Origin of the sequence: Grimontia sp. AD028, assembly GCF_000973155.1 — a bacterium.
In the GTDB taxonomy this organism is placed as follows: domain Bacteria; phylum Pseudomonadota; class Gammaproteobacteria; order Enterobacterales; family Vibrionaceae; genus Enterovibrio; species Enterovibrio indicus.
In genome coordinates this window covers 1-47,482 of the sequence record NZ_LASY01000092.1, presented here as the reverse complement: position 1 = coordinate 47,482, position 47,482 = coordinate 1, and the positions used below count along the sequence as shown (strand labels likewise).

Annotated in this window: 38 protein-coding genes and 3 pseudogenes; 24 read left to right on the top strand and 17 right to left on the bottom strand. The window is 48.6% G+C overall.

Annotated elements, in window-relative coordinates; genetic code table 11:
* Positions 1-393: 393 nt before the first annotated feature.
* The 6 genes from RN22_RS18945 (at position 394) to phnE (RN22_RS18920) (ending at position 7,392) form a co-directional block, all read left to right on the top strand.
* Positions 394-2,331 (top strand): sensor histidine kinase, encoded by a 1,938-nt coding sequence (locus RN22_RS18945; protein WP_046306699.1) that lies wholly within the window; start codon positions 394-396, stop codon positions 2,329-2,331.
* A gap of 7 nt (positions 2,332-2,338) precedes the next feature.
* Positions 2,339-3,682: a sigma-54 dependent transcriptional regulator gene (locus tag RN22_RS18940; RefSeq protein ID WP_197076321.1), complete on the top strand. Its 1,344-nt coding sequence runs from the start codon at positions 2,339-2,341 to the stop codon at positions 3,680-3,682.
* Between the two features lie 232 nt (positions 3,683-3,914).
* On the top strand, positions 3,915-4,955 hold the full coding sequence (gene phnD / locus RN22_RS18935) for a phosphate/phosphite/phosphonate ABC transporter substrate-binding protein (RefSeq protein WP_002536778.1): 1,041 nt from the start codon (positions 3,915-3,917) through the stop codon (positions 4,953-4,955).
* Positions 4,956-5,039: 84 nt separating this feature from the next.
* Entirely contained in the window at positions 5,040-5,810 is a 771-nt protein-coding gene (gene phnC / locus RN22_RS18930) for a phosphonate ABC transporter ATP-binding protein (RefSeq protein ID WP_046306695.1), read from the top strand.
* Positions 5,798-6,589 carry a phosphonate ABC transporter, permease protein PhnE gene (gene phnE / locus RN22_RS18925; protein WP_046306693.1) on the top strand — a complete coding sequence of 264 codons (792 nt, stop codon included), beginning with the start codon at positions 5,798-5,800 and terminating at the stop codon, positions 6,587-6,589. Before phnC ends, phnE (RN22_RS18925) begins: the two co-directional genes overlap by 13 nt.
* A complete protein-coding gene (gene phnE / locus RN22_RS18920; protein WP_002536781.1) occupies positions 6,589-7,392 on the top strand; it encodes a phosphonate ABC transporter, permease protein PhnE in 804 nt (267 codons plus the stop codon). Before phnE (RN22_RS18925) ends, phnE (RN22_RS18920) begins: the two co-directional genes overlap by 1 nt.
* Positions 7,393-7,470: 78 nt before the next feature.
* Here phnE (RN22_RS18920) and RN22_RS24790 read toward each other — a convergent pair.
* Positions 7,471-7,888 (bottom strand): annotated as a pseudogene (locus RN22_RS24790) (FHIPEP family type III secretion protein); the annotation flags it as partial.
* Here RN22_RS24790 and fliG point away from each other — a divergent pair.
* The 3 genes and pseudogenes from fliG to RN22_RS24775 all read left to right on the top strand — a co-directional run.
* Positions 7,882-8,046: pseudogene (gene fliG, locus RN22_RS24785) on the top strand (flagellar motor switch protein FliG); the annotation flags it as partial. The pseudogenes RN22_RS24790 and fliG overlap by 7 nt on opposite strands.
* A 27-nt stretch (positions 8,047-8,073) precedes the next feature.
* Positions 8,074-8,285 (top strand): annotated as a pseudogene (locus tag RN22_RS24780) (FliH/SctL family protein); the annotation flags it as partial.
* Entirely contained in the window at positions 8,264-8,401 is a 138-nt protein-coding gene (locus RN22_RS24775; RefSeq protein WP_231590932.1) for a hypothetical protein, read from the top strand. The pseudogene RN22_RS24780 and the gene RN22_RS24775, both read left to right, overlap by 22 nt.
* An 81-nt stretch (positions 8,402-8,482) precedes the next feature.
* Here the strand turns inward: RN22_RS24775 and RN22_RS18905 are convergent, their stop codons facing one another.
* Entirely contained in the window at positions 8,483-8,791 is a 309-nt protein-coding gene (locus RN22_RS18905) for a DUF496 family protein (protein ID WP_002536784.1), read from the bottom strand.
* Positions 8,792-9,048: 257 nt separating this feature from the next.
* Positions 9,049-9,972: a chemotaxis protein gene (locus RN22_RS18900; RefSeq protein WP_039849665.1), complete on the bottom strand. Its 924-nt coding sequence runs from the start codon at positions 9,970-9,972 to the stop codon at positions 9,049-9,051.
* 395 nt (positions 9,973-10,367) lie between these two features.
* Here RN22_RS18900 and RN22_RS18895 point away from each other — a divergent pair, with 395 nt between their 5' ends.
* From RN22_RS18895 to RN22_RS18885, 3 genes are all read left to right on the top strand, one after another.
* Entirely contained in the window at positions 10,368-11,309 is a 942-nt protein-coding gene (locus RN22_RS18895) for a chemotaxis protein CheV (RefSeq protein ID WP_002536786.1), read from the top strand.
* A gap of 6 nt (positions 11,310-11,315) precedes the next feature.
* A complete protein-coding gene (locus RN22_RS18890) occupies positions 11,316-11,807 on the top strand; it encodes a histidine phosphatase family protein (protein WP_046306688.1) in 492 nt (163 codons plus the stop codon).
* Positions 11,808-12,101: 294 nt separating this feature from the next.
* Positions 12,102-13,460 (top strand): hypothetical protein, encoded by a 1,359-nt coding sequence (locus tag RN22_RS18885; RefSeq protein WP_046306686.1) that lies wholly within the window; start codon positions 12,102-12,104, stop codon positions 13,458-13,460.
* 15 nt (positions 13,461-13,475) lie between these two features.
* Here RN22_RS18885 and RN22_RS18880 read toward each other — a convergent pair whose 3' ends face one another.
* The 3 genes from RN22_RS18880 to imuA are packed head-to-tail and all read right to left on the bottom strand — an operon-like array spanning position 13,476 to position 18,723.
* A complete protein-coding gene (locus RN22_RS18880; protein ID WP_046306684.1) occupies positions 13,476-16,589 on the bottom strand; it encodes an error-prone DNA polymerase in 3,114 nt (1,037 codons plus the stop codon).
* Between the two features lie 23 nt (positions 16,590-16,612).
* Positions 16,613-18,019 (bottom strand): DNA polymerase Y family protein, encoded by a 1,407-nt coding sequence (locus RN22_RS18875; protein WP_046306682.1) that lies wholly within the window; start codon positions 18,017-18,019, stop codon positions 16,613-16,615.
* On the bottom strand, positions 18,016-18,723 hold the full coding sequence (gene imuA / locus RN22_RS18870) for a translesion DNA synthesis-associated protein ImuA (protein ID WP_046306680.1): 708 nt from the start codon (positions 18,721-18,723) through the stop codon (positions 18,016-18,018). Before imuA ends, RN22_RS18875 begins: the two co-directional genes overlap by 4 nt.
* 213 nt (positions 18,724-18,936) lie before the next feature.
* Here imuA and RN22_RS18865 point away from each other — a divergent pair, with 213 nt between their 5' ends.
* Positions 18,937-19,260, top strand: a complete 324-nt coding sequence (locus RN22_RS18865) for a DUF4156 domain-containing protein (RefSeq protein WP_002536794.1) — start codon at positions 18,937-18,939, stop codon at positions 19,258-19,260.
* On the opposite strand, the gene RN22_RS18860 is transcribed toward RN22_RS18865, so the two are convergent.
* From RN22_RS18860 to RN22_RS18820, 9 genes are all read right to left on the bottom strand, one after another.
* The gene (locus RN22_RS18860; protein WP_046306678.1) at positions 19,251-20,759 is read right to left on the bottom strand and encodes a glycosyltransferase; all 1,509 of its coding nucleotides are present in this window, start codon (positions 20,757-20,759) and stop codon (positions 19,251-19,253) included. The two genes, RN22_RS18865 and RN22_RS18860, sit on opposite strands and share 10 nt — an antisense overlap.
* Positions 20,756-22,342: an HlyD family efflux transporter periplasmic adaptor subunit gene (locus RN22_RS18855; RefSeq protein ID WP_046306676.1), complete on the bottom strand. Its 1,587-nt coding sequence runs from the start codon at positions 22,340-22,342 to the stop codon at positions 20,756-20,758. Before RN22_RS18855 ends, RN22_RS18860 begins: the two co-directional genes overlap by 4 nt.
* 374 nt (positions 22,343-22,716) lie before the next feature.
* Positions 22,717-23,058 carry a hypothetical protein gene (locus tag RN22_RS18850; RefSeq protein ID WP_046306675.1) on the bottom strand — a complete coding sequence of 114 codons (342 nt, stop codon included), beginning with the start codon at positions 23,056-23,058 and terminating at the stop codon, positions 22,717-22,719.
* A 223-nt stretch (positions 23,059-23,281) separates the two neighbouring features.
* Positions 23,282-27,187: a hybrid sensor histidine kinase/response regulator gene (locus RN22_RS18845; protein ID WP_046306674.1), complete on the bottom strand. Its 3,906-nt coding sequence runs from the start codon at positions 27,185-27,187 to the stop codon at positions 23,282-23,284.
* 10 nt (positions 27,188-27,197) lie between these two features.
* Positions 27,198-28,199 carry a response regulator gene (locus RN22_RS18840; RefSeq protein ID WP_046306672.1) on the bottom strand — a complete coding sequence of 334 codons (1,002 nt, stop codon included), beginning with the start codon at positions 28,197-28,199 and terminating at the stop codon, positions 27,198-27,200.
* Between the two features lie 117 nt (positions 28,200-28,316).
* The gene (locus tag RN22_RS18835; RefSeq protein ID WP_046306670.1) at positions 28,317-28,622 is read right to left on the bottom strand and encodes an AzlD domain-containing protein; all 306 of its coding nucleotides are present in this window, start codon (positions 28,620-28,622) and stop codon (positions 28,317-28,319) included.
* Positions 28,619-29,359, bottom strand: a complete 741-nt coding sequence (locus tag RN22_RS18830) for an AzlC family ABC transporter permease (protein WP_046306668.1) — start codon at positions 29,357-29,359, stop codon at positions 28,619-28,621. Before RN22_RS18830 ends, RN22_RS18835 begins: the two co-directional genes overlap by 4 nt.
* Positions 29,322-30,242 (bottom strand): AraC family transcriptional regulator, encoded by a 921-nt coding sequence (locus tag RN22_RS18825; RefSeq protein ID WP_046306666.1) that lies wholly within the window; start codon positions 30,240-30,242, stop codon positions 29,322-29,324. Before RN22_RS18825 ends, RN22_RS18830 begins: the two co-directional genes overlap by 38 nt.
* 194 nt (positions 30,243-30,436) lie before the next feature.
* Complete coding sequence (locus RN22_RS18820) at positions 30,437-30,643, bottom strand: cold-shock protein (RefSeq protein WP_002536803.1); 207 nt, start codon at positions 30,641-30,643, stop codon at positions 30,437-30,439.
* Between the two features lie 554 nt (positions 30,644-31,197).
* On the opposite strand from RN22_RS18820, the gene mak reads away from it, so the two are divergent.
* From mak to RN22_RS18765, 11 genes are all read left to right on the top strand, one after another.
* Positions 31,198-32,097 carry a fructokinase gene (gene mak, locus RN22_RS18815; protein WP_046306664.1) on the top strand — a complete coding sequence of 300 codons (900 nt, stop codon included), beginning with the start codon at positions 31,198-31,200 and terminating at the stop codon, positions 32,095-32,097.
* Positions 32,098-32,239: 142 nt separating this feature from the next.
* Positions 32,240-32,794 carry a response regulator transcription factor gene (locus RN22_RS18810; protein WP_046306662.1) on the top strand — a complete coding sequence of 185 codons (555 nt, stop codon included), beginning with the start codon at positions 32,240-32,242 and terminating at the stop codon, positions 32,792-32,794.
* A gap of 259 nt (positions 32,795-33,053) precedes the next feature.
* Entirely contained in the window at positions 33,054-33,635 is a 582-nt protein-coding gene (locus RN22_RS18805; protein ID WP_231590931.1) for a chemotaxis protein CheW, read from the top strand.
* Between the two features lie 15 nt (positions 33,636-33,650).
* On the top strand, positions 33,651-35,750 hold the full coding sequence (locus tag RN22_RS18800; RefSeq protein ID WP_046306661.1) for a CHASE3 domain-containing protein: 2,100 nt from the start codon (positions 33,651-33,653) through the stop codon (positions 35,748-35,750).
* A gap of 15 nt (positions 35,751-35,765) precedes the next feature.
* On the top strand, positions 35,766-36,677 hold the full coding sequence (locus tag RN22_RS18795; protein ID WP_052737566.1) for a protein-glutamate O-methyltransferase CheR: 912 nt from the start codon (positions 35,766-35,768) through the stop codon (positions 36,675-36,677).
* The gene (locus tag RN22_RS18790) at positions 36,670-38,226 is read left to right on the top strand and encodes a chemotaxis protein CheB (RefSeq protein ID WP_046306659.1); all 1,557 of its coding nucleotides are present in this window, start codon (positions 36,670-36,672) and stop codon (positions 38,224-38,226) included. The genes RN22_RS18795 and RN22_RS18790 overlap by 8 nt, the downstream gene beginning before the upstream one ends.
* Positions 38,223-39,983: a chemotaxis protein CheA gene (locus tag RN22_RS18785; protein ID WP_046306657.1), complete on the top strand. Its 1,761-nt coding sequence runs from the start codon at positions 38,223-38,225 to the stop codon at positions 39,981-39,983. Before RN22_RS18790 ends, RN22_RS18785 begins: the two co-directional genes overlap by 4 nt.
* 81 nt (positions 39,984-40,064) lie before the next feature.
* Positions 40,065-41,018 carry a hypothetical protein gene (locus tag RN22_RS18780; RefSeq protein ID WP_046306655.1) on the top strand — a complete coding sequence of 318 codons (954 nt, stop codon included), beginning with the start codon at positions 40,065-40,067 and terminating at the stop codon, positions 41,016-41,018.
* Positions 41,019-41,127: 109 nt separating this feature from the next.
* Complete coding sequence (locus RN22_RS18775; protein ID WP_002536820.1) at positions 41,128-42,072, top strand: SPFH domain-containing protein; 945 nt, start codon at positions 41,128-41,130, stop codon at positions 42,070-42,072.
* A 3-nt stretch (positions 42,073-42,075) separates the two neighbouring features.
* The gene (locus tag RN22_RS18770) at positions 42,076-42,576 is read left to right on the top strand and encodes an NfeD family protein (protein WP_046306653.1); all 501 of its coding nucleotides are present in this window, start codon (positions 42,076-42,078) and stop codon (positions 42,574-42,576) included.
* A gap of 151 nt (positions 42,577-42,727) precedes the next feature.
* Positions 42,728-43,657 carry an aminoimidazole riboside kinase gene (locus RN22_RS18765; RefSeq protein WP_046306651.1) on the top strand — a complete coding sequence of 310 codons (930 nt, stop codon included), beginning with the start codon at positions 42,728-42,730 and terminating at the stop codon, positions 43,655-43,657.
* Here RN22_RS18765 and RN22_RS18760 read toward each other — a convergent pair whose 3' ends face one another.
* Both RN22_RS18760 and RN22_RS18755 read right to left on the bottom strand, forming a co-directional pair.
* The gene (locus RN22_RS18760) at positions 43,658-46,288 is read right to left on the bottom strand and encodes an ATP-binding protein (RefSeq protein ID WP_046306650.1); all 2,631 of its coding nucleotides are present in this window, start codon (positions 46,286-46,288) and stop codon (positions 43,658-43,660) included.
* Between the two features lie 22 nt (positions 46,289-46,310).
* Positions 46,311-47,186, bottom strand: a complete 876-nt coding sequence (locus tag RN22_RS18755; protein WP_046306648.1) for a phosphate/phosphite/phosphonate ABC transporter substrate-binding protein — start codon at positions 47,184-47,186, stop codon at positions 46,311-46,313.
* Positions 47,187-47,482: the final 296 nt, after the last annotated feature.

Below are 47,482 nucleotides of genomic sequence, written 5' to 3'. Positions count from 1 at the left end.
ATTTTCTGTCAATCAGGCCTAAGCCTGATGTTTTTGTTGCTTGAAATCTGGGTAAATCGTAACGAGCGCCACCCAGACTGAGAACTAAGGTTAGATTTTCAACACTTGCGACTGAGTATTGTGTTCACTACGTTGAGGGGATTCGGCTCTTTGGCTTCTTTCTTAAAGTGTGTGTCCCTGTTAGTTCCTCCCTGTTAGTTCCTCTTTGCCAAAAGGGTATAGGCGACCTTTTATTAGCAAAAGTTAAATTGAATGAGAGGCTTGGCGACGAGGAGGTCTTCAGAATAGCGCGTTTTCAATGGGGTACAGTGATGTGTTATATAGTTGTTAGTAATCACTTCATCAGTTAGTGAATGGAGTGGGTGGTCATTCAGGGACGCTCTTTTAACGCCTATGGTTGTAAATGCAAAAGGCACCTCTTTAGAGGAACTTAAAACGCAAGAAACTCGCAAAGGCAGGTTCAAGTGGCGGGGGATCGAGGTTCGCCTTGGGCTTGCGCTCGCTATGTTGTCGATGGCGACATTGCTACTCGCACTTTTTAGTTCGGTGACTTACGACAAACTTGAGTCGGCGTTGGTTGAGCTCAAAGAGAAAGATATTGTCGCGCTTGAGCATGCTGCCAGATTGAACGACATGGTGCGTCTGGTGATCAGTGACGCCTCTCAATTGGCCGATGCCGAATCAAACCTCGAAAGAAGAAACACCATGACCAGGGTGGACGACAGTATTCAGGAAATGAACCAAATACTGGTGCATTTCCCAGAGTATCACGCCTATTTCAAAGACCTGATGATGCAGGTAAACAATAGCTTGAGCTTGCTTTATCAAAGTGCGGAAGATTCCCGAAAGCTGAATGCTGAATTGAGGAATTTGCTTGAAGGTTTTTATCCACTGCTTCAACAGGTCATTGATGAGCTCGATAAGCTTCCAGCGTCGGATAAGTCGAAACTCCAGTATGGTCAATTGAAGGCGCTACTCTTTTATCAGCTTGGGCTGGTGGAGAAGCTGTTCAACGACGGTAGCTTCAATGAGCTGGATTACACCACGATTCGTTTGGAACAGCTTGGAGAGGAGTGGTTCGATCTGTGGCAAGCGAGTGGGCTGGCAAAATCACTTCCAGCACTGGATGAAAAGCTCTCCGTGATTTACACGTTGGCGTCCCGTTCCAGTCATTTAGTCAGGTTGAAAAACCAGGCGCTTGAGCATCATTATCAGCAAGCGTTTTTGCTTGAAAACAGCCGTGAATACTTGCACCAACTATCTATTCAAATTGAGCGCAACACCTCAAATGTGAATCTGGAAATTGATCAATCTATTGCCCAGGTTCAGCAGTCCTTGGCCTCAAACCGAAACTTCTCCCTTACGCTTTCTGTCATCAGTCTGATTGCCGCAGCGGGTATTGCTTGGTTCTACGTGCGTAAAAACATTTTGGAGAGACTGCTGCACCTACGCGATGAAATGTTTGCGATTTCAACTGGCTATCTGGACACAGAAATTGCGTTGAGAGGCCAGGATGAAATTACGCAAATGGCCAAGTCTCTGAAAGTGTTTCAGGCCACAGCAAAAGTGGTAAAGCGCACCAACAAAAAGTTGGAGGCCGAAGTCGAAGAGCGACGGTTGGCGGAAGAAAGATTAAGAGTGACACAAAACGAGTTGGTTCAGGCGGGTAAGCTTGCCGCACTGGGACAACTGAGTGTTGGTATTACCCACGAAATCAACCAACCATTGACTGCTATTAGCAGTCATACGCGCAGTGCCCAAAAATGGCTGGAGCAAGAACGCACAGACAAGGCGTTGCAGAACCTTTTAAAAATTGAAATGTTGCTGAGCAAAGTTGCTGCGTTAACGCATCATTTGAAGGCCTTCTCCAGAAAGAGTGATGGCAAAATTTCCTCCGTTGAAGTCATGCCAGTTATCAATGACGCCATCGCGTTGTTCGTCAGCCGGGATGTGCCGATTGCATTGGATTGTCACCTTGACCAGACCCAGAGTGTGATTGCCAATCCTATTCGTTTGGAGCAGGTCTTGGTCAATTTGCTCAGCAACGCTGTCGATGCTGTCGAGAAGACAGAGAACCCGCTGATTGTGATGTCGGTGAACTGTGATGAAGAAGGCGTGAGTATTAAGGTCAAAGACAATGGCAAGGGAATACCCAGCGAAGATATTCCTCATATTTTTGACCCGTTCTACACAAGAAAAGATGTTGGTAAAGGTTTAGGGTTAGGGCTGTCTATTGCATTCAATATCATTAAAGATTTTGGCGGTTCTATCAGGGTTTATTCGCAGCCCGGGCAAGGCAGTGAATTTGTAGTACATCTTGAACAAGGCTAAAGAGATGATGGAAAAACGCATCACGCTGATTGACGATGAGATTGATGTCGTCGAAGCAGTCAGTGAAATGTTGGAATTAGAGGGATTTACGGTTTCAGGATTTACTGACCCCAAGGTTGCATTGAAGTTACTCACGCCGGACGCTGCTCAGGTCGTTCTTTGTGATGTGCGGATGCCTGAGTTGGATGGTCTCTCCATGCTGGACGCTATTCAACACCGGGCGCCAAGATGCAAAGTGATCCTGATGAGTGGCCATGGCGATATTCCGATGGCTATCGAAGCCATGAAGCTGGGAGCTTTTGATTTTATCGAGAAGCCGTTGCAAAGCGATGAGCTGGTTGAAAAGCTGAGCCTTGCAGCTTCTCACATAGAGCAATCTCCAGATCTTACATCAGAACAAGCCTTGCCTATTGAAAGCCGGGTGATTGGCTCCTCGGCGCATATGGAAATGATAAGAAATCAGGTGTTAGCTCTGGCGCGCACAGGCGTCGATACCATCATCAATGGGGAAACCGGCACAGGGAAAGAAGTGATTGCGCGGGCATTGCATCAGTATTCTGCCCGCAAGGACAAAGCGTTCGTCGCGATTAACTGTGGCGGGATGACAGAGAGCATCATTGAGAGCGAGCTATTTGGACATGAGGCGGGGTCTTTTACCAGCGCCAATAAAAAGCGCATTGGTAAAATTGAACAAGCCAATGGCGGTACGCTTTTTCTGGATGAAATCGAAAGCATGCCGATATCCGTTCAAATCAAACTGCTTAGGGTGATTCAAGAGCGGGTCATTGAAAGGGTCGGCGGCAATGAGCTTATCCCCGTCGATATTGTCGTACTTGCGGCGAGCAAAGCAGATCTCTCTGAGCTCAGCCAACGGGGCGAGTTCCGCTCAGACCTTTTCTACAGGCTCAACATAGCCAGCCTCAATTTGCTGCCACTCAGGGAAAGAAAGGAAGATATCCAGTCGCTGTTCCGTCATTTCGTCGTTCAAGCCAGCCAAAAATATAAAACGCGTCCTTCGACGCTTTACGCAGAGCAAATCCAACAGCTGTGTCGTCACGATTGGCCGGGAAATGTCAGGGAACTTCGTAACGTGGCGGATCGGTTTGTACTTGGCATTGTTGGAGAAGGCTTTGATTTACACTCCCCTCCAACCCAGGGAACGGAGGCATTCGCGTTTGAACAGCAGATGGAACAGTACGAGCGTAACGTATTGACTGAGGCCTTGATTGAAACCTCGGGTAACATCAACGAAGTGTCTGTTCGCTTAAATCTGCCAAGAAAAACCCTTTATCGGAAAATGAAAAAGCATCAGTTGGATAAAGAGAATTTTAAACCCAGCAGGGACGGCTAAGCACTTTAAATCAAAGGAGCCATGTGGCTCCTTTTTTCGCTTTTAAGCGTTTTGGACAGGAATGACCCAAACCACTCTCTGTACCTTTTTAAACTGGACAGAAATGACCGAAGTGAAATCGGGGAATTTCGCCATAATTTTAAATATCTGAAAAATAATAAAAATATTGTTGGCATGCCTTCTGCTATAGGGAAGCTGCACATCAACAATAACGTGAATATAAGGTTCTATTATGAAAGACAGTGTAAAAGGATTGTTAATCGCTGGCTCATTGCTTCTGCCATCTGTTGCTATGGCAAATGAGTGTTCTCATCGCGGTGTTTTGGATGAAAGATACTGTGATGAAAATCAGGACTTGGTTGCAGACTCACCAAAAGACGCTTCAGAATGGATAGACCCAAGTACGTTGGTTTTCACTTATACCCCAGTTGAAGATCCCGCACTCTACAAAGATGCATTCGCCGATTTTCAGGCTCACCTCAGTAAGATCACCGGTAAGAAAGTTATCTACTACACCGTCCACTCAAACTCAGCTCAGGTTGAAGCTATGCGTTCTGGCCGCCTGCACGTGGCTGGCTTTTCAACGGGTCCAACCGGTTACGCCGTGAATCTGGCAGGTTACGTTCCAATCGCGGTTAAAGGTGATGAGTCTGGCTTTCAGGGTTACAACCTGGTCACTATTGTCCGTAAAGACAGCGGTATAAAAGAAATGGCAGACCTCAAAGGGAAGAAAGTCGCTCACACTTCTGCCTCGTCAAATTCTGGCAACCTGGCACCGCGAGCGCTATTTCCAGCACAAGGCTTGGTTCCGGACGAAGACTACAAAGTGCTGTACTCCGGTAAGCATGACCAATCCATCCTTGGCGTGTTCAATGGCGACTATGATGCTGCACCAGTGGCTTCCGATGTCTACGACCGCATGGTTGCAGCAGGTCGTGTTGATGACTCTGAACTGGAAATTATCTATCGCAGCCCGCGTTTCCCGACCTCTGCTTTTGGCTATGCGCATAACCTGAAACCTGAATTGGTAGAGAAGATCAATGAAGCCTTCTTCAGCTATCGATTCACGCAGGAAATGAGCGATGCGTTTAAAGGTGCAGACCGCTTCTCGCCTATTACCTACAAGGAAGATTGGTCTGTGATCCGTAATATTGCGCACGCAACGGGTACCGCTTACACCAAGGCTGGCTTGAAGAAGTTGGCGGAAAAAGACGCTGCGAAACGCGCCAAGAAGAAAGCGGCTGAACTGGCCAAGCAAGCCACAACGCAATAATTCGTTAATTCAATCTAAAAAGCATGGTGCCCTCACGGGTAGGGCATCGTGCACCCAAAAATAAGGGCAACAAGGAATATGAGTATGGCCGTAGCAAGTTATGACGGAATAAAAATTAAAAACCTTTTTCATCAATACGTGGCAGGAAAGCCAATCCTCAAAGGCATTGATATTGATATTGATGAGCCGGGAATCATCGCTATTATCGGCCCTTCTGGTACCGGAAAAAGTACGTTGCTCCGTTGTATTAATCGCCTTAACGACCCAACCAGCGGTGAGATTTTGTTTGAGGGTGAGGACCTGACAAAACTCAAAGGACAAGCGCTGCGAAAACAACGTCGCCATATCGGCATGGTGTTCCAGGAATACAACTTGGTTGAGCGCCTAACAGTCATAGAAAACGTATTGAGTGGACGCTTGGGCTACATGTCGTCATGGAATGCTTGGCGTCGTAACTATGCCAAGGAAGATCTAAAGAAAGCCTTCGAATTGTTGGAATTCGTGGGTTTACAAGATTTCGCCAATCAGCGCGCAGACAGCCTATCTGGTGGTCAAAGGCAGCGCGTCGGTATTGCACGCGCTGTGATGCAAGACCCTTATATCTTGCTGGCTGATGAACCGACCTCCTCCCTCGATCCAAAGACCGCGGTTGAGATCATGGAGCTGATGGAAACCTTTGCCAAAGAAAAACAAATCCCTGTTTTGGTTAACATCCACGATGTGAATCTCGCTAAACGTTTTGCCAAACGTGTCATTGGTATGTGTAACGGGAAAGTGTACTACGATGGCAGCCCTGAAGGGATCAGCGAAGAGGATCTAAAAGTGATTTATGGAGGTGAGTCATGGCTGGACTAAACCCCTCCGTTGATGTTGAGAATCCGTTTAAGAGCTCTTGGGTAAACAGAGTTTGTATTCTCGGCATCATTGCGTACCTGTTTTATAGCTTTTCCAGTTTGAACCTTAGTGTTGAGCGTTTGATAGTGGGGTTTGGGGAGAGCGAGAGGTTACTTTCTCGTATGTTTCCCCCTGATTTTTCCCGCTCCAGCTTGTTATTGAGTGGACTGGCAGAAAGCCTTCAAATCGCCATTATCTCGAGCTTTTTTGGCATCTTGATTTCATTGTTTCTTGGCTTGTTAGCGGCAAGAAACATGATGCCATCCATTGTTTCTACTCCTGTGCGTGGCTTCATTGCTCTATGTCGCTCTTTCCACCCGGTGATCATTGCCATCCTGTTCGTAAAAGCGGTGGGCTTTGGTGCTCTGGCGGGGATTTTAACCCTGGTTTTTGCGTCCATCGGCTTTATCGCAAAGCTGTTTGCGGAAGCGATTGAGGAAATCTCATTTAAGCAGGTTGAGGCGATTAGGGCGACAGGTGCCAATTTTATCAGCGTTATCCTGTTTGCTGTGATGCCGCAGGTATTTACCCGCTTTATCGGCTTTGCGAGTTATCAATTGGACTCCAATCTTCGTAACTCAACCATGGTTGGCATCGTAGGGGCTGGTGGCCTGGGCGGTACACTTTTCTCGGCTTTCCAGCGTTTTGACTACGACTTTGTGGCAGCCATCCTGATCACCATTATCGCCCTGATACTCGTTGGTGAATTCCTGTCGAACATCGTAAGGAGAATTTTCTAATGACGACGGCTTCTATCGATAAAGAGTGGCAACGTTTCACTTTCAATGAGCGACTCGCCCGTTTTGCTGTATACCTCTGCTTTGTATCAGCCATTGTATGGTCCTGGCAGACGGTCGAGGTGATCCCGGAGTTCCTGTATGACGCACCGGCGCAGTTTTCAGACATGTTCAGCCGCATGGTACCGATGGATTACGGCTTCTATCCGGAAACCATTCATGCAGCGCTAATTGAAACCCTGCATATCGCCACTTTGGGCACCTTGTTTACGTTGGTGTTTGCGATTCCATTGGCGCTACTGAATGCACCAAATATTACCCCGAGCAAAACGCTTAACTGGGTTGCCCAGTTCTTTTTGGTGTCATCCCGCTCGGTGAATTCTCTGGTTTGGGCACTGCTTTTCATCGCGCTATTTGGACCCGGTGTATTGGCGGGAATCATGGCTATTGCTGTGCGAAGCGTTGGCTTTGTCGGCAAGCTTCTCGCTGAAGCGATTGCAGAAGTGAACATGGGCACAATTGAAGCGCTGAGAGCCACAGGCGCATCTTGGATGAGCATTCTGTTAAAGGGCTATTGGCCGCAAGTCATGCCAGCGTTCTACTCCATTGTTCTGTTCCGTTGGGATATCAATGTCCGCGAGTCTGCAGTGCTTGGTCTTGTGGGGGCTGGTGGGATAGGTGTAGTGCTGAACGATGCACAAAACCTGTTTGAATGGCAGAAGGTCTCCATGGTGCTTTTCAGTATCTTCGCCGTGGTGATATTGGCAGAAGCGCTGGTTATCCATGTTCGAAAGAAACTGATCTAAGCGCCATAGGCTCAAAAGAAGAAACGGCTATCGCCGTTTCTTCTTTATGCCTTGACTCTCCTCAAACTTGACTAAAGATCAGCCAAGGTTTCCTACCACATTGATCTGTTTGTTCTCCGGCACTTCGTTGTAAGAAAGCACCGCCAGTCCTTGTGTAAAGGTGCGGGCATAGCGAGCAATCAATGGGCGGAGTTGTGGCATCACCAGAAGGATTGGCGCCATGCCTTGTTGCTTCAATTGCTGGCGAATCAACGGCAGGTTCAATAAAGCCTTGCTCAATCACTTCGCCATTGAGGGAAAGGGTGTACTGATTCGGTTTCAGGCTCAGGTTGTCGCGGATACGCACTTCCGGCAGAATGAAGCCGATTTGTTCAGAAAGATGACGGCGGACACCGCGGATACGTTGGGTCAGTGGTGCCCCCTGCTCTTTATTGACCAGATGCACCAATCGATAACTCAGCGCCAGCGAAAGGGTATGCACGTGGGGAATATCATCCCGCCGAAAGTTCATCCGCGGTGCTGAAGCATCTGCCATCGGATTACCACGACGAACTGCTTTACCGTATCGCTCGTTTGCAGGATATCGACCATCAGGTGATGAATGACTTGATTGAACGCTGCATCGCAAAGGTTTCCGTGGTGCAGAGCATGCCATCCTGATCGAAATGCTGCGCCTTCATGATGAAAATGATGCCACAGCAAATCCTGACACTGGTAGATGAAACCCTCGAAGCCCTTCCGGCAAATTGGAGAAAGTCACGGTGCATCTGAACCCGCAGGATCTGGAGCGTATCAGCCAGATCAGTGCGGATTTACCAAACGCCTGGAAGCTGGTTTCGAATTCAGAACTGCCTGTGGGAGGGTTACAGGTGTGTTTGAAATCAATGAGAGCGACATGGTTCTGACTGAGCTTGCGCCAGAGCTTTCCATTGAAGAGGTGCAGGCTGCCACCGAAGCGACTTTGTTGGTGTCACCGAATTTACGTTCGATGCAACTGTCGGCTTGCTAGGGCCAAAAAACAAAAAGACCACCGAGAGGGTGGTCTTGTCATTTTCGCTGTCGGGCGACTGCGTTATCGCAGAAAGAAAGCTTATTTTTTGCCTTCTTTGTCCAGACGGGTCAGCTCTTTGATTTGACGGCTGATCTCGCGGCGCTCTTTTGAAATTTCTGCACTCTTGATGATGTGGTCATCTACACGATCTTCGTAGTCAGCTTTCATGTTTTTAACGATCTCTACGATCTCATCGTGAGTCATTTCTGGCTGAATGTAATCAAGCAGGTTCTCAAGCAAAGTTACGCGCTTCTGGTTGTCGCGGATTTTCTTCTCGTTATCCTGAATTTCCCGCTTCAGTTTATTCTTGCGACGAGAGAACTTAACGATCTCGAATACATTGTTCATAGGTCTATAACCTTCTTTGTGTGATCCTGATGAAATTAAACCACAAGGTGACCGTCGGAAACAGTCTTTTGATCAAGGAAAGCGCAGTATTTTACGAGAACTTTTAGTGACAGCTTGAGCAGGAAAATATGTGCTATAACCTCGTGAGCGCAGAATATTCGCGGCACACGAATCGTATGCAAATTAACCATATAGCATGTTGATAGAAAAGAAAAAGGCACGCGTGGAAGCGTGCCTTTCACGAAAGTGAAAGTAAATTACTCAACTGCCCCTTCAAGGCGGACATGTTCTCCTTCCAGTTTAAGATGAGCGCCGCGAAGCATGGCATTCACCAGCTCTGTGGCATCAAACTTGGTCAGCGCTTCGTGAGCCCCTACCTGATGGGCGCGGTCAACACTGATTTCACTGGAAAGCGAGGTGTGTAGGATCAGATACGCTTCGGAGAGCGGCTCGTTGCTTCGGATCTCAAAGGCCAATTCATAACCGTCAATGCCTGGCATTTCGATATCACTCACGACGATATCAAACGGTCGGCCTTCTCTGGCTGAGTTTTTCAGCTTCTCAAGTGCATCAATCCCGTTGGTGCTAACCACATAGGGAATATTGATGCTGTCGAGCGCTTCTGAAAGCTGACGCCTTGCCAGACTGCTGTCATCAACCAAGAGGATGTGCATAGGTTTGAGTTTCTCGCGATCCACATCGGCGAGGATAGGATGAAGCTTGTCTTCCGGCATGGGGAAGATTTTCGACATCACCAGTTCAACATCCAGCAGTTGCACCAGCTTTTCGTCAACGTTCATCACACCTGTCAGAAATGCGCGTGTACCCAGGGTTTCTGGAGGCGGAGTAATATTGCGCCAATCACATTCACTAATTTTCTCGATGCCACGCACCAAAAAACCCACCACACGACGTTGGCAGTCGGTGATGATGATAAAACAGTTTTTGTACTCTTCCTTATCGACAGGTTGATAACCAATCGCTTTCGCCATATCGATAACTGGTGTAGTGATACCACGGATATTCGCGGTACCAATGACAGTAGGATGAGAGCCAGGAAGTGCAGTGAGCGGGCAGAAAGGTACAATCTCTCTGACCTTCAAAGTGCCAAGGGCAAAAGTCTGTGTGGCAGAGAGTCGGAATAACAACATACCCTGCGATTCATTGGCTTTGCTTTTCATATAGCGCCTGTTTTTAGCCAGAATGAGTAAACAAGAAAAATGATGCATTGCTTCCAGCAACGCCACAATATCTCTCTTGATTGTAGCTTTTCCTCATCCTTGTCACACCTATGATGGGCCGATTTATGACACTTATCCAGTAACTTTTCGTGAATTTCCAGCGTGATCAGAATCTTGCTAACTCTCTGTGAGAGAAGGCATTTGCAGCCCAATGATAAAAATGTAAGTAGAGGTGGGGTAATTTCGCTTTATTCAAGGAGTTTTTCTATTATTAAGATGTAACGCGCTAAATAGTAAAGACGAAGTGAGCACCTTCTCATTATGTGTTTTACTGGCTGACAGCGATAAGACAATGAGAAATCACAGTGATGTGATCTGAGAGCGGTTAGTAACCCATGACAAGCATTTTAGATTCTGTAGACTCCCGTACCAACCTAGTGGGTGAAAACCGACTGGAATTGTTGATATTCCAGCTAGGAACACGCCAACTTTTCGCTATCAACGTTTTTAAAGTCAGAGAAGTGTTGAAAGTCCCCCGCCTTAACCAAATGCCCGGTTCTCATCCCAAAATTAGCGGTGTTGCGACCATTCGAGGTCACTCCATCCCTGTAATCGATATGCGTCAGTCAATTGGTTTGCGTCCGCTCAGCAAAGATGAAGAAAGCAATCTTATTGTGACGGAGTACAACCGCTCCGTGCAGGCTTTTTTAGTCGGCAAGGTGGTGTATATCAAGAATATGGGCTGGGACGAAATTATGGAGCCGCCAAGCACGGGGCGTTCCAATTACCTTACGGCGATCACCAAGCTCGACCATGAAAACGAACAAAAGCTGGTTGAGATTATCGATGTCGAAAAAGTACTGGCGGAAATTATCTCCTATGACATCGGCATTTCCGATGGTGTGTTGGATGATGATCTCTCTAACCATCTAGTGGGCCAGAAAGTGCTGGTGGTGGACGACTCTTCTACTGCCCGCAAACAAGTCACCGAAACATTGGGTCAGCTTGGTATCGAGTGCATTGAGAAGAAGAATGGCCAGCAGGCGCTGAATCTTCTTAAATCCTGGTGTGATGAAGGGAAAGACCCGCGCAACGAGATCCTGTTAATGATCACTGACGCGGAAATGCCGGAAATGGACGGCTACAAGCTGACGTCAGAAGTGCGCGCAGACAGTCGCATGCACGATCTCTATATTGCGCTTAACACTTCACTCAGTGGCAGCTTCAACGAAGCCATGGTGGAGAAAGTGGGGTGTAACCGCTTCGTGTCCAAGTTCCAACCCGATCTTCTTGTGGATGTGGTGCAAACCCGCATGCGTGAGGCGTTGGGCAAGTAGGTACGGGTGAAGTTACTTTTTCTCACCCGCCATGCAAAATCCAGTTGGGATGACCCTTCCCTTGATGATCACAACAGGCCGCTGAATCCTCGTGGCCTGCGAAACGCACCTATAATGGGAGCCAGATTGGCGGCGTGGTTAAAGCAGCCCCAGTTGATCGTTTCCAGCAGTGCACTTCGCGCGAAGACGACGGCACAACTGATGGCAGAGCAGTTTGTTCATTCGCCACCTGTTGTCATTAAAAACACGGTTTACACAGAAGATTGGCAAACGCTGGTAAAGGTTGTAGAGCGGTTTGACGACGATAATGAAAGCGTCATGTTGGTTGGCCATAATCCGGCTTTCAATGAATTTCTCGCTCATATTCCCTTTGAAATAGATAACCTCCCAACGTGTGGTGTAGCGGTGATTGCCCTATACAGCCAAAGTTGGTCTAACTGGTCGACGGCAGATAAACAGGTTCTGTTTCTCGATTATCCTAAACGACTGAAACCGTAGTCAGTTTAACGCGATGTCAGGATCTGACTACTGAGACTTATTCACTTTTTCTGTGGATAACCCAGTTAACTCTCGGGGTTTAATCCGCTCGCAAGCCCGAGTTATCGAAGTGGCGAAATGATCTTTGCGCACTGGTTAAAAAATGCACAGCTAATCGGTGTTGGCCTTTTTACATCCACCCAATGAAATTAAGCCTATTGGAGGCATGCACACACGGAATGTTTCGGTATAAACTATGTGTCCTTCCTAGCTCGCGGAAAGACCCGTAAAAAGAGAATGTTTTGGAGTACATAATTGATCTCTGTAGAAAAAGATGAGGGGTTAACCGCACGGATTGCGCTGATAAACGAAGAGATAAAAAGACAGGACGTCGAATTTTACCTATTTGTTCCTGGAGAGCTGAATTTCTCCAAGAGCGTGCTCAGCGAAGATGAGTTTTACTACACGGTACTGTCTAACACCCGTACCTACTTTTCTTCGCAACACCATTTACCGCTTGTTCACTCCCGACTCGCCAGCCGGGATAAATTGCCTTCTGACAAATATCGTGTGAGCTTGAGCTTGTACGCGTATCAATATGCGCTTTCGCTGGAGAAAACCACACACCGCTTTTTCGATACCGTGACAGACGTGGAAGAAGAAGAAGCCGTGGAGCAATTGGAAGTGATCACCGACATGGCGGTTGAGATCCTCCGTCGTCTGCGCCGTTATGTGCCGAAAGATGAAAGTCTCATCAAGTACTACAACAATGTCGATAACTACCTTTCCTGGTTGACTGAGCAGCGTTTTCTTTCGCTGGTTGCGCACATGCCAAGAAGCGCTGCGTTCAAGCCGATCAAAGAGCAGCTTTTGGCTTTTTGCGAATCTGAAGCTGCTTATCGTATCGACCAAAACTACAACTCATCCAAGGCGCAGAGTGACCCGACGCGAATGGTCAACAAGATGCGCCTTGCCCGTCGTCTGATTGAATATCCGGTCACGATTCGCCAGAACGATGTGGTGTTGGGGCAGAACCTCAACAAACTGGCAAAAGGTGCAGCAGCAGGCCTGGTGATGATTTTTGTTACCTTTGCGATTATCCGCATGCGTAACTTCTTGGGTGAAATTACTCTGTCTTTCGCGCTGGCCATGGCGGGGCTATATGCCATGCGTGAGATTTTCAAAGACGACCTGCGTGATGTGCTTTGGCGCTTTATTCGTAAAGGGCGTCCTAAGTGGCGCAAGATGTTCACTGACCCGACTTCCGGTCAGCGTATCGGCAATCAGCTGGAGTGGTTGGATTACATCCCGTTCGACAAAATTCCTGATGATGTGCGCAAGATGCGCAAAGGCAAATTACGTCAGCGTGAAGAATCGGTAGTGAAGATCAAAATGGTAACCCAGATGTCGACCACCAAGTTCCTTAGCGGCTACGACATGACACGGGAAGTATGGCGACTCGATTTCCGTCCATTTTCCCGCCTGATGGCGCGTGGTAAGCAGCGTTATTACGCGCTGAGTGATGGTCAGGTGACGCGTGAATCTATCGACAAGCGTCACCAGTTTAATCTGGTTTCCAAGCAGAAAAACCAGGATGGGAGCTTTACTATTCAGCGTTGGAAAATCACGGTCAACCGATCAAAAGTGGTTGATGTAGAAGAAGTCTTCTCATAATCATTTACTCCGCGATCAGTGAAAGTCCCGTGAATGGACAAGTAGCTGGTCGAGGGTGTGAGTCATATCAATCAATCGTCCAGCCACCACATGCACCACATCGCCTTCGCGCTCTAATATTCCTTTCACTTTTAATATCTTTGCCGACACAAACGGTGTGTTCTGTGCCCGTGCAGTGGCGAGCCACACCACCACATTGATGTTGCCAGTATGGTCTTCCAAGGTCACAAAGGTTACGCCACTGGCTGTCCCTGGGCGTTGTCTGCCAGTGACTACACCAGCAACAGTGACCGCTGAGCCTGAACGGATAGTATTGAGCTCACTGGCTAACCGATGTTTGCCCAGTTTGCCGTTTTCATCCAGCAGGGCGATAGGGTGCTTGCCGAGCGTAAGACCTGTGGCAGCATAATCCTCAATCAAGTCTTCTACCGCAGAAGGGGCGGCAATCGCATTGGCATCCGAGCTGTCCGGTTGTGTGTTTGAAAACAGCGGCAGAGCGTGGCTGTCATCCATCATCTGCCATCGGGCGGAAAAGCGGTTATCTGCCAGCACCTTGGTGGCATTGGCACTGGCGAGCGCTTCCAGATCGCCCCGGCTCAATCCACATTGTCTTATTTCGTTGAGATGTTGGAATCCATTGTAGGGACGACATCGCAGCAGCTTCTCCGCGCCAAGATCGGATAAGCCTTTCACAATCCGCAAGCCAAGTTGCAGCGCAGGCTGACCTTGGACAATCACTTGTTGGTGATCCCACTGGCTGCGGTTTACGCAGACAGGAAGGATTTGCACCTGATGACGGGATGCGTCCTGCAACAGCTGCGAAGGGCTATAGAAACCCATAGGCTGACTATTGAGCAGCGAGCAGTAAAAGGCGACCGGGTAATAGTGTTTTAACCAGGAGGAGGTGTAAGCCAATACCGCAAACGAAGCGCTGTGTGATTCCGGAAAACCGTATTCACCGAAGCCTTGGATCTGTCGGAAGATCTGTTCGGCAAACTCAATGTTATAACCGCGCTCCTGCATACCGTTAATCAGCTTTTCGCGAAAAGGAGCGAGCTTACCGCTGCGCTTCCATGCTGCCATGGCGCGACGAAGTTGGTCGGCTTCACCGCCACTGAATCCGGCGGCGACCATAGCAAGTTGGATCACCTGTTCCTGAAAAATCGGCACGCCCATGGTGCGTGACAACACCGACTTGACTTCTTTCGAAGGGTAGGTGATGTCTTCCTCACCCCAGCGTCTTTTCAGGTAGGGGTGCACCATATCGCCCTGTATCGGACCGGGACGCACAATCGCAATCTGAATCACCAAATCGTAATAGCAGTTCGGGCGCAGTCTCGGCAACATGCTCATCTGGGCGCGTGATTCGACCTGAAACACACCGACAGAATCGGCCTTCTGGAGTTGTTGATAGACAATGGGATCGTCACCCATGGCAATGATGTCAGCAATCGACAAACTGCGTTGGTGTTGCTTGTCGATAATGGCAAAGACCTTGCGGATCGCGCTCAACATGCCGAGCGCGAGGATGTCCACTTTTAATAGTCCAAGGGATTCCAAATCATCTTTATCCCATTGGATCACGCTGCGTTCGGCCATGGCGGCATTTTCGACCGGCACCAGTTCGTACAACGGACCTGCGGAAATAATAAAACCGCCGACATGTTGACTGAGATGGCGTGGAAAGCCGCGGATTTCTTCAACCAATTCCAGCAACCAGCGCCCAAGGTGTGATTGGGTGTCCAAACCCAGTGCTTCAAGCTGTTCACCTTTATCCAGCCCTTTGTCACGGTGGTTGAGGTTTTTGATGTAGTAATCCAGCTGGGTTTCATTAAGCCCTAGCGCTTTGCCCACATCGCGGAACGCGCTTTTAAAGCGATAGGTAATTACTGTTGCAGCAATGGCAGCACGCTGACGGCCGTACTTCTGGTAGATGTAGCGGAAGATTTCTTCGCGCCGTTCGTGCTCGAAGTCGACATCAATGTCTGGTGGCTCGTTACGTTCTTTCGAGATAAAGCGCTCGAACAAGACATTGATTTTCTCTGGGTTAACCGCGGTGATCTCAAGGCAATAGCACACCACAGAGTTTGCCGCAGAGCCGCGTCCCTGATACAAAATGCCTTGTGATTTCGCGTGCTGAACAATGTCGTAAATGGTGAGGAAAAAATACTCGTACTGCTGTTCGGCAATCAGCCCCAGCTCTTTATCAATGGTTGCGCGGATCTCTGGCTTAATCCCGTTCGGGAAGCGTTTGCCAATGCCTTCTTCCACCAAGTGTCGCAAGTAACTGCTGGCGGTGAAGCCATCTGGTACCAGCTCTGCGGGATATTCATAGCGAAGCTCACTGAGACAGAAGGTACATTTCGCCGCAATGCGCTGGGTTTCTTTTCGCCAGCGCTCGGGATAGAGCTTTTCCAGTTTCTCAACAGGTTTGAGTGCCTGTTCGCTATTTCTTGGCAAATCGAAGCCGCATTGTTGTAAAGGTTTGCCGAGCCGAATCGCCGTGATGACATCGAGTAAAGGCTGGCGGCGGGGGTGATGCATCAGTACATCATTGGTGCAGACAATTGGCAGGTCGTGCGCTTTTGCCAACGATTCCACCATGGCCAGATACGTGGATTCATTGGGCAGCAGCAGACGCTCAACGCCGATCCACAGTCTTTCTTCAAACGTGTTCTTCAACCAGTGCTGAAAATCCTCGGGTTTGTTTTTTTCTTCATGTTTGAGTGTCGGTAGCCAGATGCAGAGACACTGGGTGATGTGGCTGAAATCATCACTGAATACCTGATAATGCCCCTTTTCACTGCGCATTCTGGCTTGGGTAATAAGGCGGGCCAGCTCGCCATAGGCTTGTCGGCTGGGGCAAAGCAGCACCAGTTTTTCATCCTGGAAGGTGATTTCTGAACCAATGATCAGCTTGAGTCCAAGGTTCTGGTCGCGATTTGCGGTGTGAGCACGTACTACGCCAGCAAGCGAGCATTCATCAGTAATGGCGAGTGCGTTGTATCCCAAAGTAGCAGCGCGAACAACCAGTTCTTCCGGGTGGGAAGCGCCGGTCAGGAAGCTGTAATTGGTTTTACAGTGCAGTTCTGAAAAAGGCTGTGGGCGAATAGTCGGAGGTGTTGTCATAGGCAGCGATCTCAAACAGCGGATCAACAAAAAAGGCCATGCTCGAACCACTCACCTTGTGCAGTTCGAAATACCCAGCAAAGTTGTCCCCGTTTATTACGGGCGACAAAGTAATCGCGCTGGATGGGCGATTTATCCCACCAACCACCACTGACGCGTTCTGGACCTGTGAGTGTGTCAGGGCGAGACAGCAGAGGGCGGGGAGACACATGAAGCAGAGCAGGGCGTGTCGGCAGGAAGGGAGGTAAGATCTGCGTACTTTTCTGCAACGGCAATTGGCGTTTGAAGGCCCGCTCTGGGCGGTGGTCATTCTCCAATGACAGGCTGTAAACCCCATTTTTCCCTGCTTTCGCCTGTATCAGGCTGATCAGTTCCCCCGGTGTGAGTTGTCCACGTTTACCTGCGAACAAATCCTGAGTGGGGGATTGCCTTGGCAGCAGAGTATTGGCTTCCAGTCGAAGGTGGGTGACAGGGGCATCCAGCTTAAGCTTTTCCAGATGAAGCTGGAGCAGCGGCATCCAGCGGCTGGTGGCAGATTCCGGCGTTGCTGCAGTGATCTCCAAGATTTTGTCATCTTGCTCTCGCTGTGTCAGCACGATGGTAATGGCGGGCGTGACCGCCTCCCTAACGTGCAGGAACTTCTCCATTTCTTTGAGCATGCGCTGAAGTGGAAAGCAAAGCGTCTGGCTATTGGAAATGTCATGCAAAAGCTCCAGTGACTGGTAGAAGTGCTCGGGCGGTGTGAAGCTCGCAGGCAAGGCCAGGCTTTTCTGGGTTAGGGAACGTAGGTGGGCTGTCAGCGGTTTACCGAAACGCTGACCGAGTGAATCTACCGGTAACGCCAGCAATTGCTTGGCGTGTCGGATTCCCATGCGTTCCAGCTGAATAACATGTTTCTCTGTGAATCCCAGTTCTCGCACAGCAAGCGCAGCGAGTGCCTGTTCTGTCATTTCCGGTGTCAGGTAACCACAGTCTGCCTTTGCGCTTGCAAGCCAGCGTGCCGCCTCTGGATAAGGGCTAAGCGCGAAGTGATATTGCACCTGCTCGCCACTGAGGACAGGCAGCAGTGATTGCCAGTAGTTATCCAGTGAGCCATAAAGCTTGAGCATCGGAGTGACTTTCATCAAAAGCCCGTCCGGTGCGTAAGGGATGATGTCTGCGTTGACCTGATACAGCAGGGAAGCCAGCTGCAATAGACGGTCGGTTTCGGCCTGTTCATCATAGTCAGCGACGTCTAAGCCATGACACAGCGCACTGGCGGTACCAAGGTCGTTACCCGTTACAATGCCATATTCCCGTGCTTGTGCGTTGGCTTGATAAACATGACCTGTCGTGCGGGAAAGCACAATCAGCGGTGTTTCCACCCTGTTATCGCGGATAAGGGTGTCGAGCAGCAAGGCGGGGAAATGCAGATACAACCAGAGGATCATCGGAACAATGGCACCACGTTAGAGGTGTCTGCCAACTGGAGAGATGACAGTGTGATGGTTTCATGCGGCTCTGCTTGTTCGGCCAGTGAGAAGGTATGAAAAACAGGCGCTAATGGCACATGAAAAGGTTGAACAGGTAGGCCACGGCGTTTAATCACAGTCACCTTCAATCCTCCTTCATCAGGGATGGCAGACAGGCGGCAGCTTACCGGCAAACCCTGAACACTTTTTTGGTGGGTGATCATAAACAGCAGGCAGTCATTTTCGGTCGCAGCGAGTTGAAGGCGTCTGGCCTGAGTCACGGAAAGTGCTTCCCCCCAGAGTACGGCAGAGCGACAGCAACCACTTTTCAAGGCTTGCTCAACGCACCATAAGCTTGATGAAACAGACGCATCCAGAATGATCACCTTTTCTAAATCCAATCCTGCCTGACACAGGGCAATGGGGTTGAGTTCTCCCGGTGGCGCGGCGAACACGGTCAGTTCACTGTCTTTCAAAGCCATCACGACTGCTGGCAGGATCAGGCGTAATTCACCAATGCCAAAGCAGGGCAGTTGCAGTTCAACCACGCCGGATTCCGGCCAGCCGCCATCCAGCTTTTCATCAAGCACAGTGTGGCCGCTGGGGCGGCAGTGCGCTTTGGGTTGATAGAGACGGTTCGCCGTCCAGATCCCTGAATGCAGGGCGAGAATGTTATCAAGCATAAATAATAATACTGTATATATGTACAGTATTATTCTAGGGCGAGATTGCGATTAGAACAAGTGTGTTTTGATGCATATGAGGCGACATTGAAGAGGAAGAAGTGGCTCGTTAAGCGCTCAGATTGCCGATATACTCATATACCCAAACAACCTGAATCCTGCATCTTTAGGTCGTTTGGGTATAATCCTTCAACCCAACTCTATGAAGATAAAATGAATAAGTGGGCAACATTATTTGGGGCGATGCTGTTGACGGGGTGTGTGGCCACACCGGATCCGGGTAGCGAAAAAATCACCGTCTTGTGGGGTGATGCATTAGAAATGCTGCATTGTGAAGATAAAGGCGTCGTTGTCGGCTCTCAGGGGCATTGGTACGACTATTGGCTGATTGAAGATGGTGTGCTGACTCAGGGTGCGGTGAATGAATTGCGTAACAAAGCGATGCTGCTGGAAGCGGATACTGTTCTACTGTATGCGCCAAAACCTTTTTCTACATCGGTAACTTTTCTGGCTAAAGCTTATCGCTGTCATCCGTAAAGCACCATCACGAAAATCAGTAGTGCGCTAAATGCTGCGGTGGTTTCCAAATGTGGAAGCCACTTTTTGATCTCTTGAGACATCGAGTGGTCTTCCACTTTCCCGGCAATGCCTTGTCGTGTCCAGCGTTGTACGTTCGGGTGAAAGAACAGGTATACCTTCACCAGAGAACCTACCATTTGCTCATACCATAGTAACACCACAAAGATGGGATGAAATTGCCCTGACTGCACTGAAATCAGCATCACATTTAAACTTCGCGTAGCAGCCACCCAGAACAGGTAGGCAATGACAACCTTGGGCCCAATGAGTGCTGCAACAAATATCGCCAGTGATGGGCCAATCAGGGTCGTCCACATGCTGATCCGTTGATCTAACAGACAGAGCCACAAAAACAGGCCAGCTTTGCGTGGACCGAGTTGGATAGCACGGATATTACTGCGGAGCATATTGCCGTACCAACGGGTCATCAGTGAGATACTGGTGCCCAAGAAACTGCCTGAAGGAGCATCTTCCAGGCAAGTTACCGCCATGTCTGGAATGTAGAGCATTTTCCAGCGCTCCTTGAGCACATAAAACCAGGTGCTTTTATCGTCCCCGGTTAACATACGGATTTTGCCGTAACGCCAGTGTTTAACGTGGTCATAGCGCAAGCTTTCGATAAAGTCGGGAGACAGCGCCATGGAGGCGCGAAATGCTGAAAAGCGGCCTGTCAGTACCAAAACACGATAGGTCAGGCTGAGTGAGCTCATATAGAAATGGCGTTGTGCCATGCGCTGACGATACCATTGTCGGGTGAGGGAACTGCCTTTCACGATGGGTTTATTGTGCGTCGTCACCGCGCCAAGATCGTGATAGCGCATCAGAAACCCTGAGACTTTTGCCAACATACCTTCAGGGACCACAGTATCCCCATCCATAAGGATCAATACGCTGTCTTTGGAAACGGGGCGGTCTTCCGCCAGAAGAGTCAGTGCATCTGCCATGGTGTTACGCTTGCCGGTACCGTCCTGATCGATAATGAACAGAGTGACAGGAACCCGTTGTTTGAGCTTGTCGAACTGGGATTCAATGATACCGATATCGGCTTCGTCGGTAACACAAGCAACCGCGCGGCATGCAACGCCAAAGTTTCCAATCTCATCAATCAATGCTTTGAAGACGGGTGCACTGATCTCTGGTGTGGTGCGGTAACAGGGGATCACCACCAATATCTCGCTTGGTTTATGTGTCATCTCCGCCAAGCTGGAAATCACGGGGTAACGAACATATTGGTAATAGAGCCCACGGAGTAGGTGAATGGATTTCCAGCCATAGCGCCACAATCCAATAAAGCCAAGCGTGTAAACTACCTCTTCCTGAACTGGGACATCAGGCAGGATGATATACAACCCCCAAAGCCCCAGAAGCAGGGTCGCAAAGAACAGCCACCAAAGGATAGTGATATGCCGAGGATCCTGGCGATGGAAGTTCTTGATGAAAAGGCGCTCGACATTCATAGGTTGAACCAGTGTTTGAAGACGTCTTTCCAACCCACTGTTGCAATAACTGTGGCGGGCTCATTCACTATGGTCGTCTCGGCTCCTTGCTGTGGCACAACTTTTATCAGCGTATATTGATTAAGCCTTGGTAAGGTTTTTGGCAGGCCGCTCAATGATTCGCCTTCTTCGTTATAGATATCCGCATTGGCGGCGCTGTAGAACTGCACATGCTCAATCGTGCCGATTTGCTTAGTGTCGTTACTGGCAAGTTTGTACTCCACCTCCATGCCGATTTTGAGTAGTTCTGCTTTTTCGAGTGGCATCAATGCCAGAATCGAGCGTTGACCTCGGTCTGGACTGGGTGATGGAGACAGCTCAAAAACAGCGGTACCCGTTTGTACGATTTGGCCATCACGGGCGTTGATAGCAACGATGTAACAATCGCAGGGTGCATAGGCCAACCCGCGGGTTTTCAGTCGTTCGATTTCTTCAAGAAGCTTGTCTTTCTCAGCGATCAATATGTCGAGCTGACTTTGCGCTTCAAACGGGGATTTACCACTGATTTGTGCTTCTTTGGGTGGAACACCAAGCAAAATTTGATCTAATTGGCTTTCGATAGCTTCGATTTCGGCATCAAGTGAAAGAAGATCCCTTTTGATTTCGAAAGTTTCAACACGCTCCAACTCGCGCGTGACGGAATCAACACTGCCTTTTCGGAAGCCCTTATCATACAGCTTTAAGATTTTCTCCCGGGTTTGGAGCTCTTCTGTCAATAAATCCTTTTTCTCAGAGAGTAACTGAAGTTCTTTGAAAAGTTGTGAGTTGTAGCGGGCTACCGACTCTCTACTTTGACGAAGCACGGTTTGTAGGTAGTTAATCTGACTATTGACCTTGTCCAACTCTTGCTTGTCTTTAGCGAGCAAGTCCGTGCCTTCCTCGGTAAAAACGGAAAACAATAGGTCGCCTTCTTTGACTTGTTGACCGGGTTTGAAATCTGAAAGGTTTAATACACCGTTGTTATAGCTTCGTTGGGAGAGTACGGGTTGGCTTACAGCAGCATGCTGTGAGGTGATGTTGAGAATACGGGACTGCACCATCAAGGCGGCAACGGTAATGATCGCGACTGAAATTAAGGCAACGAGTGCGAAACGCCACCAGTTTTGCTGCATGCGCTGCACTTCTTCTTCGTGCAGCTGCGCTTTAACGCCGTAAGAGGTGACACTTTCCAGTGAAATCGTTTCACCAGTGAGGTAGGTATCGACTATCGATTGCAGCGTTTTCTGGTGACCGGAGTTTAGCGAATAGAACTGGCAACCCATGGCATAACCGCTTTCGCTGGCACGCATCACTTCAAATTGCATGGGGGTTGAGAAGCGTCCGACAGGGAGCTCAAAGCACAAGTGCCCATGGTGCTTATCGCCTTTCTTTCCAGGATAGAGGTTATCATCAATAGAAAATCCACCCACGCTCCATTCCTTGGTGGGATATAGGACGCCATCGATTTCAACTTGTGCCGGAAACTCAATGCGTGGAAATTTCCGCGCACCGGAACGGGACTGAAACGTGTGGATAGACCCTGTGTTGATAGCCGCTACTCCCATGTTGCCTCCTTGTTGGGCTACGCCTTGACTAGGAAACTGCAATTGTCGCGCCAACAAGACAAAGTTGAACTTGCAAGGCCATCGACTCAAAAAGAAGAACTAATGATAAGTATATAAGTAATGGCGACTTTTGGGAGGAAAGTGCAGCATCTACGGGGGCTAATGATTACCTTCAGAGCTGATTACCTTTTAGATATGACTGAGAAATCTGCGGCTTGCTCTCCCGACTCATCAAAAACGGGTGCTGCAAATTGAGAATCGAAAATCCTAATTTTCGCAATATGAGGAATAGTTGGACAGGAGGTGTGGATAATTCTGGCACAACAAGAAAGCGACTGAACAGCCGCTTTTTGTCTATGTAGGTAGCCACCAGTTTAAACTTGGGTGGCGCGCTCGAGATGGAATAGGTGTATTTCATGCAGGATTCGCTCAGAGATAATCTCTGAGATGATGCCATCAAAGCGGCTTTGCAGATCCTGAATAGACGGGATCATCTGCATGACGCCAGCTTCATTTTCTTCTGTGATTTCCATGTCCAGACTCAGGTCACAATCGAGCGTGGCGATGAAAGGCTTCATGCGCTCCATGATGCAATTGACCATATATTCATTAGAACTGAGTTGATTCAACTCCTCGCGAATCATCTGGGTCATGGGGCTGTTTTGAGGTTCACATCGCGAACCCCCCTCTGCAGGGAAAGGAATGACTGTCGGCATAGCGTAATCTCTTTAAAATATATAATAATTATAGGTTTCCGCCTTTTAGGCGGTTTTTCTTATTTGTTGAATAGTTTAATAAAACCAGCCATGTTGACCAGTAGCCGCTTAAGATAGTGGAGCTCGGTTTGCAATCTTAATAAAAAGAATGCAAATAGCGACCATTTTACACTTGCACAATCGCAAATGTTCTACTACCACAGCAACAAGAGATCAACCGCCGCTAAGGCTTACTGGCAGACATCCGCTCACAGAGCAACACAGACCCTCTCTGGATTTTTTCATACAACTCGTCGGGTCGTGGGTTGCCGTCAAAATTGTATTGCTCCATTGCTTTGCAATCGCTAGAAAAATCGACAGCACCGACCATCAAGGCTGCCCCTTTCATCTTGTGAGCGATTTTCTTCACATCGACAAGGCGATCGTTGTCCCAAGCTTCGGCTAACGCATTCATATCGCTTTGCTGTGTGGAAAGGTAGCGATCCACCAACATGCCAATGAGCTCAGGGTCATCCCCCGTACTCTCTTTGAGTGTCGAGAAATCGAAAGGATCGAGTGTTTCGTTTTCGACTTCTGTTTGCTGTGGTTGCCGCTCCGTAGCGGTTGAAGCTGGTGATTGTGATGGCTGAGAAGGTTCTGCGATGGTAGCAACGGCGATGTTTTCCGAATCGGGCTCAGGTTCAGGGAGGAAGCTGTTCATCAGCACAATTAAGTCGTGTTGTTTAAAGGGCTTGGCAATGTACTCGGTCATGCCTGCTTCAAGACACTTCTCGCGATCGCCACTCATGGCGTTGGCCGTCATAGCGATAATTGGCACTTCCGGTAATTGGTTTTCAGACTCCAATTGGCGAATTTTTCGCGTGGCTTCGAAGCCGTCCATCACCGGCATTTGGCAATCCATAAAAATCATGTCATAGCGGTTGGACATAAAGCGCTCAAAAGCAATGGAGCCATTGTCAGCAAGTGTGGTTTTACAACCAAGTTTGGTCAGAACGGTATTGATGAGCTCCTGATTGACCGGGTGATCTTCCGCGATGAGCACAGACAACCCTTGCACGTAGAGGCTGGTACCGGCATTGCGCTCAGCTTTCTCCTGTTGGGTCATCTTGCGGAATATTTGTTCACGCGTCAGGCCTTGGGCATCCAGTGCGATAACCGTTGTCAGGGTGTGATAAATGGTTTCGATGTTAAACGGTGAAGTGAGAGCCGCTGAGATAGCTTCTGTATTCTTCGTCAATACACCGCGTATGTCGGCCAGATAGATAACGGTATGAGAGTGGCTCTGTGACGTCAGAATTGTTTTCAATTTCTCTAGGGAGACAGTGTGGTCAAGCAAGGTGACGCTGAAACCACCTGATTGCAATGCTGTAGATGCGGCATTTTCATCTCTGGCGACGGTGACGGCTAATCCCAATATGTTGAAGTATTTCTGGAGATTGGTGATTTGGCTAACACTTCGGGAAATTAGCAGCGTGTTCACACCTTTCAATGAGATTGCGTCTGAAGAGAGCTGTTCACGTGGTTCGTCAGGAATGTTGACGGTAAACCGGGCGCGGAAAGTGGAGCCTTGCCCAATATCACTTTCGGCCTGAATATCACCGCCGAGAAGATCCGCAAATTTACGGCAAATAGGTAGGCCTAGTCCCGTTCCCTGATAACGACGTTTGCTGGAGCTATCTATCTGGGAGAAGTTTTCAAAAACTTTATCGAGCTGGCTTTGCTCAATACCGATGCCAGTGTCTGTTACCTTGAGCTCAATGTCGCAAGCCGCACCATGGCGACGTATTTGAGTGATGGACACGTCCACGTAACCACTGTCGGTGAACTTTGCCGCGTTACCCGCCAAATTAACCAAAATCTGCCTGAGTTTGGAAAAATCAGACGTGATATACCTTGGGAGAATAGGATCCGTATAAGTGGTAAAACTCACATTGTCTTTCACCCTTGGCGCAACGATATTCGTAACGTTCCCAATCAGCTCGTGGACGCAGAAGGTTTCCTCCCGCAAAGACATCTTACCCGCTTCAATCTTTGACAGGTCCAGTACGTCATTGATGATGTCCAGCAAAGCGTTTGCCGACACCGTAATCGTGTCGTTGTAATGCCTTTGCTCATAGGAAAGTTGGGTGTGAGAAAGCACTTCAGACATCCCGATGATGCCGTTAATCGGCGTGCGTATCTCATGGCTCATCATGGCCAGGAAGTTTGATTTGGCTTCATTGGCTTGCTCAGCATCGTCTTTGGCTTTGACCAGTGCTTCATTCACTTCTTTGTTAAGCTGGGTTTGGCGGTTGGAATACAACATGCTGCAGATGCTTTTTACAACAGGCGCAATCCAGTTGATGAGCTCTTCCGTGTAGGGCTCTTCACGGCCTGCCAGCACAATAACGCCGACCTCTTCACCCATGGTTACCAGTGGCAGTAACGCATAGTGTTCAAAGAACTCGTTGTTCTCACTCATTACCTCTTTATGAAGAGATGAAAATTCTGTGCGCTTGAGCTGAATGGAGGATTCGGCATAAGGCAGCAGTTGGATGGGCAGGCCTGTGAATTCATGATGGAGATTAGTGGTCTGGTGCTTGAAAAGCACTTCTTGCTTGCCCTGTTTGACCGACAACATTGCCGCGAGTTTGCTGTCGGTAAAGGTAGCTAATACCACGAGTGCTTTTTTGAACGAGCGCTCGGAGTTACCCGTGGTCATGTACATATCCTGAACGGAATTGAACACGGAATAGAGTGCGTTACTGCGGCTGAGCTTTGCTTCCATACGAGTACGTTGGGTAATGTCCCGCACGTTCATCACGACGTAGTCCTGATCGCCGATTCGCTGTTTATTTCCGATAAGTTGGAGAAACAATGTATCTTCGCTTCCCCCCTGGAATATTTTGCTGGCCTCTTCGTTGTCCAGTGCGTTTTGATATACCTGTTTAATGGCGGCCAACAGTTGTGCATTGATATCTGTGTATAGAGTGTTTAAAGGAGCACCGCCTTCCGGGACATTTGGCAAGTCAACCAGCGTAGATGCGCGATGGTTGACGGTCATCACGTTGCTGCGGCTATCAAACACGATCACACCATCGGCATAATTTTTTAAGATGGATTCCAGATATCGCTTGGTAAAACCAATCCCCAACAAAGAGTTGGCGTGCTTAATAAGAAAAAGGACGAATGCCGCTGTGACCACCAGAAAAGCGACGGAAAGGTAATTACGGGTATAGGACACCGCGCTGAGTGCGTTACTGGCATCAAACTCTATCACCAACCCTATCGGTAGCTTGTCGTGCCACATCCAAGCGCCGATCGACGGGTTAGGTAGCTGACCTTGATAACCTTCTGCGTTGACCCGGATAACTTTGTCCGAACGGTAAAGCAAGTCAGATGGTGTCTTCCGCTGTCTGTTAGCCGTCTCTATTGATGTTGGTAACAAAGACAAATTTTTTGCTGGCGCAATCACCTCTCCGTTATTGTTGACGGCAAAAGAAATACGGGACGGAATGATCTCCTTGCTGAAGAACAGTTTGTCAAAGTCAGTGCTTTCCCTTGATGCGAAAAGGATAACTGGCGCTCTGTCTTTAGTGCCATTAGAAAAAGCAACGGCCATAAAAACTTCAGTGTTAGATTTTATGTCGTTGGATATGTGAGGCGGCGTTACAAACAAATCACGGTGCCTGACCATACGGGCAATGTCAGGGTAAGCGTTCTTCGCGGTGTCGGAAAACTCATAAGCCAGCTCGAGAAGGATTTCTCCACTGGGTGAGAACAGGGTGACTTCATCAAGAGAGAAAGAATCCCGGTATAGCTCAAGGATTTTCTGGACTTCCCCCGCATTGGTGAGTGCGTCTTCGCTGAATACTCCGCCTATATCCAGTGCTTGGAGCAACTGTTTGTCAGTAGCAATGATTTCCAGCTCGCGTTCGCGGTGATGGTACCAGTCATCCACAGAGGCGCTGAGGTTACTGATTTCAGTACTCAGGAAGTAGGAAAGTTTTTCCTGTGTATCTTGATAGATCGAGCGGTAAAACCACACAAAAGTCAGTAACAGGATGATGATAACGATACCCCCGCTCAGGAAAAGCTGAGCTAGCGTATAGCGTGATTCCTGACTGGCCAGGCGGAGGTTGTTAGCCATTTAATCCTCATCAAGTCTGCATTTCAAAGATGGACTTGTATTTGGTGTCTTCTTGAACGACGTGTTTTACCCACCAAAAGCGCAGAAGTCGGAAAAAATCGGTTTTGTAGAAACTAGGATCTGCCTGACATTTAAGCACCACAAACTCAGCTTGTTTGATGAGGCGTGCATGCATGTCTTTGTGCATTTTCAGCCTCGGGTAGTCAGCCTCTATGAGTAGGGCTTCTTCCTGCTCGATGTGGTGTTTGATGTAATGTTGAAAGCGCCTAGCAATGTCTTCGTACTCGTTACCTTCATGGTGATTCACCACAAGGTCATAGGTATCGTTAATAATGGCGAGCAGTTCCTTATTGCTTTCATCCAACTCGTGATGACCGACGGTAAAGCGGTCTTGCCATTTGATGAATTTCTTGCGGTTATCTGGTTCAGGCTGTCCCTCCGCAGCGGGTGGGATAATCGGCTCCTGTGACAAAAACTCTGGCGAGATTGGAGCCTTGTGCTCATGAATAACCTCATCGACCTCTTTGAGTATCTCATCGGTAAAAGCGACGGTGCCATTCATCTGGAATGCTGTGGATTTTGCGGGGTCTTGCTCATACATCGAAAAGTAATGCTCAACAGTTTTCTTGGGTTTGGCTTGTAATGAAAGCTGGTTGATGCGTTCCTGGAGCGATTGTCTGTTGACGGGTTTAACCAGAAAAGCGTCAACATCGAAAGCGATACACTGGGCAATCACACTCTCGGATGCATTGGCGGTTAGAATGATGATGGGAATATCATGAGGCAGGCCATAGCGCCCACTGCGGATCAGCCGCAGCATTTCAAGGCCATCAATAGGCTCCATCTGCAAATCCGTGATGATGAACGATGGACGTTCATGGTAGAGCTTGGAGATTGCATCAGCGCCATCAATAGCCATGATGCAATCATTAAAGCCGAGAGACTTCGCCATAATCGCGATGGTCTCCCGGATCATTTCATGGTCATCAACAACTAAGCACTTTTCCAGCATTTACAACCCCGTCAAACATATACTCTCCCTTATTAAGGAATAGTCTAGAGGGCTGATTTTTCAATGAAAGAGAGCCTGGTTTTAAAAATGAGATTATTAATTCTGATACAGATCTCGTTAGCGGATTAACCAGAAGAAAATCATTGAAATTACGACCGTTTTCAGAGTGCTGAGACGCATCAGGCTGAGTGCACATACGAACACTCCCGCCAACAGGAAAGGATTGTCGAGTGATATGTCGATGTTTCCTTGAGGGAAAAGGACAATGGGCACGACTAATGCGGTGAGAACGGCGGGTGCTGAATATTTCAAAATTCGTTGCATCACTGGCGTGACCCGGAAGGGAATGCTCTGAGCGAGAAAGAAGTAACGAACTGAAAAGGTAATACAGGCCATGCCAATGATCAGAAGCCAGATATTCATTTGCTTTTCTCCCCATCTTTTTTGCTGCGAGTGGGCATAACACTTTCACACACAAACCCTGCCATCATGCCTGTTAGGGCAGCGGCGATGAGTGCATTGCCAAAACCTGCCAGTGTAAATATCGTCATGGCTGCAAACGAGACCAACACACAAACCAAGACGGGAATATCTTTGATGCTTGGAATCACCAAAGCGAGGAAAGTCGCGGCAATGGCAAATTCCAACCCTAGTTCTTCGATGTTCTCAAACTGGGTTCCACCGAGCACACCCAATAAGGTGGCAAGATTCCAGCAGAGATAGAAAAAGGCGCCACTGAACAAGGCGTAGTGTTTATCAAATTGACCTGTCTTCTCTACTTGAGCTGCACACAGTGCATACATCTCGTCGGTCAACAGAAAGCCGAGAGCAACCCGCCATCTAAAGGGTAACTGACGGATGTATTGGCGGAAATTCACCGAGTAGAGCAGGTGGCGGGCACTGATGACGAAGGTGGTACCAAACAACGTGCTCCCTGGCACCCCCGCACCCATCATGGTAACGCCGGAAAGCTGCGCAGCACCGGCAAAAACAAACAGTGACATGGCTTGTGCCTGCAAAGGGGTTAATCCCATTTGGACGCCCAGTGAGCCACAGAGCACACCCCATGGGATCACCGCCACGCTGAGCGGAAACATGTCAGCGCAGGCGCTGAGCCAAACTCTATTCATCATGGTTAATGTGGGATTGTCCTTGTTCATGCGAATCCTTCGATTTATCCAAATGCGGGAGAATGCTTTCAGTTTTATCAGCGAGCCGAATCGAAGAATTGCACAAAATTGCTTTCTGGTATTGCTTGGGCGTGACGCCAATAGCGCGGCGAAAATGACGGTGGAAATGGCTTTGATCGTGGAAGCCGCAGGAAATCGCGCAGTCGGCAAGACTAAAACCGTCTTTCATCATGTGCTGCGCCCGGCGGACACGTTGCTGGATCTGGTAGGCGTGAGGAGGTAAGCCAAAACGGGCTTTGAACTGTCTGACCAAGTGATAAGGGCTGACGCCAGAAAGCTCACTCAATGTTTCCAGATTGACGGTTTCTGTGGCGTTTTGATGCAGATACTCCCTGACCAAATCGAGTTTAGGGCCAATCTTGACGATGTCTTCTGGCAACTGTGGGCGCTTGTTAAACCGACACGTCAATGAAAGTAACACATGATGGGTGAAGGTTTCAGTGAGCAGTGGATCTTCATTGCTGCGCAACAGGGAGAAGAGCATTAAAAGTTGGTTTGATAACTTGGGGTCTTCTTCAACAGCGAAGGGGAAATACGGAACTTTGGAAGCCAGCCCAAGATCTTTGGAAACCGACTCAAATTGCGCCTCAGTCGGGTACATGGCTTCGTACGTCCAGCCACCTTCAGTCGCAGAGTGGCCATCATGAACTTGGTCCGAATTAACAAGAATAATGCTACTGGCTGGCGCGACGTGATAACCACCGGTTCGCCAAAAACGCTGTGCGCCCTCGCGAATGACACCGACGGTATAACCCTCATGAGTGTGGCGGGAAAAAGCTTGTTTCTCGTAGGTGGCTTCCAACACCTCCAAGCCGCCTAAAAGAGGGGATGATTCAAATTTCGCGCGTTCCATTGCACTCCTTGCTTCACCCAAAGAAAGATTGGGTCACCAGAATCTTAGGAGTATACCGAAAGCAGCCGATAAAAATTTGTACAAAATTGCGATAGCGGCAGCGGGCGAAATGAAAAAAGAGGAATGTTTGGTATTCAGATAAAGAAAAAGGACGCCACGAGGGCGTCCTTTCAAATTCTCTGCGAGAAGAAAAATTATGCTTTTTCTACGTTTGCAGCTTGTGGGCCTTTTTGGCCTTGTTCGATTTCGAATACTACTTTTTGGCCTTCAGCCAGAGTTTTGAAACCTTCGCCAGTGATAGCGCGGAAGTGAACGAAAACGTCTGGGCCATTTTCTTGCTGAATGAAACCAAAACCTTTTTCTTCGTTAAACCACTTCACGGTACCGGTAGATTTAGACATGTTGTCTCCTGAATATATTTCCATTTGTAACATTGCGCGAACGCATTAAGACCTTTTATTAATGAATCATTTATGGTGGCAAATGTAGCGAATAGCTTCAGGACAACTTACTTTTGCGAAGGTAGGGTGTAACGAAGTTTTCAATTGCAGCATAAAGAGCTCTATTAACCAGGCCGAACGATAGTACCACAGAGCGGCCAATTGTATAGCTAAATTATGGCCTATCTGCTTCACCATGTGCTTTGTGTCGCCCAAAAGGCGAAATCTGTCAGACTAAGCTGACCAAATTGAGCACTTGTTAAAAATAGTCGGATTTCTGGGAAAAGAAAGTGAGACATCTCTCGATTTTCAAATCAAAAAGTGTATTTGTTCTAAGAATCATAATGTTAGGCAGCTGATTGAAGTGAAAATGTCACAGCTTTGTCAAATAAGTCCACAAAGTCAGACTATCTTGGTGAGACAGCCCGTTCTGATGTTTCGAGCCCGTCACTGTTTGAATTCATAGAAGAAAATAAAATCATCAATAGCAAACAAAGCGTTCGGGAGGACCTTGAGTGAAAATTGGGATTGATCTTGGCGGCACGAAAATTGAGGCCGTTGTACTGAACACCAACGGTGAGCAGGTTTTTGTTGAGCGTGTACCTACGCCACAACATGACTATCAAGGCACATTGGATGCGATCAAAGGCTTGGTTGACCGAGCCGAAGCTGCAGTCGGAGAACGGTGCACTGTTGGGTTAGGGATCCCTGGTACGCTTTCCCCTGTCACCGGGAAGGTAAAAAATGCCAATTCAGTTTGGCTAAATGGCCAGCCGCTGGACAAAGATTTAGGCGCGCTGCTAGGCAGGGAAGTGCGTATTGCCAACGATGCGAATTGCCTCGCGGTATCAGAAGCCGTTGATGGCGCAGGAGCTGGCAAGCATATGGTTTATGGCGTGATCATCGGTACAGGTTGTGGGGGCGGTATTTCGATTGATGGCAAAGTCCATGCTGGTGGTAATGGTGTGGCAGGAGAGTGGGGACATAACCCATTGCCTTGGCAGAATGACCAAGACCGTCATCATGCGGATCATATTCACTGCTATTGTGGACGCCCAAGTTGTCTGGAAGTGTTTATTTCCGGCACCGGATTCTGGAAAGATTTCGAGCTGATGCATGGTGAAACCCTGCGTGGACCCGAGATCATGGCGCGTGTTGCAGAAGGTGATGAAGCCGCTGAAGACTGTATTCAACGTTATGAAGATCGTTTAGCCCGGGCACTGGCTTCTGTGGTGAACGTGTTGGACCCGGATGTGATTGTGTTGGGTGGCGGCATGTCTAACGTTGAACGCTTGTACACCAATGTGCCAAAGCTGATGAAAAAGTGGGTGATGGGTGGCGAGTGCGATACACCCATCGTCAAAGCCAAATACGGTGACTCAAGCGGCGTACGTGGCGCTGCCTGGCTCTGGTAAAGATTCATAGTGGCATGGCGTCCTCCGCCATGCTCTCTTCCTCAATTTTCTCTCTTACGCCAACCTCAGCGAATGTCTCTATAGTTACAAGGTGATTCTCATTTCTAATACTTCAGTATTTGATGGCATTTTAAGGGGACGTATGAAGATCATTTTTGCGGACGATATGGCAGACATGCGCGAGGCTATCATTGAGTCTTTGGATGCAATTGAAAAAGACTTTGGACCATTTGAAATTCTAGGGCAGGCGAAAGATGGCAGGGAGCTTATCTCTTTGGTAGAGCGTAATCCTTCGGTGGATTTGGTACTCACCGATCTGCGCATGCCCAACATGGACGGCTTATCAGCGTTGGTTTACTTAAGAGCAAATTGCAACGTTAAAAATATTGTTGTCGTTTCCAGCGAGAGTATGGCTTCCATCTCCCAGGCAGAGAAGATAAAAGTGGACGCGGACACAGAGGAAAAGCTGGCGTTGCTCGATAAAATTGCCCACCGCGTCATTGATGATGAGGAGGTGGAAGGCAAGATCAGTTCCATTTTGATTGGCTGTGAGAAGCTCAGATTGGATCCTATTCAGGTGGTCGAGTATTACGGTGCTACTGGCTACATGCGTAAGCCCATTACGAAGAGAAAAATGCATGGCTTGTTTGAAGAGCTGAGCAAAACAGACTCCTTCATTAATATCGGTATTGTTTAAACCCGTTAACTGGTTATCTGCTCGTTTCAGCAGATAACCGCCCTTCCTTCCTCCACGCTTTTCCCCTCTCTTTCATGCTGTTATTGATGCTGTATGCGTGCGTTTAATGCCTATTGATAGCTTTGACATTGAGACGTGCTGGCCTACTGTTAAATCAATGCCTCAACATTTTCTCAAAAATAAAACATGAGGATGCTGTAATCATCGGGTGTTCCAACCCGTTGTTTTTGTTTGAAGCCTGATGCTTGAAGGGCAAGTGATGGACAGTGTAGCTGAGCGTTATCCGGACAAAGGGTTCGACCTGAGTACCGGATCCAAAGAAGCCGATCATCACAGCGGGACGAGGTTAAAACAGAAAAACCTCATCTTCTCGCTGGATGAAGAGCAATACGGAATCCCGCTTTCTTCTGTGAAAGAAGTGATTGGCATGGTGAAAGTCACGCCCATTCCTCATATGCCGTGCTTTTTCAAAGGTCTTATCAATCTCCGCGGGAAAATCATTTCTGTTATTGACCTCAGGTTAAAGCTCGGGCTTAAAGAAAAAGCCTATGAGCCCAAGAAAACCGCCATCATCATCAGTGATGTTAACTCCCTGACCGTAGGCACCATAGTGGATGATGTGAATGAGGTCGTTGGTTTCACGGATGAACAAATTGAAACCCAGCTCGAAATATCCAGCAGCGTCAAGCGTGAATATATCCATGGTGTAGCAAAGGCGGATGACAACAGCCTGGTGTTGTTGCTCGATATTCTCAACGTGCTTGAGCCGGAAGAACTAGATCTGATTAGCAAACAAGTATCTGCGCCGCCAACGTCAGGCAGTGTGGATTTTGATATTTAGCAGAGGACACAAGTCATGCTGGAAAAGCTTTCCTTAAGGGCAAAGATTGTTTTGGGCAATGCAGTAGTGCTTCTGTTCCTTATCACGCTTGGGCTCTTGAGCCTCAATAGCATTAAAAATCTTAGCGCCACAGAAAAGTGGGTGGAGCATACCCATGAGGTTATCAATAAAGCGCAAAACCTGATTGCCGCCGCCATCAACATGGAAACGGGTATGCGGGGCTATTTGTTGGCAGGTGAAGAGCAGTTTCTTGAGCCCTACAATGAGGGGCAACGGGAATTCGAAAATATCGTCAAAGAGCTCAAAGAGAAGGTCAACGACAACCCCCAACAGGTTTCTTTGCTTGAAGATGTGGAAACAACCATTGCTGACTGGCAACGCAATGTGACTGAAGACGCGATTTTACTGAGACGCTCCATTGGTAATGCTAAAACGATGAACGACATGAGCATGACCGTGGGTGAGGCGAAAGGGAAAGCTTATATCGACAGACTGAGAGAACTGATCGATAGCTTCATTGCCCAACAGCGAGTGATATCAAATCAAAATTTCTCTTCTTCCCAGCTTGATGGTGACGTCGTTGCCAGTGCTCTGCTGATTAAGGTGGCGGCGCTGGATATGGAAACGGGGATGCGAGGATTTTTGCTCTCAGGACAAGAGGCTTTTCTTGAACCCTACGTACAGGGAAATAGCCAGCTAAACCGCTTGTTGATGAGCCTCAAATTGGAAGTGAGGGACAACCCGATTCAGCTTTCCGTGCTGGAAAACATCGAAGAAGTGGTTGCTGACTGGCGAAGTAATGTGTCTGAAAGCTATATCGCATTAAGACGCGAGATTGGCGATGCCAAAACCATGGACGACATTTCTGATTTGGTGGCACAGGAGCGTGGGAAGCAGTATTTCGACAAGTTCAGAAGCTTAATGGACACTTTCATTGAGCGGGAAGAAACCCTGATGGCTGCGCGAACGCAAGCTGCGCATGAAAGTGTCACCAATACCTACATCACCATCATTGCAGGCATGGTGTGTGCAGTGATTGCTTCCATTATCGTTGCTTACTTCCTGAGTGCGGCGATCATGCGTCCGTTTAGAGACATCTTCAAAGGCCTGACAGTGTTCAGTTCTAAGGAGTTGGAAGAATTAAGTGAGTCTTTCAATGACGTAGTGAAACGTATGAATACTGGGGCATCGAACGTCGCGATGATTGCTGGAAACATTGAAGATGTCTCCCAGAACCTTTCTCAAATCACCAACAGACAGGCCAGCTCAGTAGAGGAAACATCAGCCAGTGCTGAGGAAATTTCCAGCATGGTGCAGAACAATGTTCAATCGGCCGAACATTCACGGGACCTGTCACAAGAAGTTGGGGATAGGATGACAGATCTCGACGAGGCCATGTGTCAGATTTCCGAATCTAACCACAAGATCTCTGAGTTGGTGAAGATCATCGCTGAGATTGGGGCGAAGACAGAAATCATCGATGAAATCGTATTCCAGACCAAATTACTTTCGTTCAATGCGTCGGTCGAAGCCGAAAGAGCGGGCGAGCATGGCAGAGGATTTGCTGTCGTCGCTCAGGAAGTGGGAAATCTGGCTCAAATGAGCGGGAAAGCCGCGACAGATATTTCTGCCATCGTGAAACAAAGTATCAATGAAGCCGAAACCATCGCCAAAGAAAACACCAGCCGTGTGGAAAATGGGGGCGCTATTGTGTCTGAAACGCGCCAACAGGCGCAATCAATGGTGGAAGGCGCAACCAACATTTTTGAAGCGTCCAACGAGCAAGCCAGAGGCATTCAGGAAATCAGCAATGCGGTTGAATCGATTAACAAAGCCACACAACATGCCGCGTCCATTGCTGATCAGGCTTCGAATTCAAGCTCTGAATTGACCAGACAAGCTGCAGATCTCAACAATCTGGTCTCGCACTTGAGCAATTTCTTGTGTGGGCACGACGTGGAAACCAAGGAAGAGAGCCAGCAACAAACATCTAAGAACTGGCAGGAAAACCTTGAGCCGGATTACAGCCGCCCAAGCAGTGTTCGCCCTGCCAAGGACATCAGTGATGATGTATCCATGGAAGGGGATAACCACAGCGCCTGGAACCGATTGTAAGTAACGCGGTGGCCCATGGTGCAGAAAGTCGACCCTCTTAACTTCAAAGCGCTTGATAACGTGACTGAAAATGTCAGCCGCTTTGATGTTTCCCGGGCGAAGCTGTCCCCAAGCGAATTCCGGCACTTTGCAGATTTGATATACCACCAAGCGGGGATCCGAATCTCTCCTGACAAACGCACCATGTTGGAAAGCCGTCTGAACAAACGTCTCTTCGCACTCAAAATCCACTCATTCAAACAATATGCCGACTACCTGAAAGCCGACATGAGTGGACGGGAATTAACAGAGTTCACCAACGCCATCACCACCAACAAAACCGAGTTCTTTCGCGAAGCCTACCACTTTGAGGTGTTGAAAAAGGACATAGTCGCCCGTCATCGCTCAGATTCAGTGTTTATCTGGTCAGCGGCCTGCGCCAGTGGGGAGGAGCCTTATTCCATTGCCATGATATGCGATGAACTCCGACAGGAGTTCCCCGGCTTTGAAAGCAAAGTCCTAGCGACTGACATTGATACTCAAAGGCTCGCGATGTGTGAGAGCGGCCGTTACGAAAAAGAAAGGTCGAGCGAGATCCCCACCCAGTTCAGGCACCAATACGTTACCTTCTCTGACAATCCGAATGACGACACATTTGAGATGGCTGAAGTGCTCCGCCGCCAAATCAAATTCCGCCAACATAACCTGATTCATTTCTCTGACAAGTTTGGTATTCAGTTTCATTACATTTTCCTCCGCAATGTCCTGTTTTACTTTCCGGCTGCGACTGGGGAAAAGGTTGTCCGTTCTTTGCTGAGCCAGCTACAGCCAGGTGGGCTGATTTTTGTTGGTTTGACAGAAACATTGAACAACATGGAGCTTGGGATAGAACAGGTAGGCTCCTCGGTCTACAGAAAGGTGGTAGCGAAAGGGCGTGGTGATGGCTGATACCCAGGTCAGCTCTGGTGAGCTGTGTTTCTTCTTTCGCAAAAACGCCTGGATGCAGACGTTAGTGGGCACTTGCGTCACTGTGTGTATTTGGGACAAGGAAAACCGAAGCGGCGGTATGTGTCACTACCGACTGCCGAGTGCGCCGGATAACTTTTCCCAAAATAATGATGCCAATGACTTTGGTTGCTTTGCCATTCCCAACTTGCTGCGTCGGTTCAAGCACACCTCTTCGCGGCTCGAAAATCTGACGGCCTGGGTGCTTGGTGGTGCCCAACTTAAAGGTGGCGACTTCCTACAGTCACAGCAAATTGGTGTCAGGAACATCTCAGTCGCGTTCGAATTGTTGGCACTCTATGGCGTGCCTGTGCTCGGGGTGTCAATTGGCAGTTCAGAAGGGCGACAAGTCCGTTTCAACCCTTTCTCCGGTGAAGTGGACTTTCGCTTTGTTGCCGAGCAATACCCGCCATCCAGAGATTCCCACTCCAGGATAACCAAGTTGCACAGGGTATTTTCGACGCAGACTGCGCTAAACCAAGAAGATTTTTCTGAAGTGCTGGAAGATAGAGATGGCCTGAGCATAGAAGGTTTTCCTGATGCCGAAACCTTGTTTGAGGAAGCCTCAACATTGGCGCCGGATGCGATTGTGATTGATACCCATCAGCTGTCAGGAATTCAAAGGTTAGGTGGAGTAAAGAGCGGAGAGAGTGTTCCCATCGTTGTGATTTCTCCAAATGTTAGAGCACTAACGGGCGCTGAGTTCCACCAACTCAATCAGGCGGTGGGCAGGTACCAATTTGTGGCGACACCGCCCACCTTTAATCAGGTTTTAACCTCTGTGCTTGCGACAAAAGCCTGGCTTTATGAAATGGGGAAATGTGCCGACATGCTCGAACCACGGCGAACCCCCGTTCCTGTCGACACGGTGGTGCTCCTTGGCGCGTCAACCGGGGGAATAGATGCGCTGGATTGCGTGGTAAAGAATCTCCCAAGCCCCTTTCCGCCCGTTTGTATTGTTCAGCACATTCCGTCCGACTATTCCCACTCGTTGGCTGAGAAGCTCGACAAATCGTCCCGGCTCCGTGTGCGTGAAGCAGAAGATGGCGTCCTGCTTGAAAGTTCTCATGTGTATGTGGCACCGGGAGGAAAGCATCTTAGGCTCATGCAGCTACCGGATGAGCGAGTGGTAGTGAGGATTACCGACGACCCGTTAGTCAATGGCTTTCGACCGTCGGTGGATTACCTGTTTCAGTCTGCGCTCAGGATCAAAAAACTCAAGAAAGTGGCAGCCTTGATGACTGGGATGGGAAGAGACGGCGCCAAGGGGCTGCTAAGCCTCAAACGTGATGGCGCATTCACCATCGCGCAGGATAAAGAGAGTTGCGCCGTTTATGGCATGCCGAGAGCGGCGAAAGAGCTGGGAGCAGTATGCCGAACCGTTCCTTTGATTGGCATCGCAGGTGTGATTGAAGCGGCGGTGAAATCATTTCAAACGCAGGGTTCAGAAAACCTATCCAAAACGGCGGCAATGAATGGGGATGAAGGATGAGAAGAAAAGCATCGCAAACGACCCATTTGAAAGCGCTGGCAGAGAAAGCCCAGCATATTGAAGCTCTGATAGATGACACTGCATCGCTTTCCAACGTGAATGAGGAAATCGAACAGTTCATTACTTTCCATGAAGGTTACCAAGCCAATGACATGACGCCTTATCGCGCTGTTGATGATTTGCTGCTGAATATTCAATCGCTGACAGATTATCTTGCAGCAGAAGATTGTGAGCTGGATGAGACGCTCAGCGAGCTTTTAGCTCGGGCCATTCATGCGGTGGCCGAGGACTTCCGCTCGTTTATCGACGGTCAGCCGAATGAGGAATACAGCGAGATCAAAGAAGCCTTACTGGCCGATATGGCGACCTGTTTTCTGAATAAGGAAACGTTTGATATCCGCTTCTGTGAAGATACCTTTGCGTTCGAAGGTGATGTGGCGGATGAGTTGGCTTATCTCTGTTCTTTGGTTGAACCGGAAGGCCAGGAAAACACATCGAAGACAGTGTCAGGGCGTAAGTTTCTGTCAAAAACCAAGACGCCAACGAACTCCCCTCTCCAGTCGAATTTCGAGCAGACCACACGTGTGAAATCCCAGCTGCTGGAAAAGCTGATGAGTCATACCGAAGAACTGGTTCAGATACGCAATATGATGGTCGATTTGGCCGAGCAGGAAGACAACCAGCGCCTGACAGAGCTTTCTAACAAGTTGATGACCATCTCTGACAACATGCTGGGTGACCTGCTGAAAACCCGGATGCGCCCCATCGGTAACTTACTGAGTAAATACCGGAGAATGGTGCGTGATCTCTCCAATGAGCTGGGGAAGAAAGTCGACGTTGAGATCATCGGTGAGAACATCGAGCTCGATAGCAATGTATTGGATGCCATTAATGAGCCGATGACCCACTTGGTGAGAAATGCGGTTGACCACGGTTTTGAAATGCCTGATGAACGCATTGACGCAGGGAAACCAATGATTGGCCGACTGCTCATTCACGCCTACAACGAATCGGGCAAGGTCGTCATTAACATTCAGGATGATGGCAAAGGTATCGATACCCAGAGAGTGCTGAATAAGGCCATCAGCACGGGGGTGATTTCACAAGAGCAAGCGGCCCGGATGTCAGACAAAGAAACCATGGAGCTGATTTTCCATTCTGGGCTTTCCACATCGGAGCAAGTGAGTTCTGTGTCGGGTCGCGGTGTGGGAATGGACGCGGTGAAACGCAAAGTAGAGGAGATAAAGGGCACTGTCGATATCTACTCAGAATTTGGTATCGGTACCGAAGTCTCAATGATGTTCCCACTGACAATGGCAACGCTGAAAGTCGCCTTACTGCAAATCGGTGGCCTGAATTATGCCATTCCGTCTTCTGAAATTTCTGGGATTGTCGGTGTCAGCCGCGATGATGATGAGATTTCCATCCGGTTTGATAACGGCGCTGCCACCATGCTGAGGAAAGGTACTGTCACGCCTTTGATTGAAGCGAAGGATTATCTTGGGGCGCTGGCGAGTGAAGAACGCTTTCAGTCTCTGTATGAACAGGGAAAGTCAGTCAGTGTGGTGACCTTTAAAGATAGGGGGCAGCACTGGGGGTTGGTCGTTGATGATGTGCGCGCCTTCTTGGATATCGTGATCAAACCCTTAGATAAGAGTATGAATCAGGAGAAGATTTTCTCCGGTGCCACCGTATTAGGAAACGGTGATTTGGCTTTGGTCATCAACCTGAAGAAAGTGCTGCGTTTTGCGCGCTAGTGATACTCAGCGCCCTTTGTCCGGGTTGCTGATTTTGTTCTTATACTTAAGACAGACACGGTTTCTTGATTGGGGGGATAGATGAAAATTCTCGGGAGCTTTTTGCTGGAAGCGGGATTGATTTCAGCCTCCGATCTTGCCGACGCCATGGTTGAGCAGGTGAGAAAAACACCACACAGCGTAGAGATCCTCTATGAGAAAGGCCTTATTTCCCCTGAGCAGCTTCTTGCGATTGTTACGCTTCAAAATGATGAAAACCTGGATTTTAGAACCGCTTGCCTGCAGCTTAATATCTGGAAAAGTGAGTTTATCGACATCATCAATAAAGAAGTCGAAAAGCGCCGGGGAACCTTGGGTCAACTGCTGGTAGAAAGAGAACTTATCGACCCTCCTGTTTTGCTGTCTGTGATTAAGCAATATCACGCCTACCGTTCTGAAAATAATAACGATTTTGCGCTTTTCTCCGAAAATGCCATTTTGGATTTGGCCGAGGAGTCTGGCAGTGACGGTGCGCCTGCGATTAACTATGAGCCGGATTTCTCGCAAGCGTCTGAGGGCAACACTTCCGAATATCTGGATCTGTTCTCAGAAGAAAAAGAGATTGCTCTCGAGTTGATGATCCTGGCGATTGAAAAACTGGGAAGCGACAAAAGCGAAGATTCTCCGGAAGAGTTGTTGGATAAGTTCTTCACTGAATATCACTCACTGAAAGGGACGGCGAGAGGGATTGGGGCTGTGTTGACGGAAAACCTAATCCACGAATCAGAGGATGTGCTCGCGTTCTATAAACGTTTCCTGCACAAACTTGAGAGTTCAGATTTCTCCGCTTTGGCAGCGGTGAACCTTAATGTGTTAGATGTGTTGAGCCAACTGAGGAATGAACTGGTCGTCGCGGAATCCGAGCAGAGCTTCTGGGATAAAGAGGATAAGAAAGCGAAATACCTCAAAGTGTTGGAGGATATCCATAAGCTCAACAATGAACTTCAAGGGCGTGGCTACAAAGTGGACATTGAAGAAGTCAAAGACATGTTCTGATTTGGTGCATTAATTTTCTCCCCCCGTCTCAATTTCCATATATTGATGCACAGTGGAAGTACCCCATTCGATATGATGGGTGAAATTTCAATCAGTTGGGGTGGTAACAATGGATTTTCTGGAAATCTTACCTTCACTCATCAATACCTGGGTCATTCTTGCGGTTTTGGTGGTTATTGCGCTGCGTTCAGCAGTCAAATTCGTTCCTCAGAATACGGCTTATGTGATCGAGCGTTTTGGTAAATACAACAAAACCATGGAAGCAGGTCTGAACGTGCTGGTGCCGTTTATTGACCGTGTGGCGTATGTGAGAACCCTGAAGGAACAAGCGTTCGACGTACCTTCACAGTCGGCAATTACCCGTGACAACATTTCACTGGTTGTGGATGGCGTGCTGTACATTAAGGTGTTGGACCCGGTGAAAGCGTGTTATGGCGTTGATGATTACATCTTCTCCGTGACTCAACTGGCACAAACCTCTATGCGTTCTGAGATTGGCCGCATGGAGCTGGATAAGACTTTTGAAGAACGTGAAAGCCTGAACACGGCTATCGTATCTGCTATCAACGAGGCGGCGCAGCCTTGGGGTGTGCAGGTGCTGCGTTACGAGATTAAAGATATCGATCCTCCTCGCTCAGTATTGGATGCGATGGAGCGTCAAATGAAAGCAGAGCGTGAGAAGCGAGCTGCGATTTTGGAATCAGAAGGTGCACGTCAGGCAGATATCAACGTCGCGGAAGGTCAGAAGCAAGCGCGGGTATTGGCTGCAGAAGCAGAAAAGTCCGAGCAAATCCTGAAAGCAGAAGGTGAAGCTCAGGCGATTCTTGCGGTTGCACAAGCGCAGGCAGAGGCTCTGGAAGTGGTTGGTCGCACGGCGGCAACCGAAGAAGGCCAAAAAGCCATTCAGCTTGACCTTGCAGACAAAGCGATTGAAGCGAAGAAGGCGATTGCGAAGGAGTCTTCAGTGGTATTGTTGCCTGATAGCCAATCCAGTGCAGCATCGCTGGTGGCAGAATCAATGAGCATCATTAACACCCTGAATGCTAGGAAATAACTTATGGATTTGATGTCGTACCTGCAAACCAATTTGGCCGAATCGACCGTTATCATTGGATTAATCCTGCTGATCATCGAAGTGTGGCTGTTGGGTCTTTCCACTATCGTTCTGCTGGCACTGGGTGTGTCAGCCATCGTGACGGGCGGTTTGGTATGGGCAGGAATCATTCCGGAAACGTTAACTGCCGTGATTGCGGGCTCAGGTATTGGTGCGGGTGTGCTTACTGCTATTCTCTGGCGCCCGCTCAAACGATCGCAAAAAGGTCCTCGCCGTGAATACAACATTCACAGCGACTTTATTGGTTTGGTTTTCGACCTTGAAGAACAATTGGACGCAACCAATCCAGTGACGGTGAAATACTCTGGTGTGAACTGGAAGTTGGTCTTAGGACCAAAACACCGCAACGAAGTGGTTCCTGCGGGTGGATCGGTGAAAGTCACTGCAGTCGATGTAGGCAAATTTATGGTTGAGCCTGTTAGCGATAACGGCGGAGACTCCTGAGTCTGTATTGACGGGAAACGATTGAAAAGGAAGCTGAATAGCTTCCTTTTCTTTTTCCAATAAACAAAGCACCTTGGGATGTGTCGCTTGGGTATAGTCGATATCGCGGCCTAAGCTAAACCGTAGCGAATTCAAACAGGGACGAGAGTTGATGAGTAAAGTGTGGTTAACGGGAGATGCGGTTGTTGATTTGATCCCCGATACGGAAATGACTTACCTGAAATGCCCCGGCGGCGCGCCTGCCAATGTGGCAGTTGCCGTTGCCAGGCTCGATGGTGATGTAGGTTTCTTTGGGCGGGTTGGAAACGATCCTTTTGGCCGTTTTCTGGCGCAAACGCTGAAAAAGGAAAGCGTGAACATCGATCATCTGGTTTTGGATGAAGACAAGCGCACTTCAACCGTGGTGGTGGACTTGGATGACAGCGGCGAGCGCAGCTTCACTTTTATGGTGAAGCCGAGTGCTGACCAGTTTATGCAGCCAGAAGACATTCCTGTTTTTGGTGCGGGAGATTGGCTACACACTTGCTCTATCGCCTTGGCCAATGAGCCGACCCGCAGCAGCACCTTTGAGGCAATATCGCGTATTAAAGCGGCTGGCGGCTTCGTCAGCTTCGACCCTAACCTTCGCGATGAAGTTTGGCAGAACCAATCTGAGATCATTCCGGTTGTGATGCGTGCTGTCGCAATGGCGGATGTGGTGAAATTCTCAGATGATGAATTGCTGTTCCTGACACAGAAAAGTGAACTGGAAGAGGCTTTGGCCGAGGTGAAAGCGTTGGGTGTTCCGATGATTATGATCACCCAGGGTAAAGAGGGCGCTTGGCTGGTGATGGATGGTGTTCAGTCGCTTATCACCGGAAAAGTCGTGAGCCCTGTTGATACCACAGGGGCTGGAGATGCATTTGTGGGTGGTTTGCTGGGGTATCTTTCCCGTATTTCTGGTGATAGCTGGAAAAACGCAGAAACGGCAAAAGAGGCGGTGTTCTGGGGAAATGCCTGTGGCGCATTGGCGACCACGCAAAAAGGTGCGATGACCGCACTGCCAGATTTAGCGAGCCTTCAGGCTTTTATCGATAGTTAATCAAGTTTTTGCTGCTTCTATTCTGGAGGCAGCGGCTTGGTTTATAGCGTCAATCAGATCTGCGCGTTTTAGGGGCTTGGTGAGGTAATTGTCCATGCCCGCATTGATTGCCCGTTCAAAATCTTCTTTCCCTGCATGGGCGGATAGCCCAATAATGTATAAGTGAGGGACATCATGTTCCTGCTCAAATTGACGCAAACGTGCGGTCAGCTCATAGCCATCGATAGTTGGCATCGAAATGTCAGTGATAAGGATGTTGAACGGGTTCTTCTTGTAGTAGTCAATCGACTCCTTACCGTTCTCAAAATAAACAACATTGTCTGTTACCCCGGCAAGAAATATTTTGGTGACTTCCCGGTTGTATTCGATGTCATCGACCACCGCTATGGACAATGATTGCAACGCTGAATGGTCATTTTGTGTTTTGACCGGTTGGGAAGCAATAGCGGAAGGTTCCATCATCAAACTGAGTTGTAATTCTTGCAGTAGTTGACCCATGCGAAGAGGCTTGACGATAAACCTTTGCTCAATGCCATTCGGATTTCGCTCAAAATTAGCTAAATTTGGGATCACGCCAACCCAAGGACAGTAAGGTTCAGGAAGAAGATCCGCTGCATCGGCGGCGAGAATGACAGCGGCATCAAATGTTGTCTTCGATGCTTCCAGCACGTCCGGTGTTGTCAGGTAAGTCAGTTTTGCCTGCCAATGGGTAAAATAGCGATCAATGATTGGGCGATGTAAAGGGTCGGCATTGATGACGGCGATGTGTTGGTTTATCAGCGCGCCTTGGGTGCTTTCTAAATCTTCAAAGGTCGGTAAGGTGAGGGAGAAAGAAAATATACTTCCCTTACCGAACTCAGACTGTACTTCCAATTCAGTACCAAACAGCTCAAGCAGGTTTTTCGTAATGGAAAGCCCCAAACCTGTTCCTTCATAACGACGGGTCGTGGAACTGTCGACTTGCTCAAATGCTTTGGTCACATTTTCAATTTTGTCTTCCTGAATACCAATGCCTGTGTCTTCGATTGAAAAGGTGAATGTGGAGTTCCGGCTCTGGGGGTCATACTCGCCGCGCAACTGGAAACGGATGTAACCATGTTCGGTAAACTTGACGGCGTTACTCAGCAGGTTATTAAACACCTGACGTAACCGTAGCTCGTCGGTTTGCACCTCGGTATTCAGGCTGGGAGGAATATCGATAACCACCGCCAAATCTTTACCCGCAGCGGCGAGGGCAGCGAGAGAGGCGGCATCCTCGATAGTGTCGGCCAGACAGAATCTTTCTGAGTCCAGCTTTAACTTTTTCGCCTCCAGTTTGGAGAAGTCCAGAATATCATTGATAAGCTGCAACAGGTCTTTGGCGGAGGAATTGATAATGCTGGCAAACCCGGCTTGCTCCTTGGTTAAGGAAGACTCCTTCAGCATTTCAGACATGCCGATGATGCCGTTCATCGGAGTACGGATCTCATGACTCATATTGGCAAGGAATTGCGATTTGGCTTCGGTGGCATAACGGGCGGCAGAAGCGGCTTCTCTGAGCATTTCTTCAAATTCGTGGCGCTCACTGGCATCACGGACAATCAACACATACCGGTCAGTAATTCCGCCAGCATTGATGATAGGAAAGGCGGTAATTTCGGTTTGGAAAGACTTGCCAGTGCGGGTAAAGCATTCTGCCCTTACGGTGATTCGCTCGCCCTTATTGATGGCCTCCTGCAGTTGGTAGGCACCGACTTCAGACGTATGTTCACCGAACAGAAGTACCTGAAAGTCTTTATCACAGGTTTCCCGCTCTTTGTACCCGAGTAACTCATTCAGCGCGTCATTTGACAGCGCCACATAGCCACCCAGATCGATGATCAAATAGGCTTCGTGGGATTGCTCAACGATTTCCGCCAGCATTTTGTTTTGGGCAGCGAGTTGCTTGAACCGGTTCTTTTCTCGGGAGAGTTCTTCATAGGTATGGGAAAGAGCGACTGACATATCATTAAAGGCATTGGCGACCTGCGCCACCTCATCTTTGCCTTCTACGGGCACGGTTTCGCCAGGGCCATTTTTCTGGATTTTCAGTGCGCCTTCCCGAAGCGTCAATAATTGTTTTGTAAGTAATGAACCAAAGACAAGAGAGAACAGGGCAACCAACACCATTTCGATGGCTGCGATGGAAACAGCATATTTCTGAGCATCATCGATAAGCTGACTGAATGCGCTGACATCTAATCCGACTTCAATCTGGCCGACGACATAGTCATCGATAGCGACTGGATGGCGGATATCATAAATCCCATCAATCGCATCAGAGGGCGATTGCGCATAATCCGGTGCGACCGCGCCATCACTAAGGGTATTTGATTCTGCCAACACCTGTCCTTGGTCGTTCATGATTCGGATGTAGGCGATATCACCGTCACGAATCGCTTCACGGGTAAAGGCGCGGAGGTTGGCGAGGTCAGTGGAGATAATGGCGTCACGCACGGCGATGGCAAAGGTATTGGAAAGCCTGTTACCGTCGTTAATGATCTGCTGCTCGTTAGAATCCCTTAGCCAGCCGATCCCAGAGACAATCAGTATCGCGAGCAAGATAAGCTCGATAAGCGCAATACCCAGAATCGTCTTTAGGCGAAACGTCATCGCTTTTTAGATCCTGTCAGTGTTACTTGGCTTCAATCACGGAAATATTGAGGGCACGGACGTCATTCCAGTCATTGTCGACTGCACTTTGGAAGCCTTTGATATTCAATTTCTCCAATGCTTTTCTGCCATCTGGTGTACTCCCCAGCGTCACAAACGCTTCCTGTAACCGTCGGTGTTGATCGTCTGAAAGGGACGGGTGCGAGGCTATGGCATGAGGCGTAAAGCCATTAGTGGTGTGGAGTACTTTTAGGTTGTCTTTGGCGTTAGGAGGTGCCCCACCCAGTGTACGCACAATGCCGCCTCCTGCGTCGAACAGGCCATCAGCCACGCCGAGATAGGAAGAGTCGTGGGAACCGACATAGTGTGGTTCGAACACGATACCTTTGTTTTTGAGTGTGGCTTGAGTCAGCAAGGTGGCAGCAAATGCGGCAGGCGCAGGAAAGGCCAGCCTTTTTCCATCCAAATCTTCAAGCGATGTCACGCCCGACGTTTTCCGCACTACCAGAATGCCTTTAATTCGCTTGTCTTTGGCATGGGCAATGGCTTTGTAACCGGGTGATTGATTGAAAACGGTAAAGTGATAGGGGTTCATGTAAGCAATGTCATACTTCCCTTCCGCTAAACGTTTTTCAAACTCTGGGATGTTAGGTGCCGTGGCAAATCGGATCTTTAGGCCAGAAAGTTCACTGATCTCCTTCATCACCGGGCTCCAGCTTCGGATCAGTTTTGCTGAGGATTGCTGGGGGACAATACCAAAAACAAGTGGTTGGGACTCATCATCGTGTGCGCCTGCATGCGCCACAGCTTTGGTTGCAATTATTAGAAAGGCACTGCTGAGGGCGATACCCAAGGCAAGAATAGCCTTGCTAAAACTCCGGTTACCTATTGATCTCATTGCGAATATTTCCCTATCCACTGACATTGATTTAACTATAGTACAGTGTCTTACATTTGCGTCAGTCGCGGAGCGGATATTAAGCGCACACTTTATGGCCCTAGGGGCTGTTGACCTTTGGTGGTTAAATTTTGTTCTCGCTATAAGCGTTTTAGGCGCGGCGAGGTGTGTGCCGCCTAGTTATTCTAAGCAAATACACCTCAACAAAGCATAAAACGCTTAGAGTACGGGACGCGCAGTCGAACCCTTCGGGCAGCGTTTGTGGGGAATTTCTGCTGCGTTATCGGCTTCTCATG

Excerpts from the sequence above, each read along its gene's own strand:
- RN22_RS18895 (WP_002536786.1), top strand. The coding sequence starts at position 10,368 with ATGACAAGCATTTTAGATTCTGTAGACTCCCGTACCAACCTAGTGGGT.
- phnE (WP_002536781.1), top strand. The coding sequence starts at position 6,589 with ATGACGACGGCTTCTATCGATAAAGAGTGGCAACGTTTCACTTTCAAT.
- RN22_RS18770 (WP_046306653.1), top strand. The coding sequence starts at position 42,076 with ATGGATTTGATGTCGTACCTGCAAACCAATTTGGCCGAATCGACCGTT.
- RN22_RS18785 (WP_046306657.1), top strand. The coding sequence starts at position 38,223 with ATGAGAAGAAAAGCATCGCAAACGACCCATTTGAAAGCGCTGGCAGAG.
- RN22_RS18880 (WP_046306684.1), bottom strand. The coding sequence starts at position 16,589 with ATGACAACACCTCCGACTATTCGCCCACAGCCTTTTTCAGAACTGCAC.
- RN22_RS18835 (WP_046306670.1), bottom strand. The coding sequence starts at position 28,622 with ATGAATATCTGGCTTCTGATCATTGGCATGGCCTGTATTACCTTTTCA.
- RN22_RS18780 (WP_046306655.1), top strand. The coding sequence starts at position 40,065 with ATGAAAATTCTCGGGAGCTTTTTGCTGGAAGCGGGATTGATTTCAGCC.
- RN22_RS18845 (WP_046306674.1), bottom strand. The coding sequence starts at position 27,187 with ATGGCTAACAACCTCCGCCTGGCCAGTCAGGAATCACGCTATACGCTA.
- RN22_RS18810 (WP_046306662.1), top strand. The coding sequence starts at position 32,240 with ATGAAGATCATTTTTGCGGACGATATGGCAGACATGCGCGAGGCTATC.
- RN22_RS18900 (WP_039849665.1), bottom strand. The coding sequence starts at position 9,972 with ATGAAAAGCAAAGCCAATGAATCGCAGGGTATGTTGTTATTCCGACTC.
- RN22_RS18940 (WP_197076321.1), top strand. The coding sequence starts at position 2,339 with ATGGAAAAACGCATCACGCTGATTGACGATGAGATTGATGTCGTCGAA.
- RN22_RS18825 (WP_046306666.1), bottom strand. The coding sequence starts at position 30,242 with ATGGAACGCGCGAAATTTGAATCATCCCCTCTTTTAGGCGGCTTGGAG.
- RN22_RS18855 (WP_046306676.1), bottom strand. The coding sequence starts at position 22,342 with ATGGGAGTAGCGGCTATCAACACAGGGTCTATCCACACGTTTCAGTCC.
- RN22_RS18865 (WP_002536794.1), top strand. The coding sequence starts at position 18,937 with ATGAATAAGTGGGCAACATTATTTGGGGCGATGCTGTTGACGGGGTGT.
- RN22_RS18760 (WP_046306650.1), bottom strand. The coding sequence starts at position 46,288 with ATGACGTTTCGCCTAAAGACGATTCTGGGTATTGCGCTTATCGAGCTT.
- imuA (WP_046306680.1), bottom strand. The coding sequence starts at position 18,723 with ATGCTTGATAACATTCTCGCCCTGCATTCAGGGATCTGGACGGCGAAC.
- phnE (WP_046306693.1), top strand. The coding sequence starts at position 5,798 with ATGGCTGGACTAAACCCCTCCGTTGATGTTGAGAATCCGTTTAAGAGC.
- RN22_RS18795 (WP_052737566.1), top strand. The coding sequence starts at position 35,766 with ATGGTGCAGAAAGTCGACCCTCTTAACTTCAAAGCGCTTGATAACGTG.
- RN22_RS18775 (WP_002536820.1), top strand. The coding sequence starts at position 41,128 with ATGGATTTTCTGGAAATCTTACCTTCACTCATCAATACCTGGGTCATT.
- phnD (WP_002536778.1), top strand. The coding sequence starts at position 3,915 with ATGAAAGACAGTGTAAAAGGATTGTTAATCGCTGGCTCATTGCTTCTG.
- RN22_RS18850 (WP_046306675.1), bottom strand. The coding sequence starts at position 23,058 with ATGCCGACAGTCATTCCTTTCCCTGCAGAGGGGGGTTCGCGATGTGAA.
- RN22_RS18830 (WP_046306668.1), bottom strand. The coding sequence starts at position 29,359 with ATGAACAAGGACAATCCCACATTAACCATGATGAATAGAGTTTGGCTC.
- RN22_RS18860 (WP_046306678.1), bottom strand. The coding sequence starts at position 20,759 with ATGAATGTCGAGCGCCTTTTCATCAAGAACTTCCATCGCCAGGATCCT.
- RN22_RS18790 (WP_046306659.1), top strand. The coding sequence starts at position 36,670 with ATGGCTGATACCCAGGTCAGCTCTGGTGAGCTGTGTTTCTTCTTTCGC.
- RN22_RS18800 (WP_046306661.1), top strand. The coding sequence starts at position 33,651 with ATGCTGGAAAAGCTTTCCTTAAGGGCAAAGATTGTTTTGGGCAATGCA.
- RN22_RS18875 (WP_046306682.1), bottom strand. The coding sequence starts at position 18,019 with ATGATCCTCTGGTTGTATCTGCATTTCCCCGCCTTGCTGCTCGACACC.
- RN22_RS18805 (WP_231590931.1), top strand. The coding sequence starts at position 33,054 with ATGGACAGTGTAGCTGAGCGTTATCCGGACAAAGGGTTCGACCTGAGT.
- RN22_RS18820 (WP_002536803.1), bottom strand. The coding sequence starts at position 30,643 with ATGTCTAAATCTACCGGTACCGTGAAGTGGTTTAACGAAGAAAAAGGT.
- phnC (WP_046306695.1), top strand. The coding sequence starts at position 5,040 with ATGGCCGTAGCAAGTTATGACGGAATAAAAATTAAAAACCTTTTTCAT.
- RN22_RS18755 (WP_046306648.1), bottom strand. The coding sequence starts at position 47,186 with ATGAGATCAATAGGTAACCGGAGTTTTAGCAAGGCTATTCTTGCCTTG.
- RN22_RS18765 (WP_046306651.1), top strand. The coding sequence starts at position 42,728 with ATGAGTAAAGTGTGGTTAACGGGAGATGCGGTTGTTGATTTGATCCCC.
- RN22_RS18840 (WP_046306672.1), bottom strand. The coding sequence starts at position 28,199 with ATGCTGGAAAAGTGCTTAGTTGTTGATGACCATGAAATGATCCGGGAG.
- RN22_RS18905 (WP_002536784.1), bottom strand. The coding sequence starts at position 8,791 with ATGAACAATGTATTCGAGATCGTTAAGTTCTCTCGTCGCAAGAATAAA.
- RN22_RS18945 (WP_046306699.1), top strand. The coding sequence starts at position 394 with ATGGTTGTAAATGCAAAAGGCACCTCTTTAGAGGAACTTAAAACGCAA.